This is a genomic window from Bradyrhizobium sp. CCBAU 25360, assembly GCF_028128695.1.
Lineage (GTDB): Bacteria > Pseudomonadota > Alphaproteobacteria > Rhizobiales > Xanthobacteraceae > Bradyrhizobium > Bradyrhizobium ottawaense.
The window spans coordinates 169,705-224,838 of sequence record NZ_LBJA01000035.1; the positions used below are offsets into that span (position 1 = coordinate 169,705).

At 64.9% G+C, this 55,134-nt stretch carries 57 protein-coding genes (1 of these 57 only partly in view); 35 read left to right on the plus strand and 22 right to left on the minus strand.

Annotation, left to right across the window (positions count from 1 at the left end; translation table 11 throughout):
• Positions 1-11: 11 nt before the first annotated feature.
• Together thpR and XH81_RS12610 are read right to left on the minus strand one after the other, a co-directional pair.
• Positions 12-548: an RNA 2',3'-cyclic phosphodiesterase gene (thpR, locus tag XH81_RS12605; protein WP_028139224.1), complete on the minus strand. Its 537-nt coding sequence runs from the start codon at positions 546-548 to the stop codon at positions 12-14.
• A 174-nt stretch (positions 549-722) separates the two neighbouring features.
• Entirely contained in the window at positions 723-1,367 is a 645-nt protein-coding gene (locus XH81_RS12610) for an arylesterase (RefSeq protein WP_028139225.1), read from the minus strand.
• 55 nt (positions 1,368-1,422) lie between these two features.
• Between XH81_RS12610 and XH81_RS12615 the strand changes: the two genes are divergently transcribed.
• From XH81_RS12615 to XH81_RS12630, 4 genes are all read left to right on the plus strand, one after another.
• Positions 1,423-2,145 carry an ABC transporter ATP-binding protein gene (locus XH81_RS12615; protein ID WP_028139226.1) on the plus strand — a complete coding sequence of 241 codons (723 nt, stop codon included), beginning with the start codon at positions 1,423-1,425 and terminating at the stop codon, positions 2,143-2,145.
• Positions 2,142-4,712 carry an ABC transporter permease gene (locus XH81_RS12620; RefSeq protein ID WP_028139227.1) on the plus strand — a complete coding sequence of 857 codons (2,571 nt, stop codon included), beginning with the start codon at positions 2,142-2,144 and terminating at the stop codon, positions 4,710-4,712. Before XH81_RS12615 ends, XH81_RS12620 begins: the two co-directional genes overlap by 4 nt.
• A gap of 281 nt (positions 4,713-4,993) precedes the next feature.
• Positions 4,994-5,785, plus strand: a complete 792-nt coding sequence (locus tag XH81_RS12625) for a Bax inhibitor-1/YccA family protein (RefSeq protein ID WP_028139228.1) — start codon at positions 4,994-4,996, stop codon at positions 5,783-5,785.
• 216 nt (positions 5,786-6,001) lie between these two features.
• Positions 6,002-6,532 (plus strand): GNAT family N-acetyltransferase, encoded by a 531-nt coding sequence (locus XH81_RS12630; protein ID WP_028139229.1) that lies wholly within the window; start codon positions 6,002-6,004, stop codon positions 6,530-6,532.
• Between the two features lie 110 nt (positions 6,533-6,642).
• Here the strand turns inward: XH81_RS12630 and XH81_RS12635 are convergent, their stop codons facing one another.
• The 3 genes from XH81_RS12635 to acnA form a co-directional block, all read right to left on the minus strand.
• Complete coding sequence (locus XH81_RS12635; RefSeq protein WP_028139230.1) at positions 6,643-7,011, minus strand: DUF2794 domain-containing protein; 369 nt, start codon at positions 7,009-7,011, stop codon at positions 6,643-6,645.
• 613 nt (positions 7,012-7,624) lie between these two features.
• Positions 7,625-8,401: a DUF1223 domain-containing protein gene (locus XH81_RS12640; RefSeq protein WP_028139231.1), complete on the minus strand. Its 777-nt coding sequence runs from the start codon at positions 8,399-8,401 to the stop codon at positions 7,625-7,627.
• Positions 8,402-8,636: 235 nt separating this feature from the next.
• Positions 8,637-11,357 (minus strand): aconitate hydratase AcnA, encoded by a 2,721-nt coding sequence (acnA, locus tag XH81_RS12645; protein ID WP_028139232.1) that lies wholly within the window; start codon positions 11,355-11,357, stop codon positions 8,637-8,639.
• A gap of 239 nt (positions 11,358-11,596) precedes the next feature.
• On the opposite strand from acnA, the gene ccmA reads away from it, so the two are divergent.
• The 5 genes from ccmA (at position 11,597) to XH81_RS12670 (ending at position 14,800) form a co-directional block, all read left to right on the plus strand.
• Positions 11,597-12,199 carry a heme ABC exporter ATP-binding protein CcmA gene (ccmA, locus tag XH81_RS12650; RefSeq protein ID WP_095425484.1) on the plus strand — a complete coding sequence of 201 codons (603 nt, stop codon included), beginning with the start codon at positions 11,597-11,599 and terminating at the stop codon, positions 12,197-12,199.
• Positions 12,200-12,476: 277 nt separating this feature from the next.
• Positions 12,477-13,145 (plus strand): heme exporter protein CcmB, encoded by a 669-nt coding sequence (gene ccmB / locus XH81_RS12655; RefSeq protein WP_271596216.1) that lies wholly within the window; start codon positions 12,477-12,479, stop codon positions 13,143-13,145.
• 91 nt (positions 13,146-13,236) lie between these two features.
• The gene (locus XH81_RS12660; RefSeq protein WP_028139235.1) at positions 13,237-14,031 is read left to right on the plus strand and encodes a heme ABC transporter permease; all 795 of its coding nucleotides are present in this window, start codon (positions 13,237-13,239) and stop codon (positions 14,029-14,031) included.
• A complete protein-coding gene (ccmD, locus tag XH81_RS12665; protein WP_038949857.1) occupies positions 14,031-14,210 on the plus strand; it encodes a heme exporter protein CcmD in 180 nt (59 codons plus the stop codon). The genes XH81_RS12660 and ccmD overlap by 1 nt, the downstream gene beginning before the upstream one ends.
• Positions 14,207-14,800, plus strand: coding sequence for a DsbE family thiol:disulfide interchange protein (locus XH81_RS12670; protein WP_038949856.1), 594 nt, complete (start codon positions 14,207-14,209; stop codon positions 14,798-14,800). The genes ccmD and XH81_RS12670 overlap by 4 nt, the downstream gene beginning before the upstream one ends.
• 136 nt (positions 14,801-14,936) lie before the next feature.
• Here the strand turns inward: XH81_RS12670 and XH81_RS12675 are convergent, their stop codons facing one another.
• Positions 14,937-15,539 carry a septation protein A gene (locus XH81_RS12675; RefSeq protein ID WP_028139237.1) on the minus strand — a complete coding sequence of 201 codons (603 nt, stop codon included), beginning with the start codon at positions 15,537-15,539 and terminating at the stop codon, positions 14,937-14,939.
• 3 nt (positions 15,540-15,542) lie between these two features.
• Positions 15,543-16,490 (minus strand): signal recognition particle-docking protein FtsY, encoded by a 948-nt coding sequence (ftsY, locus tag XH81_RS12680; protein WP_028139238.1) that lies wholly within the window; start codon positions 16,488-16,490, stop codon positions 15,543-15,545.
• Between the two features lie 60 nt (positions 16,491-16,550).
• On the opposite strand from ftsY, the gene XH81_RS12685 reads away from it, so the two are divergent.
• On the plus strand, positions 16,551-17,252 hold the full coding sequence (locus tag XH81_RS12685; protein WP_028139239.1) for an RluA family pseudouridine synthase: 702 nt from the start codon (positions 16,551-16,553) through the stop codon (positions 17,250-17,252).
• 208 nt (positions 17,253-17,460) lie between these two features.
• Positions 17,461-18,570 carry a DUF2336 domain-containing protein gene (locus XH81_RS12690; protein ID WP_271596217.1) on the plus strand — a complete coding sequence of 370 codons (1,110 nt, stop codon included), beginning with the start codon at positions 17,461-17,463 and terminating at the stop codon, positions 18,568-18,570.
• 201 nt (positions 18,571-18,771) lie between these two features.
• On the opposite strand, the gene mtaB is transcribed toward XH81_RS12690, so the two are convergent.
• The gene (gene mtaB / locus XH81_RS12695; protein WP_271596218.1) at positions 18,772-20,025 is read right to left on the minus strand and encodes a tRNA (N(6)-L-threonylcarbamoyladenosine(37)-C(2))-methylthiotransferase MtaB; all 1,254 of its coding nucleotides are present in this window, start codon (positions 20,023-20,025) and stop codon (positions 18,772-18,774) included.
• The gene (dapF, locus tag XH81_RS12700) at positions 20,025-20,900 is read right to left on the minus strand and encodes a diaminopimelate epimerase (protein WP_028139242.1); all 876 of its coding nucleotides are present in this window, start codon (positions 20,898-20,900) and stop codon (positions 20,025-20,027) included. The genes mtaB and dapF overlap by 1 nt, the downstream gene beginning before the upstream one ends.
• A gap of 256 nt (positions 20,901-21,156) precedes the next feature.
• Here dapF and XH81_RS12705 point away from each other — a divergent pair, with 256 nt between their 5' ends.
• Positions 21,157-21,936, plus strand: coding sequence for a GyrI-like domain-containing protein (locus tag XH81_RS12705; RefSeq protein WP_271596219.1), 780 nt, complete (start codon positions 21,157-21,159; stop codon positions 21,934-21,936).
• Positions 21,937-21,941: 5 nt separating this feature from the next.
• On the plus strand, positions 21,942-22,658 hold the full coding sequence (locus XH81_RS12710) for an SIMPL domain-containing protein (protein ID WP_161966311.1): 717 nt from the start codon (positions 21,942-21,944) through the stop codon (positions 22,656-22,658).
• Positions 22,659-22,838: 180 nt separating this feature from the next.
• On the opposite strand, the gene XH81_RS12715 is transcribed toward XH81_RS12710, so the two are convergent.
• Complete coding sequence (locus tag XH81_RS12715) at positions 22,839-23,903, minus strand: MBL fold metallo-hydrolase (RefSeq protein WP_271596220.1); 1,065 nt, start codon at positions 23,901-23,903, stop codon at positions 22,839-22,841.
• 435 nt (positions 23,904-24,338) lie between these two features.
• On the opposite strand from XH81_RS12715, the gene ffh reads away from it, so the two are divergent.
• The 7 genes from ffh to XH81_RS12750 all read left to right on the plus strand — a co-directional run bounded on the left by ffh (position 24,339) and on the right by XH81_RS12750 (position 30,266).
• The gene (gene ffh / locus XH81_RS12720; protein ID WP_095425488.1) at positions 24,339-25,886 is read left to right on the plus strand and encodes a signal recognition particle protein; all 1,548 of its coding nucleotides are present in this window, start codon (positions 24,339-24,341) and stop codon (positions 25,884-25,886) included.
• Positions 25,887-25,971: 85 nt separating this feature from the next.
• Positions 25,972-26,304 carry a 30S ribosomal protein S16 gene (rpsP, locus tag XH81_RS12725; protein ID WP_008133080.1) on the plus strand — a complete coding sequence of 111 codons (333 nt, stop codon included), beginning with the start codon at positions 25,972-25,974 and terminating at the stop codon, positions 26,302-26,304.
• Between the two features lie 9 nt (positions 26,305-26,313).
• Positions 26,314-26,865 (plus strand): ribosome maturation factor RimM, encoded by a 552-nt coding sequence (gene rimM / locus XH81_RS12730; RefSeq protein WP_028139247.1) that lies wholly within the window; start codon positions 26,314-26,316, stop codon positions 26,863-26,865.
• A gap of 117 nt (positions 26,866-26,982) precedes the next feature.
• Entirely contained in the window at positions 26,983-27,738 is a 756-nt protein-coding gene (gene trmD / locus XH81_RS12735) for a tRNA (guanosine(37)-N1)-methyltransferase TrmD (RefSeq protein ID WP_028139248.1), read from the plus strand.
• 108 nt (positions 27,739-27,846) lie between these two features.
• Entirely contained in the window at positions 27,847-28,227 is a 381-nt protein-coding gene (gene rplS, locus XH81_RS12740) for a 50S ribosomal protein L19 (RefSeq protein WP_028139249.1), read from the plus strand.
• 328 nt (positions 28,228-28,555) lie between these two features.
• Entirely contained in the window at positions 28,556-29,962 is a 1,407-nt protein-coding gene (gene leuC / locus XH81_RS12745; RefSeq protein ID WP_028139250.1) for a 3-isopropylmalate dehydratase large subunit, read from the plus strand.
• Between the two features lie 94 nt (positions 29,963-30,056).
• Positions 30,057-30,266 (plus strand): hypothetical protein, encoded by a 210-nt coding sequence (locus tag XH81_RS12750; RefSeq protein ID WP_028139251.1) that lies wholly within the window; start codon positions 30,057-30,059, stop codon positions 30,264-30,266.
• Between the two features lie 53 nt (positions 30,267-30,319).
• Here XH81_RS12750 and XH81_RS12755 read toward each other — a convergent pair whose 3' ends face one another.
• The gene (locus XH81_RS12755; protein WP_028139252.1) at positions 30,320-30,868 is read right to left on the minus strand and encodes a hypothetical protein; all 549 of its coding nucleotides are present in this window, start codon (positions 30,866-30,868) and stop codon (positions 30,320-30,322) included.
• Positions 30,869-31,046: 178 nt separating this feature from the next.
• Between XH81_RS12755 and XH81_RS12760 the strand changes: the two genes are divergently transcribed.
• Positions 31,047-31,343 carry a DUF1330 domain-containing protein gene (locus XH81_RS12760; protein WP_028139253.1) on the plus strand — a complete coding sequence of 99 codons (297 nt, stop codon included), beginning with the start codon at positions 31,047-31,049 and terminating at the stop codon, positions 31,341-31,343.
• 4 nt (positions 31,344-31,347) lie between these two features.
• Here XH81_RS12760 and XH81_RS12765 read toward each other — a convergent pair whose 3' ends face one another.
• Both XH81_RS12765 and XH81_RS12770 read right to left on the minus strand, forming a co-directional pair.
• Complete coding sequence (locus XH81_RS12765) at positions 31,348-31,602, minus strand: hypothetical protein (protein WP_028139254.1); 255 nt, start codon at positions 31,600-31,602, stop codon at positions 31,348-31,350.
• Between the two features lie 47 nt (positions 31,603-31,649).
• A complete protein-coding gene (locus XH81_RS12770; protein WP_028139255.1) occupies positions 31,650-31,925 on the minus strand; it encodes a hypothetical protein in 276 nt (91 codons plus the stop codon).
• A 156-nt stretch (positions 31,926-32,081) separates the two neighbouring features.
• On the opposite strand from XH81_RS12770, the gene XH81_RS12775 reads away from it, so the two are divergent.
• From XH81_RS12775 to XH81_RS12790, 4 genes are all read left to right on the plus strand, one after another.
• Positions 32,082-32,480 carry a metallopeptidase family protein gene (locus XH81_RS12775; RefSeq protein WP_028139256.1) on the plus strand — a complete coding sequence of 133 codons (399 nt, stop codon included), beginning with the start codon at positions 32,082-32,084 and terminating at the stop codon, positions 32,478-32,480.
• Between the two features lie 81 nt (positions 32,481-32,561).
• A complete protein-coding gene (leuD, locus tag XH81_RS12780) occupies positions 32,562-33,167 on the plus strand; it encodes a 3-isopropylmalate dehydratase small subunit (protein ID WP_271596221.1) in 606 nt (201 codons plus the stop codon).
• Positions 33,168-33,246: 79 nt separating this feature from the next.
• On the plus strand, positions 33,247-34,032 hold the full coding sequence (locus tag XH81_RS12785) for a hypothetical protein (protein WP_028139257.1): 786 nt from the start codon (positions 33,247-33,249) through the stop codon (positions 34,030-34,032).
• A 224-nt stretch (positions 34,033-34,256) separates the two neighbouring features.
• Positions 34,257-34,676 (plus strand): hypothetical protein, encoded by a 420-nt coding sequence (locus XH81_RS12790; RefSeq protein ID WP_028139258.1) that lies wholly within the window; start codon positions 34,257-34,259, stop codon positions 34,674-34,676.
• A 27-nt stretch (positions 34,677-34,703) separates the two neighbouring features.
• Here the strand turns inward: XH81_RS12790 and XH81_RS12795 are convergent, their stop codons facing one another.
• Entirely contained in the window at positions 34,704-36,704 is a 2,001-nt protein-coding gene (locus XH81_RS12795) for a TonB-dependent receptor (protein WP_197905466.1), read from the minus strand.
• 1,080 nt (positions 36,705-37,784) lie between these two features.
• On the opposite strand from XH81_RS12795, the gene XH81_RS12800 reads away from it, so the two are divergent.
• A complete protein-coding gene (locus XH81_RS12800) occupies positions 37,785-38,633 on the plus strand; it encodes a Crp/Fnr family transcriptional regulator (RefSeq protein ID WP_244429177.1) in 849 nt (282 codons plus the stop codon).
• A gap of 4 nt (positions 38,634-38,637) precedes the next feature.
• Here XH81_RS12800 and XH81_RS12805 read toward each other — a convergent pair whose 3' ends face one another.
• Positions 38,638-39,519: an HpcH/HpaI aldolase/citrate lyase family protein gene (locus XH81_RS12805; protein WP_028139259.1), complete on the minus strand. Its 882-nt coding sequence runs from the start codon at positions 39,517-39,519 to the stop codon at positions 38,638-38,640.
• A 169-nt stretch (positions 39,520-39,688) separates the two neighbouring features.
• Between XH81_RS12805 and XH81_RS12810 the strand changes: the two genes are divergently transcribed.
• Complete coding sequence (locus tag XH81_RS12810; RefSeq protein ID WP_028139260.1) at positions 39,689-40,333, plus strand: carbonic anhydrase; 645 nt, start codon at positions 39,689-39,691, stop codon at positions 40,331-40,333.
• A gap of 203 nt (positions 40,334-40,536) precedes the next feature.
• Here the strand turns inward: XH81_RS12810 and XH81_RS12815 are convergent, their stop codons facing one another.
• Positions 40,537-41,571, minus strand: coding sequence for an aspartate-semialdehyde dehydrogenase (locus tag XH81_RS12815; protein WP_028139261.1), 1,035 nt, complete (start codon positions 41,569-41,571; stop codon positions 40,537-40,539).
• Between the two features lie 116 nt (positions 41,572-41,687).
• On the opposite strand from XH81_RS12815, the gene XH81_RS12820 reads away from it, so the two are divergent.
• The gene (locus XH81_RS12820; RefSeq protein WP_028139262.1) at positions 41,688-42,482 is read left to right on the plus strand and encodes a hypothetical protein; all 795 of its coding nucleotides are present in this window, start codon (positions 41,688-41,690) and stop codon (positions 42,480-42,482) included.
• Positions 42,483-42,638: 156 nt separating this feature from the next.
• Positions 42,639-43,016: a hypothetical protein gene (locus tag XH81_RS12825; protein WP_028139263.1), complete on the plus strand. Its 378-nt coding sequence runs from the start codon at positions 42,639-42,641 to the stop codon at positions 43,014-43,016.
• 197 nt (positions 43,017-43,213) lie between these two features.
• On the opposite strand, the gene leuB is transcribed toward XH81_RS12825, so the two are convergent.
• Positions 43,214-44,326, minus strand: coding sequence for a 3-isopropylmalate dehydrogenase (leuB, locus tag XH81_RS12830; protein WP_028139264.1), 1,113 nt, complete (start codon positions 44,324-44,326; stop codon positions 43,214-43,216).
• A 193-nt stretch (positions 44,327-44,519) separates the two neighbouring features.
• Between leuB and XH81_RS12835 the strand changes: the two genes are divergently transcribed.
• A complete protein-coding gene (locus XH81_RS12835; protein WP_028139265.1) occupies positions 44,520-45,710 on the plus strand; it encodes a YbfB/YjiJ family MFS transporter in 1,191 nt (396 codons plus the stop codon).
• 109 nt (positions 45,711-45,819) lie between these two features.
• Here the strand turns inward: XH81_RS12835 and XH81_RS12840 are convergent, their stop codons facing one another.
• The 4 genes from XH81_RS12840 to XH81_RS12855 form a co-directional block, all read right to left on the minus strand.
• Positions 45,820-46,602: a molybdopterin-binding protein gene (locus XH81_RS12840; RefSeq protein WP_028139266.1), complete on the minus strand. Its 783-nt coding sequence runs from the start codon at positions 46,600-46,602 to the stop codon at positions 45,820-45,822.
• A 10-nt stretch (positions 46,603-46,612) separates the two neighbouring features.
• Positions 46,613-47,242 (minus strand): cytochrome b/b6 domain-containing protein, encoded by a 630-nt coding sequence (locus XH81_RS12845; RefSeq protein ID WP_028139267.1) that lies wholly within the window; start codon positions 47,240-47,242, stop codon positions 46,613-46,615.
• A 183-nt stretch (positions 47,243-47,425) separates the two neighbouring features.
• Entirely contained in the window at positions 47,426-47,980 is a 555-nt protein-coding gene (locus XH81_RS12850; protein WP_028139268.1) for a fasciclin domain-containing protein, read from the minus strand.
• Between the two features lie 387 nt (positions 47,981-48,367).
• Positions 48,368-49,129 carry an SDR family oxidoreductase gene (locus XH81_RS12855; RefSeq protein WP_028139269.1) on the minus strand — a complete coding sequence of 254 codons (762 nt, stop codon included), beginning with the start codon at positions 49,127-49,129 and terminating at the stop codon, positions 48,368-48,370.
• An 85-nt stretch (positions 49,130-49,214) separates the two neighbouring features.
• Between XH81_RS12855 and XH81_RS12860 the strand changes: the two genes are divergently transcribed.
• Positions 49,215-50,744 carry a malonate--CoA ligase gene (locus XH81_RS12860; protein WP_028139270.1) on the plus strand — a complete coding sequence of 510 codons (1,530 nt, stop codon included), beginning with the start codon at positions 49,215-49,217 and terminating at the stop codon, positions 50,742-50,744.
• A 153-nt stretch (positions 50,745-50,897) separates the two neighbouring features.
• On the opposite strand, the gene XH81_RS12865 is transcribed toward XH81_RS12860, so the two are convergent.
• Positions 50,898-51,758: a sulfite exporter TauE/SafE family protein gene (locus tag XH81_RS12865; RefSeq protein WP_028139271.1), complete on the minus strand. Its 861-nt coding sequence runs from the start codon at positions 51,756-51,758 to the stop codon at positions 50,898-50,900.
• Positions 51,759-52,277: 519 nt separating this feature from the next.
• On the opposite strand from XH81_RS12865, the gene sdhC reads away from it, so the two are divergent.
• The 4 genes from sdhC to XH81_RS12885 all read left to right on the plus strand — a co-directional run.
• Positions 52,278-52,676, plus strand: a complete 399-nt coding sequence (sdhC, locus tag XH81_RS12870; protein ID WP_018318928.1) for a succinate dehydrogenase, cytochrome b556 subunit — start codon at positions 52,278-52,280, stop codon at positions 52,674-52,676.
• Positions 52,673-53,077 (plus strand): succinate dehydrogenase, hydrophobic membrane anchor protein, encoded by a 405-nt coding sequence (sdhD, locus tag XH81_RS12875; protein WP_028139272.1) that lies wholly within the window; start codon positions 52,673-52,675, stop codon positions 53,075-53,077. The genes sdhC and sdhD overlap by 4 nt, the downstream gene beginning before the upstream one ends.
• Positions 53,078-53,080: 3 nt before the next feature.
• Positions 53,081-54,931 carry a succinate dehydrogenase flavoprotein subunit gene (gene sdhA, locus XH81_RS12880; protein WP_028139273.1) on the plus strand — a complete coding sequence of 617 codons (1,851 nt, stop codon included), beginning with the start codon at positions 53,081-53,083 and terminating at the stop codon, positions 54,929-54,931.
• Positions 54,932-55,038: 107 nt separating this feature from the next.
• Positions 55,039-55,134: the start of a succinate dehydrogenase iron-sulfur subunit gene (locus tag XH81_RS12885; protein WP_028139274.1), read on the plus strand. Its footprint extends 687 nt past the window's final position; 96 of the gene's 783 nt are visible here — the first part of the coding sequence; it begins with the start codon at positions 55,039-55,041; its stop codon lies beyond the right edge, outside the window.

The window sequence follows — 55,134 nt, forward strand, 5'->3', positions numbered from 1 at the left end:
CGATTTTCCGCCTACTCACACAACTCGTAGGCATCCTCGACCACGTACGGGCCGCCGCCGGTCGATGCGCGCGAGGAGAACAGAACAAAACGCTCGGCCATGAACGCCTTGCTCGGGAAGTAGCCGCGCAGCGAGAGATAGTCGGCGACGTCGCGATCGCTGGCATCGTGCAGCCGGGCGAGCGTGACATGCGGGATGTATTTGCGTCCCTCGGGGTTGAGACCGATCCGCTGCATCATCCGTTCGAGCTCGGCCTGCAATTCCATCAGCGGCTTGCTCGGCGCGATCGTCGCAACGACTGCTCTCGGTTTGCGGCCGCCGAAGCTCATGAGCCCCTGCACTTTCACCTCGAACGGCTTGCGGTCGACGCGAAACAGCATCGATGCGATCTCGTTGGCGGACAGGCCGTCGATATCGCCGATGAAGCGCAGGGTGACGTGATAATTTTCGGGGTCGATCCAGCGGGCGCCGGGAAGGCCACCCCGCAAATTGGAAAGCGTCTGGCTGACTTCGGCCGGGATTTCCAGACCAGTGAACAAACGCGGCATCGTTTCGCACTCCCGATGCTTGGGCATGATCCGTGGGACAGACCATATCCAAATTTTAGAGCCGGTGACGAATCACCGGTACCCTGATTCCTATCGCAGTTGTGTGACTCTGCGAAGCATCGCGCGCCTCACCCCGGTAAAACCCTGGGTATGAGGGTTGGCGCTGCCCGCTTTTCAACGGCGTTGCTCAGTGATCGTGCCAAGGAATGCCTCCGCGGTGGGCATGATGTTGCCGACGATGATGTCGACGCCGGCCGCAGTCGGATGGATGCCGTCGGCCTGGTTGAGCTTGGCGTCGGCCGCAACGCCCTCGAGAAAGAACGGATAGAGCAGCACGTCGAATTTCTTCGCCAGATCCGGATAAATCGAATTGAAGCGCGCGGCATAATCGGCGCCGTAATTCGGCGGCGCCAGCATGCCGCACAGCATCACCGCGATCTTGCGCGCCTTCAGCCGCTGGACGATGTCGGTCAGTGCGGCCCGCGTCAAATCGGGATCGACGCCGCGCAGGGCGTCGTTGGCGCCGAGCTCGACGATGACGCCGTCGGTTCCCTCGGGGACCGACCAGTCGAGCCGGTCGCGGCCGCCCGAGGAGGTGTCGCCGGACACGCCGGCGTTGGTCATGTCGACGGCTATACCTTTGTCCTGCAAGGATTTTTTGAGCTTGGCCGGGAATGAATCCTGGGCCGGGAGGCCAAGGCCCGCACTCAAGGAATCGCCGAGGACCACGAGCTTGATCGGTTTGGCCGCCTGCTGAGCCTGCAACGACGGCGTTGTCGCGATCGTCATCAAACCGAGCATCAACACGGCTATGTGCATGAACAATCCGTAACGCCTCTCGACCCCGCCATCGGAGTTGCCATATGACCGGACCATGGACACTCGCATAGATTCCTCTTCGCTCGCCGCCGCCTCGGCGGACACCATCGCCATCTCCAACGTCAATCTCTCATTGGGTACGGGCGCGGCACGCGTTCACATCCTCAAGGATATCAGCTTGCGGGTCGCCTCGGGCGAGACGATCGGCCTGATCGGCCCGTCAGGCTCGGGCAAATCCACGCTGCTGATGGTGATGGCGGGGCTGGAGCGTCCTGATAGTGGAGAGGTGGTGGTATCGGGCACGCCTTTCAATGCCCTCGACGAGGACGCGCTGGCCCGCTTCCGCGGCCGCCAGGTCGGCATCGTCTTCCAGTCCTTTCATCTGATCCCGACCATGACGGCGCTGGAGAACGTCGCTGTGCCGCTGGAGCTCGCCGGCAATCCCGATGCCGCAACGCGCGCGGCGCAGGAGCTGCAATCGGTCGGGCTCGGCGACCGCCTGCATCACTATCCGACCCAGCTCTCCGGCGGCGAGCAGCAGCGCGTCGCGCTCGCCCGCGCGCTGGCACCGGATCCCGCCATCCTGGTCGCGGACGAGCCGACCGGCAATCTGGATGAGGCCACGGGAAAACAGATCGTGGACCTCCTGTTCAGCAAGCATGCCGAGCGCGGCATGACCCTGGTGCTGGTCACGCACGATTCCTCGCTCGCGCATCGCTGCGACCGCGTGATCCGCCTGCGTTCGGGCCGCATCGACACGCAGTCTGCGCCGGCATGAGCGCCTCGGCCGAACCGTTCGCGAAGCCAAACGCCGTCGCACTGTCGCTGCGTTACGCGCTGCGCGAATTGCGCGGCGGCCTGCGCGGTTTCTATGTCTTCATCGCCTGCATCGCGCTCGGCGTGATGGCGATCGCCGGCGTCGGCTCGGTGTCGGCGAGCCTCTCCGACGGCTTGGCCCGCGAGGGCCGCACGCTGCTCGGCGGCGACGTCTCCTTCGTGCTGTTCCAGCGCGAGGCGAAACCTGAAGAGGTCGCCTTCTTGCGCTCGCGCGGCACGGTCTCGACCGCCGCGACCTTGCGCGGCATGGCGCGCGCGGCCGATGGCCAGCTCGCACTGGTCGAGATGAAGGCGATCGACGACACCTATCCGATGCTGGGCCAGCTGACGCTGGCGCCACAGCTGGCGATGTCCGACCTGCTCGCAGAGCGCGACGGCGCGTTCGGCGCCGCCGCCGATCCGACGCTGCTGGCGCGGCTCTCGCTCAAGACCGGCGACCGCGTCACCATTGGCTCCGCGAGCTTCCAGATCCGCTCGACCGTCGAAGCCGAGCCCGACAAGCTCGCCGGCGGCATCGGCTTCGGACCGCGCTTCCTGATCAGCGAGGCGGGCCTGCGCGCCACCGGCCTGATCCAGCCCGGCAGCCTGGTGCGCTGGGTCTACCGGGTCAAGTTGCCTGATACGGCGAACAACGAGCGCGCCACCGAAGCCTTCATCGCGGACGCGCGGAGCGCCGCGCCGCAGGCGGGCTGGGAGATCCGCAGCCGCTCCAACGCCTCGCCGCAGCTCGAACGCAACATCAACCGCTTCACGCAGTTCCTGACGCTGGTCGGCCTTGCCGCGCTGCTGGTCGGCGGTGTCGGCGTCGCCAATGCCGTGAAGAGCCATATCGACCGCCGGCTCGAAGTGATCGCGGCCCTCAAGGCCGTGGGCGCCACCGGGCGCGACGTGTTCGGCATCTATCTCGCGCAGGTTCTCCTGCTCGCGGGCATCGGCTCGATCATCGGCCTCGCGCTCGGCGCCGCGATGCCGTTCGCGATCGTCGGCCTGTTCGGCAAGCTGCTGCCGCTGCCGGTGGTGCCGGCCGTGCATGCCGACGAGCTCGCGCTGTCCTTCGTTTATGGCCTCCTGACCGCGCTCGCCTTCGGCCTGTGGCCGCTCGGCCGCGTCCACGACGTGCCGGTGGCCGCGCTGTTCCGCGACACCATCAGCTCGGAATGGCATCGGCCGCGCGCGGGCTATCTCGTGTTCATGGCCGTCGTGATCGCGCTGCTGATCGCGGTCGTGATCGGATTGTCGTTCGACAAGCGCATCGCGGCGGTGTTCGTGGCCTCCTCGGTCGTCGTGTTCGCCCTGCTGCGCGGCATCGCCGCCCTGCTGATGGCCATCGCGCGGCGGCTGCCGCGGACGCGGCTGCCGATGCTGCGCCTGGCGATCGCCAACATCCACCGGCCGGGCGCGCTGACGCCCTCGGTGGTGCTGTCGCTGGGGCTCGGGCTCGCCGTGCTCGTCACCATCACCCAGATCGACGGCAATCTGCGCCGGCAGTTCCTGGCAGCCCTGCCGGACCGCGCGCCGTCCTTCTTCTTCATCGACATCCCGAGCACGCAGGCCGAGCAGTTCGACGGTTATCTGCGCCGGATCGCGCCGGGCGCAACGGTCGAGGACGTACCGATGCTGCGCGGGCGCATCGTCGCCGCGCGCGGCGTGCGCGCCGAGGAGCTCAAGCCGACCACCGATTCGGAGTGGGTGCTGCAGAGCGACCGCGGCCTGACCTATACCGGCGAGCTGCCGAAAGGCTCCAAGGTGGTCGAGGGCGAATGGTGGAGCGCCGATTATTCCGGCCCGCCGCTGGTCTCGATGGAAAAGAAGATCGCCGACGGGCTCGGCCTCAAGCTCGGCGACGAGGTCGTGGTCAATGTGCTTGGCCGCGACATCCCGGCCAAGATCGGCAATCTGCGCACCATCGACTGGCAGGGGATGGGCATCAACTTCGTTCTGGTGTTCTCGCCGAACGCCTTCAAGGGCGCCCCCCACACCCACATCGCGACGCTGACGGAAACGGGCGGAACTGCGGCAGGCGACGGCAAGATCATCAAGCAGGTCGCCGACGCTTATCCGATGGTGACGAGCGTACGCGTGCGCGAGGTGATGGAGACGGTCGGCTCTGTCGTGACCAATCTGGCGCTGGCGATCCGCGGTGCCAGCGCCGTGACCCTGATCTCGGCGATCCTGGTGCTCGGCGGCGCGCTCGCCGCCGGCCATCGCCACCGGGTCTACGATGCGGTGATCCTGAAGACGCTGGGCGCGACGCGGCTGCGGCTGCTCGGCGCCTATGCGCTCGAATACCTCCTGATCGGGCTCGCGACCGCGGTGTTCGGCGTGATCTCCGGCAGCATCGCGGCCTGGATGATCGTGACGCGGCTGATGACGCTGAGTTTCGTCTGGCAGGCCGGCAGCGCGGCCGGCGTGGTCGCGGCCGCGCTCGTCGTTACCGTCGGGCTCGGGCTCGCGGGCACGCTGCTGGCGTTGAACAAAAAGCCCGCCACGGTGTTGCGGAATTTGTGACAAAATGTAGCGGATGGCCGCACGAGAGCGAAATCGCACGATTTCTGCGATTAACCACGACTGCTCGTCAGGTTCGCGTCAGGATTGCCGCCAAGGGCGACATTCAGCCGCGCGTGGAAGGTTGCAGCGAATGTGTTAGTTTCCCACATATCGAATGGGTTCGGAGCCCCGATTGTTAGCCAAAATTTAGTCGGTTGGCGTCGGTATCCGAGATAGAGTTTGACGAACCGGCGGCATGGCGACCCTCGTGCCGGACCGGACCAACCAACGGGAATTCGACCATGTCGGACCTAGACCGTAACTACGCTTCTCCTTTCGGCAGGGCCGCCGGGCGTGTTGACGCCGCGACGGTCGATGCCGGCCTGCGCGCCTATATGCTGCGCATCTACAACTACATGAGCATCGGCCTGGCCATCACTGGTCTTGCCGCGCTCGGCGTCTACATGGCTGCCGTGACTGATGTCCCGACCGCGGACGCGGTCCGCGTCGGCAAGCTGTTCCTGACGCCGTTCGGCTACGCGATGTTCGTCAGCCCGCTGAAATGGCTGTTCATGCTGGCGCCGCTCGCCATGGTGTTCGTGATCTCGGCGGGCATCAACCGTCTCGCTCCCTCGACCGCCCAGATCCTGTTCTGGGTGTTCGCGGCGCTGATGGGTATCTCGCTGTCGTCGATCTTCCTGGTGTTCACGCACACCTCGATCGTGCGGGTGTTCTTCATCACCGCGGCCACATTCGGTGCGCTGAGCCTCTATGGCTACACCACCAAGCGTGACCTGACCGGCATGGGCTCGTTCCTGTTCATGGGCCTGATCGGCATCATCATCGCGAGCCTGGTGAACCTGTTCCTGGCGAGCTCGATGCTGCAGTTCATCGTGTCGGTGGTCGGCGTGCTGGTGTTCGCAGGCCTCACCGCCTGGGATACCCAGCGGCTGAAGAACGACTACATCTACGGCTACGCCTCGGCCGGCGGGGACATCGCAGAGCGTGCGGCCATCACCGGCGCACTGTCGCTGTACCTGAACTTCATCAACCTGTTCACGCTGCTGCTGCAGCTCCTCGGCCAGCGCGACTAAGCGATAGACCAGGACGAACGGACACGAACCCCGGCCGAAAGGCCGGGGTTTTTGTTTGAGCCTTGGCCTCCTCTCGTCATTGCGAGCCCTTGCGACGAAGCAATCCAGAGTCCCTCCGCGGATGCATTTCTGGATTGCTTCGCTGCGCTCGCAATGACGGGTGTGGCAACACAGTTGCCCCTTTCAGCAGAAGCGGGAAGGCTCTAATCTGGCCCCATGTCCGAACCTGAAATCAGGCCTGCAACCGAGGCCGACCTTCCCGCCATCACCGCCATCTACCAGCAGGCCGTCCGCGAGGGCACCGCGACGTTCGAGCTGGAGCCGCCTGACCTCGTGGAGATGACGCGCCGTTATCGCGCACTGGTCGACGGCGGCTATCCCTATTTCGTCGCCATCCTCGACGGCCGCGTGGCCGGCTATGCCTATGCCGGCGCCTACCGCCCGCGCCCGGCCTACCGCTTCACGGTCGAGAACTCGATCTATCTCGATCCCTCCTTCCACCGCCGCGGTGTCGGATCAAAGCTGCTGGAACGGCTGGTCGCCGAATGCGAGGCGCGCGGCTTCCGCCAGATGATCGCGGTGATCGGCGATTCCGCCAATGCCGGCTCGATCGGCGTGCACACCAGGGGCGGCTTCAAGATGATCGGCACGCATCCCAATGTCGGGCTGAAATTCGGCCGCTGGCTCGATACGGTGATGATGCAGCGCGACCTCGGCGAGGGCGCGAAGACGGTGCCGGGGAAGTAGGCCTCGTAGGATGGGCAAAGCGTAAGCGTGCCCACCATCTCCCAGCGATAGAGAAAGATGTGGGCACGGCGCTGCGCGCCTTTGCCCACCCTACGGCACCGTTTGTGCGGCTATACCACCGCGAGCTTCCGATCGATCACCAGCAGCACGCGCTCCAGCTCGTGGCCGCGGCGCAGGATCAGGCCGGTCGCCGAGATCACGCTGTACATGCCCTGCTTGCGCGCCAGCCGCGGATCCTTCTCGATGCGGTAGATCGGCACTTCCGAGGCACGGCGATAGACCGAGAACACGGCGCGATCCCTCAGGAAGTCGATGGCATAATCGCGCCACTCGCCGTCGGCGACCATGCGGCCGTAGAGATTGAGAATACGGTGCAGCTCGAGCCGGTTGAACGTCACCCGGCTCAGTTGCGTCGTCGCCGCGGCGGGGCGCGCCGCCGCGCGCAGCTCGCTCGGATCGGTATCCTCCGACAGACTCATGGAGCGCTTCCTCATCGCACGGCATGACCCGAATCCGCGAAGACCGTCCCCGGAACCTGGATCATGACAGCTGCATGATTGCGCCAACCGGCCAGCGCCGCAAGGGGCACCTGATTCAACCGGTCGAATCGGTTACGAATCGGCGCACACGCTATGGTGGAACTCCCTCGCGGCAAACCGTCACGGGATCGTTAGCAGGAATCATACTCTCGCCGCTTTTCCGCCTAGCGACTGCCGCCCTGCATTGCGAAAAGACTCACGTGCGTTGACCCGGTCCTTTCGGTTCCGGATTCCTCAGCCCCCAGCCCCCCGGGGTCGAACAGGATCGGGTCTGTACGCGCGACAAGGAGGGCCAACGCAAGTTGGTCCTTTTTTGTTGGTGCCGGGATGTTTCTGGCACGACGAAATTCTTCTCTCATCAGCGCCAACAATCTCATCCCTCATCCCGAGAGCCGCGCGTCCTTCGCGCGGCGTCTCGAAGGATCGAGGCCGAGCTGCGTGAGCGGGGCCTGCATTGTTCTCACGGCGATGCGAAGCATCGTCCGGTAGACGCGCGCAAGGGCGCGCTCCTCACCATGAGGGTGGCAGTGAGTACGACGCTAGAGAATTGAAATCAGTGCAGCGACGTGTAGGCCGCGCCCAGCATCGTGCCGGGCTTGTCGCGGCTGCCGTCCTGGACATAGACCACCGCGCCGTCGACGCCGTCGCGTGTGAGGTTCTCGATCGGCACCGTCCAGCTTTCTGAACGCCCGGTCCAGTCGCCAACCTTGAGCAGGTTGCGCACCACGTTGTGATAGGTGACCTGCTGTCCGCGATTCTCGCCGCGAGTGATCGCGATCGGGACCGACTTGGCGATCGAGCAGATCCAGACCTCGCCATGCGAGACGGCCGGCTCGTTGCTCGCCGCCACCGACACGTTGATCTGCTTGCCCGCGAGCGACATCGTCACCGGCACGCTCATCACGCCCGTGCCCTTGTCAGTCTTGCCGATCGCGCTCTCGATGCCGGCACGATCGCTGCCGATGACATGGGTGGAGCCGTTGACTACGACCTGAGGCGTGTAGACCTCGCGGTCGCCGCGCATGCGCGAATAAGCACGCTGCCGTGCAGAGAAGCGCGAATCCGCCAGCGTGTCCTTCCAGCCCAGATAGTCCCAATAGTCGATCGGCATGCTCAGCGCGATGATTGACGGGTCTTTGGAGAGATCGCCGATGATCTGGTCGGCGGGCGGGCAGGAGGAGCAGCCCTGCGAGGTAAACAATTCGACGACGGCGCGGGGATCGGCCTCCGCCGGACGGATGACGGCGACGATCGCACAGATGCCGAGAGCTCCCGACCAGAGGGCACCGGACCAACGTGAAACCAGATGAGAAGCCGTCATTGTTGTCATGTCGAACGCCGCACACCATTGCTCGTGGAAAGGGAGATCTTATCGCCGGATGGTCACCGTAGTCTTACGGGGCGCGACACACTCGACCGTCCAGGCCAACCGTCCGAAAGGAGGTTTTCCGCCGGGCGGGCCCATCTGGAGCATGCCGCAAACGCACGAAGGCGGCCTTGTGATAGGCCGCCTTCGTTTAACCTTCTACTCACGTCGCGGTGAGCCACCGTTCACAAATTCGCGCTTAGGCCGCGAGCTTGCGCAGCACGTAGTGCAGGATACCGCCGTTCCGGTAGTAGTCGAGCTCGTCCAGCGTATCGATGCGGCAGAGCAGCGAAACGCGCTGCAGCGAACCGTCGCCGGAGACGATCTCCGCGGTCAGCTTCTGGCGCGGCTTGAGGTCGCCGACCAGGCCACGCAACGTGACCTTCTCGTCGCCCTTGAGGCCGAGCGACGACCAGGAGGTGCCCTCCTCGAAGGTGAGCGGCAGCACGCCCATGCCGACCAGGTTGGAGCGATGGATGCGCTCGAAGCTCTGGCAGATCACGGCGCGCACACCGAGCAGGCGGGTGCCCTTGGCCGCCCAGTCGCGCGAGGAGCCATTGCCGTATTCGGCACCGGCGAACACCACCAGCGGCACCTGCTCCTGCTGGTACTTCATCGCGGCGTCGTAGATCGACATCTGCTCGCCGTCGGGCCAGTGCTTGGTGAGACCGCCCTCGGGGATGTTGCCGTCCGCGCCTTTGAGCATGAAGTTCTTGATGCGGATGTTGGCGAAGGTGCCGCGCATCATCACTTCATGGTTGCCGCGACGCGTGCCGTACTGGTTGAAGTCGGCGGGACGCACCTGGTGCTCGCTGAGATATTTTCCAGCCGGAGAGGTGAGCTTGATCGAACCGGCCGGCGAGATGTGGTCGGTGGTGATCTTGTCGCCGAACATGGCGAGGATGCGCGCCTCGACGATGTCGGTGACCGGCTCCGGCTCCTTCTTCATCCCGTCGAAATAAGGCGGGTTCTGCACGTAGGTCGAAGACATGTTCCAGCGATAGGTCTCGCTCTCGACGGTCTTGATCTTGCGCCAGTTGGTGTCGCCCTTGAACACGTCGGCGTACTTCTTCTTGAAGATCGACGCGGTCACGAACTTCTTCATGAAGGCGTTGATCTCCTTGGTCGTCGGCCAGATGTCCTTGAGGTACACCGGCTTGCCGTCCTTGCCCTCGCCGAGCGGCTCGACCGCGAGGTTCTTGGTGACGCTGCCCGCGAGCGCGTGGGCGACGACCAGCGGCGGCGAGGCCAGGTAGTTCGCCTGCACGTCCGGCGAGACACGGCCTTCGAAGTTGCGGTTGCCGGAGAGCACGGCCGCGGCGACGATGCCGTTGTCGTTGATCGACTTCGAGATCTCCTCAGGCAGCGGACCTGAATTGCCGATGCAGGTGGTGCAGCCGAAGCCGACCAGGTTGAAGCCGACCTTGTCGAGATCCTTCTGCAGACCGGAATCGGCCAGATAGCCGGCCACGACCTGGCTGCCCGGGGCGAGCGAGGTCTTCACCCACGGCTTGGCCTTGAGGCCCTTCGCAGCGGCGTTGCGCGCCAGGAGGCCCGCGCCGATCAGCACGCTCGGGTTCGAGGTGTTGGTGCAGGAGGTGATGGCGGCGATCACGACGTCGCCGTGGCCGATCTCGAAGTCCTTGCCTTCGACGGCGAAGCGCTTGCTGGGTTCCTCGGCCTTCTTGTACTCGGTGCCGAGCGCAAGCGAGAAGCCTTCGGCGACCGACGGCAGCGCGATGCGGCCTTCGGGACGCTTCGGACCGGCCATCGACGGCACGACGTCGGCGAGATCGAGCGTCAGCGTTTCCGTGAACACCGGATCGGCCGACTTGGCGGTGCGGAACAGCCCTTGCGCCTTGGCGTAGGCCTGCACCAGCGCGACGCGCGGCGCCGCACGGCCGGAGGTCTTGAGATAGTCGATCGCGGCGGCGTCGACCGGGAAGAAGCCGCAGGTCGCGCCGTATTCGGGCGCCATGTTGGCGATGGTCGCCTTGTCGGCGACCGAGAGATTGTCGAGGCCGGGGCCGAAGAACTCGACGAACTTGCCGACCACGCCGAGCTTGCGCAGCATCTGCGTCACGGTGAGCACGAGGTCGGTCGCGGTGACGCCCTCCTTCATCGCGCCCTTCAGCTTGAAGCCGACGACGTTGGGCAGCAGCATCGACAGCGGCTGGCCGAGCATGCAGGCTTCCGCCTCGATGCCGCCGACGCCCCAGCCGAGCACGGCGAGACCATTGACCATGGTGGTGTGGGAGTCGGTGCCGACCAGCGAATCGGGATAGGCGACCTCGAAGGTGCCGGTCTTCTTGCCGACCGTCATCTTCTCCTTCTTGGTCCAGACCGTCTGGGAGAGATATTCGAGATTGACCTGGTGGCAGATGCCGGTGCCGGGCGGCACGACGGAGAAGTTCGAGAACGCCTTCTGGCCCCACTTCAGGAACTCGTAGCGCTCCTGGTTCTGCTTGTATTCCTCGGCGACGTTCTTGCCGAAAGCCTTGTTGTCACCGAAGAAGTTCACGATCACGGAATGGTCGATGACGAGATCGACCGGAACCAGCGGATTGATCTTCTCGGCATCGCCGCCGAGCTTCTGCATCGCGTTGCGCATCGCGGCGAGGTCGACCACCGCGGGCACGCCGGTGAAGTCCTGCATCAGCACGCGCGCCGGGCGGAAGGCGATCTCATGCTCCAGCGACTTCTTGCGCAGCCATTTCGAGACCGCGACGATGTCCTCTTTCTTGACCGAGCGGCCGTCCTCGTTGCGCAGGAGGTTCTCGAGCAGGACCTTCATCGAATAGGGAAGTTTGGAAATTCCCTTCAGACCATTCTTCTCGGCCGTGGGCAGGCTGTAATAGACATAGGTCTTGGCGCCGACCTTGAGGGTCTTTTTGCATTTGAAGCTGTCGAGCGAGGTCATGTAGGAATCCCAATTGTTAGTTATACCCGGCAGGGTATTTTAACACCGTCAGCGTATCAGGCTGGGCCGCTTGCAGGGGCAGGTTGAGTTGCTGCATCAAGTAGTTCCGGGCTTATAGAAGCTTTCTAACCGCGCCGCCACAGCCACAATCGTACCGCAGCATTCGCGAGCCAAAAATTCCCATGCGCTACCCCAAGTTTTCCTGAGGCCCGGCTTTGAGCGGGGTGGTACGAAGCAAGATGCAGCTGTCTGGACGCGGGATCGTTTGCGTGCGCGGCGGCCGCGAGGTGTTTGCCGGGCTCGATTTCGAGGCCGTCGCCGGCGAAGCGGTGGCGGTCGTCGGCCGCAACGGGTCAGGCAAGACCTCGCTGCTGCGGCTGATCGCGGGCCTGCTGGTTCCGGCGGGCGGCACGATCGTACTGGACGGCGGCGACGCTGAAATGACGCTGCCGGAGCAGTGCCACTATCTCGGCCATCGCGATGCCCTGAAGCCTGCGCTCAGCGTGGCCGAAAACCTGACATTCTGGGCCGATTTCCTTGGGGGAGAGCGTCTTGACTTCGCCCAGAGCCTCGCCACGGTGGGGCTCGAACATGCCACCCACCTCCCCGCCGGCTTCCTGTCGGCCGGCCAGCGCCGCCGGTTGTCGCTGGCCCGCCTTTTGACCGTGCGCCGCCCGGTCTGGCTGCTGGATGAGCCGACCAATGCGCTGGACGTGACCGGCCAGGACATGTTCGGCGGCCTGATGCGCGAGCACCTGTCGCGCGGCGGCCTGATCGTCGCGGCGACCCATGCGCCGCTGGGGATCGATTCGCGGGAGCTGCGGATCGGGGGTGTGGCGTGAGGCGACACGACCCTCAGCTTTCCGAGCGGCTGGCCCCCGGCCTCTCCGTTCCCTCCCCCCTTGCGGGGGAGGGTCAGGGAGAGGGGTGCCACACGGCAAGACCTGTCGGTTCTGGCGTTGCGGAGGCAGGCGTTTTGTTGCTGGCGGCTCACCTCAAACGAGTATCTCATCCGGGGCTACCCCTCTCCCCCGCCCTCCCCCGCAAGGGGGGAGGGAGCGCAGTGTGCCTGTGGCGGGAGCCGGGCTCCCATAGCCGCCTCGCCGCGGGAGTCACCCCATGACCGCCCTCTCCGCCCTCGTCCGCCGGGACGTCAGGATCGCGCTCCGCGTCGGCGGCGGGGCGCTGATTGGCGTGCTGTTCTTCCTGACCGTGGTGGTGCTGATGCCGTTCGCGGTGGGGCCGGACCTGGCGCTGCTGTCGCGGCTGGGGCCGGCCATCCTCTGGCTCGGCGCGCTGCTGGCGAGCCTGCTCACCCTCGACCGGCTGTTCATGGCCGATCACGAGGACGGCTCGCTCGACCTGATCACGATGAGCCGGACGCCGCTGGAACTCGCCTGCGCCGCCAAGGCGCTGGCGCATTGGCTGGCCGCCGGCCTGCCGCTGATTGTCGCAACCCCCGCGCTCGGCCTGTTGCTCAACCTCGACATGGTCGCGACCGGCGCGGTGGCGTTGACACTGCTGGCGGGCACCCCGGCCCTGACCTTCACCGGCATGATCGGCGCGGCGCTGGCGGTGACCCTGCACCGCGGCGGGCTGCTGATGGCGGTGCTGGTGCTGCCGCTGTCGATTCCCGTGCTGATTTTCGGGGTTGCGGCCTCGCAGGCCGTGATCGTCGGTCCGATGTCGTTCGGCGCACCGTTCTCGATCCTGTGCGCGCTGTCCTTGGTCAGCCTCGTGATTGGCCCCTTCGCAGCCGCAGCGAGCCTGCGGCACGGGCTCGACTGAGATGCGCGGGACTGACCTTGACCCCGATCAACTTTCGTCCCTCGCTTTCGTGCTGATTGCCTGAGCGGCCACCGATGATTATCAGGGTACCATGACGCTGATCGACCTCGCCAACCCCACGCGGTTCCTCGCGCTGACAGCGCGGGTCCTGCCGTGGCTCGCGGCCGCGACCGTGCTCCTTCTTGCAATCGGTCTCTATCAAATCGCGCTTGCGCCCGACGACTATCAGCAAGGCGCGACCGTGAAGATCATGTTCATCCACGTGCCCAATGCCTGGCTGTCGATGTTCGTCTGGGGCGTGATGAGCATCGCTTCGCTCGGCACGCTGGTGTGGCGGCATCCGCTCGCCGACGTCGCCGCCAAGGCCGCAGCGCCGATCGGCGCCGCCTTCACCTTCCTCGCACTGCTGACGGGCTCGCTGTGGGGCCGGCCGATGTGGGGCACCTATTGGGAGTGGGATGCGCGGCTCACTTCGGTGCTGATCCTGTTCCTGATGTATCTCGGCCTGATGGCGCTGTGGCGCGCCGTCGACGATCCCTCGCGCGCCGCACGCGCCGCCGCGGTGCTGACCCTGGTCGGCGCGCTCAACCTGCCGATCATCAAGTTCTCGGTCGACTGGTGGAATACGCTGCACCAGCCGGCCTCGGTGATGCGCATGGGCGGCTCGGCCCTCGACAAATCGTTCCTGATTCCGCTGCTGGTGATGGCGATCGCCTTCACGCTGCTGTTCGTCACGCTGCATCTGGCGGCGATGCGCAATGAAATCCTGCGCCGCCGGGTCCGCTCTCTGCAAATGATGCAGGCGAGCCGGGTCGCATTCTCGAGCGAAATGGGCGCCGGTTCGCGCGGACAAAACGCGTCGAAAGAAATTGGGGCCGCAGGATGATGTCGCTCGGTCCTTATGCATCCTTCATCGTGACGTCCTATGCCGCAGCGGCCCTCGTGGTCGTGATCCTGATCGGCTGGATCGTGCTCGACTATCGCAACCAGACGCAGCGCCTGCGCGAGCTCGACCGCAGCGGCATCACCCGCCGCTCCGGCCGTAGCGCCATGGACGCATCATGAGCGAACGATCGACCTCCGCAGCGCCGCAGCGCCGCACTTTCCTGATGGTGCTGCCGCTGATTGCGTTCATCGCACTGGCGCTGCTGTTCTGGTTCCGGCTCGGCAGCGGCGATCCCTCGCGGATTCCCTCCGCGCTGATCGGTCGTCCCGCGCCGCAGACGGCGCTGCCGCCGCTCGAGGGATTGCAGATCGACAATGCGCAGGTGCCGGGCCTCGATCCCGCCGCGTTCAAGGGCAAGGTCAGCCTGGTCAATGTCTGGGCATCCTGGTGCGTGCCCTGTCATGACGAGGCGCCGCTTTTGACCGAGTTCGCCAAGGACAAGCGCTTCCAGCTCGTCGGCATCAACTACAAGGACGCGTCCGACAATGCGCGGCGCTTCCTCGGGCGCTACGGCAACCCGTTCGGTCGCGTCGGCGTGGATGCCAACGGCCGCGCCTCGATCGAATGGGGCGTCTACGGCGTGCCCGAAACCTTCGTCGTCGGCCGCGAAGGCACCATCGTCTACAAGCTGGTCGGCCCGATCACGCCGGACAATCTGCGCAACGTGTTGTTGCCGCAGATGGAGAAGGCGCTGGGGGCGGGCTCGTAAGGCAGCTCGTGCCCCGGACGCAGCGCAGCGATCCTTCATCGATGCGCTGCAGAGCCGGGGCCCATCTCACCACGGCCGCATTGCCGGAAAGAGCCTGGGTCCCGGCTCGCGCTTCGCGCGTCCGGGACACGAGAGCTTACCCCTTCCTGACATCCCCCGCGTCCGCCTCGCTCGCTTCCAGCGACGCCGGCTCGAGGTGGTAGCGCTTGGTCAGCGGCATCTGGGCGATGGCGAAGACCATGGTCAACGGGGTCACGCCGAACACCTTGAAGTTCACCCAGAAGTCGGTGCTCTGGGTGCGCCAGACGATCTCGTTCAGCACCGCCATGCCGGCAAAGAACAGCGCCCAGCGCAGGGTGAGGATGCGCCAGCCCTGCGGCGTCAGATTGAACATCTGGTCGAACATGACGGCGATGAAGGAGCGGCCGAACAACAGGCCGCCGCCGAGGATCGCAGCGAACAGGCCGTAGATGATGGTCGGCTTGAGCTTGATGAAGGTCTCGTCGTGCAGCACCAGCGTCAGCGTGCCGAACACCAGCACGATCACGCCCGTGACGATCGCCATGATCGGAATGTGGCGCGTCACCACATAGGAGGCGACCATCGCCGCCACGATCGCGACCATGAAGGCGCCGGTCGCCGCGAACAGATTGAACTTCGCATTCACGAAGAAGAACACGAGCAGCGGCCCGAGCTCGGTCGCCAGCTTGAACAGCGGATGCGGCTGGGTCTTGTCCATTCTTCAGCTTTCGATTCCGGCAATGGCGCGGGCGAAGTCGCGCGCGGTGAACGGCGCGAGATCGTCGACGCCTTCGCCGACGCCGATGAAATGCACCGGCAGTTTGAACTTCTCCGCGAGCGCCACCAGAATGCCGCCTCGCGCGGTGCCGTCGAGCTTCGTCATCACGAGGCCGGTGACCCCGGCGGTGCGATGGAAGGCCTCGACCTGCGACAGCGCGTTCTGGCCGACGGTGGCATCGAGCACAAGCAGCACGGCATGCGGCGCAGTGTCATCCACCTTGCGGATCACACGCACGACCTTTTCGAGCTCGTTCATCAGCTCGGCCTTGTTCTGCAGCCGGCCGGCGGTGTCGATCAGGAGCACGTCGATATTCTGCTCCTTCGCCGCCGTCAGCGCGTTGAAGGCAAGGCTCGCCGAATCCGAGCCCTGCGCGCCTGCGATCACGGGCGTCTTCGTCCGCTCGCCCCACACCTTGAGCTGCTCGATCGCCGCAGCGCGAAACGTGTCGCCGGCGGCCAGCATCACCTTGCGGCCTTCGGAGGCGAATTTCTGCGAGAGTTTTCCGATGGTGGTGGTCTTGCCCGAGCCGTTGACCCCGACCACGAGGATCACGAACGGCTTCCTGGCCGTATCGATCTCGAGCGGCTTTGCCACCGGCGCCAGCACCTTCTCGACCTCGGTGGCGACGACGTCCTTGACCTCGTCCGCCGAGATCGCCTTGTCGTAGCGTCCAGTGCCGACGGCGTCCGCGATCCGCACCGCGACTGACGTGCCGAGATCGGCGCGCAGCAGCACGTCCTCGATGTCGTCGAGCATGGCGCGGTCGAGCTTGCGCTTGGTGACGAGGTCGGCGACCGCGGTCCCGAGCGAGGACGAGGTGCGCTTCAGCCCGTTGGACAGGCGGCGCCACCAGCTCAGCTTGGGGGGATCTGACGTGGTATCGTTCATGGCGGGGGTGTGTTAGCCGTTCCGGCTGCCAAACGAAAGTCTTGACCGAAAGTCTTGCAATTGCTCGATGTTCCCCAATTGACGGCCGATGAAATTCTGGCCCGCGTGCTCCATCGCGACGGGCTGATGCTGATCATCGACAAGCCGGCCGGCCTGCCGGTGCATCGCGGTCCCAAGGGCGGCGCCAATCTGGAGGCCTCGTTCGACGCGCTCTGCTTCGGCCTGCCGCGGCCGCCGGTGCTCGCCCACCGGCTGGACAAGGACACCTCCGGCTGCCTCGTGCTCGGCCGCCACCGCAAGGCAACGGCCTCGCTCGGCCTCCTCTTCAAGCATGGCAAGATCGGCAAGACCTACTGGACCGTGGTCGAGGGCGGCCCCGCCGAGGACGAGGGCACCATCGACATGCCGCTCGGCCGGCTCAACGCCGAACGGGGCTGGTGGCAGAAGCCTGATCCTGAGGGACAGAAGGCGATCACGAACTGGAAAGTAATGGGCCGGGGTGACGGTTTCACCTGGCTGGCCATGGAACCGGTGACCGGGCGGACCCATCAATTGCGGGTGCATTCGGCCGCGACCGGCTGGCCGATCTTCGGCGATAACATTTACGGCAACGGCCCGCGTTTCGGCGAGCCAAAGCTGCACCTGCATTCCCGCGAGATCGTGGTGCCGATCTCCCGGAACAAGGAGCCCGTCCGCGTCGTGGCGCCGGCCCCGCCCCACATGCACGAAAAGCTCCGCGCCTGCGGCTGGAACGGGGAATAATCTTTTAGACCCTCAGGGTGAGCAGGCCGCCAAGAAAGGCCCGCATCTCGCCCGCGGCCATCCTTCGAGACGCCCGCTTTGCGGGCTCCTCAGGATGAGGGTCGGCACTCGCCTTCCGCCCATGGTTTACGAAACGTTCAGCGCTCGGCGCTAATGATGACGGTTGCTTAGAACAAGCTTCTGTAACCGCTCAGGATGAGCAGGCGTGATGTCCAAGGCCGAGCTATCGATCATCGAAGAGGTCGAATCCGCGATTCGCGCAGGCTCGGCGGAAAAGGGCCTGGAAACGGCCCGGCGCGTCACCGACCTGTTCCTCTCCTCTGCCGGCAGTTTCGACGACGAGCAGATCGCGCTGTTCGACGAGGTGCTCGAGCGCCTGATCGGCACCATCGAGCTTCGCGCCCTTGCCGACATGGGCGCACGCATCGCGCTCGCCGAGATCAGCGCGCAGCTGGCGCCGATCGCGCAGGCACCGCCTTCGGTAATCCGCCGCCTCGCCAGCAATAACGAGATCCGCATCGCCGGTCCCGTGCTGCAGGAATCCGCCCGCCTCGACGACGGCGAGTTGGTGAAGATCGCATCATCCAAGGGCGAGCCGCATCTGCTGGCGATCGCCGGCCGCTGGTGGTTAAAGGAAATCGTCACCGACGCACTTCTGGCGCGCCGCTATCCCAGCGTCAACCGGCGGCTCGCTGCCAATCCCGGCGCGCGCGTCTCCGGAAACGGATTCGCCGTCATAATCGGGCAAGCCGAGGCCGATCCCGAACTTGCCGTCAGCGTCGGCGTCCGCGTCGACCTGCCGTCGGAGCTGCGTCGCCGGTTGCTGCGCTCGGCCAGCGATGCCGTGCGCGCCCGCCTACTGTCGCGCGCGCCGCCGCATCTGTTCGAGGAAATCCAGAGCGCGATCGCCGCCGTCACCGTCGGTGTCGATCGCGAGATGTCGGGCGTCCGCGATTTCGAAGGTGCCAAGCGGGCGATTGCAATGCTCAAGGCGACCGGCCAGCTCAGCGAAGCGACGCTGCTCGGTTTCGCCACGCAGCGGCGCTATGAAGAGACCGCCGCAGCGCTGGCCGCATTGTCCGGATCAACCGTCGAGGTGATCCGCCCGCTGATGCAGAGCCTGCGCGACGACGGCTTGCTGGTGCCGTGCAAGGCGGCGCGGCTCAGCTGGGAGACCACGACCGCCGTGCTCGAAAGCCGCTTTGCCACAGGCGCCATGAAGCCGGCCGATCTTGCAAGAGCGCAAGGGCACTTTGCGCGGATGACGCCGGAGAATGCAAAGCGGACGCTGCGCTTCTGGCAGGTCAGGGCGTCGTAGGGCGCGCTCTTTGGGCAGGCATATCCACACCCTCGGTGTCGTCCCTGCGAACGCAGGGACCCATAACCACAGGGAGACGTTTGGCGAAGATTCGGAATTCGGTACTGCGACCATCCGCAACCGATAAATCACGCGGTATGGGTCCCTGCGTTCGCAGGGACGACGCTGGGGATTTAGCGCGTCCAACTCGCCGTAGCCCGACTAAGTAGTCAGTCGCTCACCATCGCCGCCAACGATCCGCAGCGACACCACGCTTCCCACCCGCTCGCCAGCGATCGCCACCGGCAGGTAATGCTCCGTGCGGCCCTGCGCCTCACTCTCGATCAGCACATCGCGCGTGGCACCGATTTCGGCTTGCAGCCGCTTGCGTAGCGCCATCTCGCCAGCTGCCCGCAGCCGCTTCGCGCGTTCCTTGATCGCCGGCCCCGCCACCTGCGGCATCCGTGCGGCCGGCGTGCCGGGGCGAGGCGAATAGGGGAAGACGTGCAGGAATGTCAGGCCGCATTCCTCGACCAGATCGAGCGAGCGCGAAAACATCTCCTCCGTCTCGGTCGGGAAACCCGCGATGATGTCGGCACCGAAGGCGATGTCCGGGCGCAGGCGACGGACCCGTTCGCAGAAGGCGAATGCATCGCGCCGCGAATGCCGCCGCTTCATGCGTTTCAGGATCATGTCATCGCCGGATTGCAGCGACAGATGCAGATGCGGCATCAGCCGCGCATCGCCGGCGATGGCATCGAGCAGATCGTCATCCGCCTCGATCGAATCGATCGATGAGATCCGCAGGCGCTTCAGCTCCGGCACATGCCGCAAAATCTGCTTCGTCAGCATGCCGAGCTTCGGCGTCCCCGGCAGGTCGGCGCCGTAGCTGGTGAGATCGACACCGGTCAGCACGATCTCGGCATGGCCGCGCTCGGCCAGCGTCCGCACCTGTTCGACCACCGCGCCCATAGGTACCGAGCGCGAATTGCCGCGGCCATAGGGGATGATGCAGAAGGTGCACCGATGGTCGCAGCCGTTCTGCACCTGCACGAACACGCGCGGCAGGCCGCTCGTATAGCCGTCGATGAGATGCGGCGCCATCTCCCTCACGGCCATGATATCGCTGACGGCGATCTTCTCGCCGGCGCCGAGATCGAAGGCATCGCGGGCCTCGCGCCAGGCTTGGCGGCGCATCTTGTCGTCGTTGCCGACGACGCGATCGACCTCGGTCATGTCGGCGAACATCGCAGCTTGCGTCTGCGCCGCGCAACCGGTGACGACGATGCGCGCCTCGGGCCGTTCGCGCTTCAGTTTGCGGATCGATTGCCGCGCCTGCGCCACCGCCTCGTTGGTGACGGCGCAACTGTTGATGACGATGGTGTCTGAAAGGCCAGCACCCTCGGCCTCGCGGCGGATCACTTCGGCCTCGAAAGCATTGAGGCGGCAGCCGAAGGTGACGACGTCGACGGCCATCAGGCGGCCGGCGCAAACAGCGCCGGATCGAATCTGCCCTCATATTCGAAGGTCGCCGTGCCCGTCATCAGCACGTGATCGTCGCGTTCGCGCCATTCGATGCCGAGCTTGCCGCCGGGCAGCGTGATCTCGACCTTGCGCTCGGCCCGCTTCAGGCGGGCCGCACCGACGGCCGTGGCGCAGGCCGCCGAGCCGCAGGCCCTGGTCAGGCCGGCACCGCGCTCCCAGGTGCGGATCGTGATGTGCTGGGGATCGACGATATGGGCGAGCGTGATGTTGGCGCGCTCCGGGAAGATCGGATGGTTTTCGAGCAGCGGACCGAAGCGCTCGAGATCATAGGCGTTGACGTCGTCGACCCAGAAGATCGCATGCGGATTGCCCATGCTCACCACGGAGGGCGAATGCAGGATCGGATTGTCGATCGGCCCGATCTGCAATTCGATGTAGCGGGTATCGCGGAACTCTTCCGCCAGCGGAATGTCCTGCCAGCCGAACTTCGGCGCGCCCATATCGACGGTGTAGAGATCGGGCGCCGGGCCCTGCCAGGCATTGAGCAAGCCGGCCGCCGTCTCGAACGTCGCGGCGGTCTGCCCGTTCTTCTCGAAGATGCGCCGCACCACACAGCGCATGCCGTTGCCGCAGGCACCGGCCTCGGAGCCATCGTTGTTGTAGATGCGGATGAAGGCTTCGGTGCCGTCGAGACGCGGCTTCTGCAGCACCATGAGCTGGTCGTAGGCCACGCCACCGTTCGCGGACGCCACCGCGCGGGCGTCGTCCGGCGTCACCTTTGCTGCGGAATCGCGCATGTCGACAACGACGATCTCGTTGCCGATGCCGTTCATCTTGGCAAATGCGTGGTTGGCCAGCGCGCTCATGAAAATTCCCGAATTTCGCCTGTCTTATATGGCGATCCTTGGCGGCTTGGCCAGTGATTTGCCGCCGGGCGCCAGGAGGACTGCCAGGAGGACTGCCATGACGCATCTGTCATGGGACGAATTTGGCACCCACGTGTTAGAACGGCGAAAGTTCGTCGCGAACCGGGATGCGCAGCCGGGCTCAAGCCGGATTAGGCCTTGGCGGGCAAGGTCTTGCTGATGAAGGGCCTTGGCTAAGGCCTTGGGGAGAATAAAAATGATCAGGTTTCGTCGTCTTGCTCTGGCCGCGCTGATCCCGGCAGCGGCCTTGTCGCTTGGCCTGCCCGAGGTTCTGGCGCAAACTCCGAGCCCGGCACCGGCGGCCTCGGCAAGTCCCTCGCCGGCCCCATCGGCTTCTCCCGCCCCGGCCGCGAGCGCCTCGCCTGCCCCAACGGCGACGGCCTCACCCGCGCCGTCGCCTGCCGCCAGCGCGTCGCCGGCCCCGACAACGTCGCCCTCGCCCGCAGCCAGTGCCTCACCCAGCCCCACGGCCCCGCCGCCGGCGGCGGCCGCAACACCTGCCCCGGTGCAGACCGCCGATCCGTTCGGCCCGGAAACCACGCTCGAGGCGAAGAAGGTCGTGATGGTCAAGGGCACTGCCAATTGGGACTCGGCCTTCGACACGCTGATCGACGCTTTCAAGGCGCTGAATACGCTCCTGGACAAGCAGGGCATCAAGCATGCCGGCAATGCGATGATCGTCTACACCTCGACCGACGATACCGGCTTCACCTTCCTTGCCGAGATCCCGGTCGAGCAGGATCCCAAGAACCTTGCCAAGGACATGAGCATCGGCAAGTCGCCGGAGGGCAAGGTGCTGAAATTCGTCCATCGCGGTTCCTACGACAACATGGACAACACCTACGAGGCGATCACCAATCACCTCGACGACAAGAGACTGGAAGCCAAGGACACCTTCATCGAGGAATACCTCACCGATCCACTCAAGACGGCAGAGGACAAGCTCGTGATCAACGTTTTCGTGCCACTGAAGTGAGACCGATGAAAAAGACTACCGTACTTGCTACGTCCCTTGCCGCCGTTTTCGCCGCCACGCTGCTGACAACGCCCGCGCTTGCCGATGATTTTCCATCCGCCATTACGGTGAGCGGCGAAGCCAACATTTCTGCGGCGCCCGATCTCGCGCAGATCGACGCCGGCGTCGCCAACGACGCCAAGACAGCGAAGGAAGCATCCGATGCCAACAACGCCGCGATGGGCAAGGTGCTGCTGGCGTTGAAGGGCGCCGGCATCGCCGAGAAGGATTACCAGACCTCGCGGCTGTCGCTGCAACCGCAATACGGCCAGAACAAATCCACCGGCGCATCCCCGGTGGTCGGCTTCCGCGCCAGCAACCGTGTCACCGTAAAAATTCGCGACGTGACCAAGGTCGCCACCATCATCGACACGCTGGTCGGCGCCGGCGCCAACGACATCGGCAACATCTCCTTCGAGGTGACGCAGGCGTCAAAACTGCTCGACGACGCGCGCGAGCAGGCGGTCGTGGACGCCCGCCGCAAGGCCGAGATCTACGCCAAGGCCACCGGCGTGACGCTGGGCGCGCCGCTCAGCGTGTCCGAGGGCGGCGCCCCGGTGCCGCTGTTCAAGGGGCGGATGGCGACAGCGCCGATGGCAGCGCCGCAAGCCGCAGTTGCGCCCGGCGAGGAAACGCTGTCGGTGACGGTGAATGTGAGCTGGGCGATCAAAGCGGGGCAGTAGGCCGCAAGAGGCACGCTGCCCGCCCAAACAACGGTGGTCGTCCCCGCGAAGGCGGGGACCCATAACCACAGGGAGGAGTGTGAGGCAACTCTCCCACTCCGAGTCTTCGCCAAACCACTCCCTGTGGGTATGGGTCCCGGATCTACGCTCCGCTTCGCTTGTCCGGGACGACAGCGAGACCTAAATCTCCACCACCTGCCCCGGCTGCATCGCCACGAACTTCTCCTGCGGAATCTTCGCAGCATCCAGGGCTTCGAGCAGCGCCTTGGCCGGCGCGTCGATCGCCTCATCCGTGAGCTGGAACGTGCCGTGATGATGCCCGAGCGCGGCCTCGGCGCCGCAATCGCGTAGCGCCTTCACCGCGTCCTCCGGATTCATGTGCTGGTCGCGCATGAACCAGCGCGGCTCGTAGGCGCCGATGGGGAGAATCGCCAGTCGCAGCTTCCCATGCTTCTCGGCGACACGGCGGAAATGCCGGCCATCGCCATAGCCGGAATCGCAGACGACGTAGATTTTTCCGGCCGGCGTCTCCAGCACGAAACTCGCCCACAGCGCCTTGTTGCGATCGAACATGCCGCGCGCCGTCCAGTGCCGGGTCGGCACCAGGTGCACGGCGATGCCCCCGCCGAGGTCGACGCGGTCATGCCAGTCGAAGGCTTCAACCTTGATCGTGGAATCCCAGCTGCGCATCGTCACGTCGTTGCCGAGCGGGGTCACCACACGCGGGGCAAAATTCTTGGTGAGCCGCGACAGCGTCGCGATGTCGAGATGATCGTAATGGCCGTGCGAGACCAGCACGACGTCGATCTTCGGCAGCTTCTCGAAGGCGATGCCGGGATCGTTGTGCCGCTTCGGCCCGGCCCAGGCGACCGGCGAGACCCGCGTCGACCAGACGGGGTCGACCAGAATGTTGCGGCCGCCGGTCTGGATCAGCCAGCTGGCATGCCCGACGAAGGAGAGCCGCACCTTGTCGCCGTCGACCCGCGCCGGCGGCGTGTCGGCATGGGGGCTGGGCGCCCAGTCGGGCCAGGTGGCGCGCTGCCGCTTGCCGCCGAGCTGCCAACGCAGCACCTCCCGAAGCGATTTCGGCGGCGCGCCGTCCGGATCGAAGAAGTTCAGACCGTCGAAATGGTCGGAGGCGGGACCGTCGTAGGTTTTCATGCGGGACATCCAAAGGGACGGGACACCGACCAGGGCGCCTGCCCCGGCAAGCAGTCCGAACAGGCGGCGGCGGGTGATCGGCACGGCGGGCTTCAGGACTGGTGGCGGAGGTAAGTCATCACCTTCTATATGGGCGAGGCAAAAGGAAAAGGAACCTGCAGTAGAAAGCGACGTATTTTCAAGATGTTACCTTGGTAGAGACATTCCGGCGCCCTAACTTTCCTTGACTTTTGGGCGTGAGCGGCGTTTAACCCCGCCACTTTCTCGGAAAGGCTTTCTTTTCGACCCGCCGACTGGTCCTCGAGGCCGGAGGTCAACGCCCGACAGCGCTGTGCGCCCTCGGGCGTAAAGGTGTTTGGACTTTCTTCTCCCTCGCCCCGCTCTTGCGGGGAGAGGGTCGGGGTGAGGGGCTCTCTCCGCGCATGGTGCGCGTAGACGGTCCCGTACCCCCTCACCCGGATCGCAAGGGCGATCCGACCTCTCCCCGCGAGCGGGGAGAGGTAAAAGAGGACAACGGCATTGTTCGACAATCTGTCGGAACGGCTTGGCGGAATTCTCGATCGTCTGACGGGGCGCGGTGCGCTGACCGAAAAGGACGTCGATGCCGCGATGCGCGAGGTGCGCCGCGCGCTGCTGGAGGCCGACGTCGCGCTCGAGGTGGTTCGCAGCTTCACCGAGCGCGTGCGCGAGCAGGCGATCGGCGCGACCGTCGTCAAGTCGGTCACCCCCGGCCAGATGGTTGTCAAGATCGTCCATGACGAGCTGATCAACACGCTCGGGGCCGAAAGCCAGACCATCGACGTCAACTCCGTGCCGCCGGTGCCGATCATGATGGTCGGTCTGCAAGGCTCCGGTAAAACCACCACCACTGCAAAGCTCGCCCGCCGTCTGGTCCAGCGTGACAAGCGCAAGGTGCTGATGGCCTCGCTCGACGTCTATCGCCCGGCGGCGATGGAGCAGCTGGCCGTGCTCGGCCGCGACCTCGACATTCCGACCCTGCCGATCGTGGCGGGACAGCAGCCGCCGCAGATCGCCAAGCGCGCGCTGGAAGCCGGTAAGCTCGGCGGCTACGACATCGTGCTGCTCGACACCGCCGGCCGCACCACGCTCGACGAAGATATGATGGCGGAAGCCGCCGCGATCAAAGCTGCGGCCAATCCGCATGAAGTGCTGCTGGTCGCCGACAGCCTCACCGGTCAGGACGCCGTGAACCTCGCGCGCGCGTTCGATCAGCGCGTCGGCCTCACCGGCATCGTGCTGACCCGCGTCGACGGCGACGGCCGCGGCGGTGCTGCGCTGTCGATGCGCGCGGTCACCGGCAAGCCGATCAAGCTGATCGGCACCGGTGAAAAGACCGACGCGCTGGAAGATTTCCACCCCGATCGTATTGCCGGCCGCATCCTTGGCATGGGCGACGTGGTGTCGCTGGTCGAGCGCGCTGCCGCCAACATCGACGCCGAAAAGGCCGCGCGCACCGCCGAACGCATGCGCAAGGGTCAGTTCGACCTCAACGACATGCGCGAGCAGCTGCTGCAGATGGCCAGCATGGGCGGCATCAGCGGGCTGATGGGCATGATGCCCGGCATCGCCAAGATGAAGAACCAGATTGCGGCCGCCGGCATCGACGACAAGATCCTGAAGCGCCAGGTCGCGGTGATCGATTCCATGACGCGCGACGAGCGCCGTCATCCCGATTTGCTCAAGGCCAGCCGCAAGAAGCGTATCGCTGCAGGGTCCGGCCAGAGCGTCGAGCAGGTCAACAAGCTGCTCAAGATGCACCGGAACATGGCTGATGTGATGAAGGCCATGGGCTCGGGCAAGCGCGGCCCGCTCGCCGGCATCGCGCAGGCCATGGGCTTTGGCGGCGGCATGAAGCCGCCCTCGCCGGAAGAGATGAAGGCGCTGCAGGAGAAGATGCAGAGCGGCGGCGGACAGGGTCTGCCCAATTTGCCGAAGGATCTGCCTGCCGGCTTGCGTCAGGGCCTGCCGAATGTGCCGGGGCTCACGGGCCTCAGCGGCAAGCCGATGCTGCCGGGCCTCGGCGGTTTTCCCGGCAAGAAGAAATGAGGAATTCGTCGCACGGGATCGCACGGTCTCGCGCGGCGCGAAAATACCAATCAACCGAACAAACTGTACTTTGAAGGAGAACTGAATGTCCGTCGTTATCCGCCTCGCCCGCGCAGGCACCAAGAAGCGTCCCGTCTATCACGTCGTCGTCGCCGACTCGCGCTTCCCCCGCGATGGCCGCTTCATCGAGCGTCTCGGCTATTTCAACCCGCTGCTGCCGAAGGACAACGAGACTCGTCTGAAGCTCGACATGGACAAGGTGAAGGCCTGGCTCGCCAAGGGCGCGCAGCCGTCCGACCGCGTGGCGCGTTTCCTCGACGCTGCCGGCGTCAAGAAGCGCGAAGCGCGCAACAATCCCGAGAAGGCCGTGCCGCGCAAGGAGCGCAAGGCGCAGGCCGAAGCCGCCGCGAAGGGCTAAGGCTAGATCATGTCGGCGCTGGTCTGCGTCGCGCGGATCGGCGCCGCGCATGGTGTGCGCGGTGCGGTCAAATTGTGGACCTTCACCGAGGATCCCTTTGCCGTCAGGAGCTACGGTCCGCTGCTGTCCAAGGACGGCAAGCGCCAGTTCGAGGTCGCAACGGCGCGCGAGGCAAAAGATCATCTGGTCGCGACGTTCAAGGGCGTCACGACCCGCGATGAGGCCGAGCGCCTCAACGGCATCGAGCTCTACGTCGCGCGCGAAAAACTGCCCGCGACGGATGAGGACGAATATTACCACACCGACCTGATCGGGCTCGCCGCCGTCACCACGGACGGCGACGCGCTCGGCCGCGTGCTCGCGATCCATAATTTCGGCGCCGGCGACATCATCGAAATCGCGCCGCCCAAGGGCACGACGATGCTGCTGCCGTTCACGAACGCAGTGGTGCCGGAGGTCGATCTCAAAGGCGGCCGCGTCGTGATCGCGCTGCCGCAGGAGATCGAGGGCGATGACAATGATCCCTCCACGAGTCGTCCCCGCGAACGCGGGGACCCATAACCACAGGCCGTGGTTTTTGGCTAAGCTGATGGCTCCAGCCATCGCAAAACTGGCTGCGGTGGTTATGGGTCCCGGATCTGCGCTGCGCTTGTCCGGAACGACGAGAATTGAGATCCGATGACAACCCCCTCACCCTGGCGCGCGACGGTGCTGACGCTGTTTCCGGAGATGTTTCCGGGGCCGCTCGGCGTGAGCCTGGCCGGCCGGGCGCTGGCCTCCGGGCTGTGGGAGATCGAGGCGCGGGACATAAGGGCGTCCGCCACCGACCGCCACCGCAGCGTTGACGACACCCCGGCCGGCGGCGGGCCGGGCATGGTGCTGCGGGCGGATGTTCTGGCGGCGGCCATCGATGCCGCCGAGATCGCCCCCGAGCGGCCGCGGCTGCTGATGAGCCCGAGGGGGCGGCCATTGACCCAGGCCCGCGTCACAGAGCTCGCCCAGGGCCCCGGCCCCCTGATCATCTGCGGGCGCTTCGAGGGGATCGACCAGCGGGTGATCGACGGGCGGGGCCTGGAGGAGGTCTCGATCGGGGATTACGTGCTCTCGGGGGGCGAAATCGCCGCTTTGGCCCTGATCGACGCCTGCGTGCGGCTGCTGCCGGGCGTGATGGGCAAGGAGGCCTCGGGAACCGAGGAAAGCTTCTCCGACGGCCTGCTTGAATACCCCCAATACACCCGGCCGCAGCTGTTCGAGGGCGCTCCGATCCCTGATATCCTGACCTCGGGCGACCACGCCAAGGTGGCCAGCTGGCGACGGGCGCAATCCGAGGCCCTCACGGCTGCCCGGCGGCCGGATTTATGGGCCCAGATCCCCCCCAAGGCCCCAAATCGGGCGGGACGCCAAAAAACGCCAAAAAACAAGACAGACGGGTGACAAACGCTCCGGCTTGCCTTATAGGAGCGGCCACATCCGCAATAGCTGGATAGACGAATTTCGCGCAGCCCCCGATCTGCGGCTGGGCGCGCCGATGGAGATTTACCCATGAACCTGATCAAGCAGCTCGAGCAAGAGCAATTCGACAAGCTGTCCGCTGGCAAGGACATCCCGGAATTCGGTCCCGGCGACACCGTGATCGTCAACGTGAAGGTCGTCGAAGGCGACCGCACCCGCGTGCAGGCCTATGAAGGCGTCTGCATCGGCCGTTCCGGCGGTGGGCTCAACGAGAGCTTCACCGTCCGCAAGATCTCCTACGGCGAGGGCGTGGAGCGCGTGTTCCCGGTGATGTCGCCGATGATCGACTCGATCAAGGTGGTGCGCCGCGGCAAGGTGCGTCGCGCCAAGCTCTATTACCTCCGCAGCCTTCGCGGCAAGTCGGCCCGCATCGTCGAGAAGCAGGACCGCCAGACCGCGGTCGGCGAGTAAGCTCCGCCCCATCAGGCAAGTTTTCGAAAGCGCGGGGCTCGGCTCCGCGCTTTTTTGTTGCGTCAGCCGTGCGCGTCAAACCACTCGCGCTTCCAATTCGGCCTGCTATATATTCTTGGAATGTTTCCAGATCCGGCCAGCCTCGCCCCCGTCAAGCGCATCGTCATCGACGATCGCTCGCGGCTGCCTGGCCGGTTCTTCGGACGCTTCGCGACCTCGGCAACGTCAGAGCTTACGCGCGCAGCCTAAAAGCTGCGCTGACGATTTTGTTGCCCGCGCGCCGCGCGCGCCTATCCGCTGACACAACATTCTTTCGGAGCTGACGCTCATGTCCAAGCCGACCACATTGTACGACAAGATCTGGAACGACCATCTGGTGCACGAAGCCGAGGACGGCACCTGCCTGCTTTATATCGATCGCCATCTGGTGCACGAGGTGACCTCGCCGCAGGCGTTCGAAGGCCTGCGCGCGACGGGGCGCAAGGTTCATGCGCCCGAGAAGACGCTCGCCGTCGTCGACCACAACGTGCCGACCACCGATCGCACCAAGCCGAATCCCGATCCTGAAAGCATCGAGCAGATCAAGGCGCTGGCCGAGAACGCCAAGGAATTCGGCATCGAATATTACAACGAGTTCGACAAGCGCCAGGGTGTCGTCCACGTCATCGGCCCCGAGCAGGGTTTTACCCTGCCCGGCACCACCATCGTCTGCGGTGACAGCCACACCTCGACGCATGGCGCGTTCGGCGCGCTCGCGCACGGCATCGGCACTTCCGAGGTCGAGCACGTGCTGGCGACGCAGACGCTGATCCAGAAGAAGGCGAAGAACATGCGCGTCACCGTCGATGGCAAATTGCCCGACGGCGTGACGGGCAAGGACATCATCCTCGCCATCATCGGCGAGATCGGCACCGCGGGCGGCACCGGCTACGTGCTGGAATACGCCGGCGACGCCATCAGCGCGCTCAGCATGGAAGGCCGCATGACGGTCTGCAACATGTCGATCGAAGGCGGCGCGCGCGCCGGCCTGGTCGCGCCCGACCAGAAGGCGTTCGACTTCCTGCGTGGCCGCCCGAAGGCGCCGAAGGGCGCGGACTGGGACGCGGCGATGCGCTACTGGGAGAAGTTGCGCTCCGACGAGGGCGCGCATTTCGACAACGAGCTGCGCCTCGATGCCGCCAAGCTGCCGCCGATCGTGACCTGGGGCACCAGCCCTGAGGACGTCATCTCCGTGACCGGCATCGTGCCCGACCCTGACAAGATCGCGGACGAGGCCAAGCGCCTCTCCAAGCACCGCGCGCTGAAGTACATGGGCCTCACCGCGGGCACCAAGATCACCGACATCAAGGTCGACCGCATCTTCATCGGCTCCTGCACCAATGGCCGCATCGAGGACTTGCGCGCGGCGGCGAAGATTGCCGAAGGCAAGACCGTCTCAGCGCATGTCAACGCCATGGTCGTGCCGGGCTCCGGCCTCGTGAAGGAGCAGGCCGAAGCCGAAGGTCTGGATAAGATCTTCATCAAGGCCGGCTTCGAATGGCGCGAGCCCGGTTGCTCGATGTGCCTCGCGATGAACCCGGACAAGCTGGCCCCGGAAGAGCGCTGCGCCTCGACCTCGAACCGCAATTTCGAGGGCCGCCAGGGCTTCAAGGGCCGCACCCATCTGGTGTCGCCGGCGATGGCGGCAGCGGCGGCGATCGCGGGTCATTTCGTCGACGTCAGGGACTGGCGCTAAGCCGGTCCCTGCAATTGTAGCGATCGCGGCAAACCGCCGTTAAACGATCGCCTGACACTCTCGTCCTCGCGAGGTTTTCGCGAGGACGCGCGCCATGGCCAACAAGCCTGAATATGTCGACCTGATCGGCGAGGCCACGCGCCAGCACCGCCGGCGCGCGCCGCGCCTGCACATCGTCGCCAAGCCCGAGATCGAGGAGATCTCGAAGCTCAGCCGCTGGCCGCCCGCGATGTTCAAGCAGTGGAAGGTCGAGACCCTGATGCGGTGGAAAGCTTCGTCGTGGAAGCTGAAGGATTGGCTTTAGCCGCCGGACGAGCAAAGGGCGCCGCTGAGGCGCCCTTTTCACGTCGATCGTGCCTACCAATAGTACCGATACGGATGGTGCCAGCGATGCCAGCGGCAGATGCGGCGCGGGCCGTAATAGGTCCAGATGACCCGGCAGCGGCGCGGATAATGGTAGTAGGGATAATAGCCGCCGACATAATAGCGCCGGTGGAAGTGGCGATGGCCGTAGTGAGGCCGATAGATCCCGTAGCGATGAAATCCGCCGTAGCGGTGAACACCGCCATAGCGATAGCCGCCGCCATGGAAGGCCGGCGCGGCGCGGAAGCGGCCGATATGGCCGCCATGGAATCCACCGCCGCGGAAACCGCCGATATGTCCTCCGCCACCGCGGAAGCCTCCACCACCGTGAAAATGCCCGCCACCGCCATGTCCACCGCCGCCGTGGCGAACCTTCGTGACGAGGTCGTCGGCCGCGGCCTTCGTCGCGGGTGACGTCGCCGGATTGATCAAGGTCAGCGCTTCAGCACGACGCGCGGTTCCGGCCGACAGCATCAGCGTCGCCGCAGCTGCAATCCCGAGCAGGCGCATCGGGCCTGCCCGGAGACCCAAACTCCTCAGCATGGACTTCTCCCTGAATCTGGACAGCGGAGTGGCGATGCTCGTTCCCGGCCCGCGTCATCCCTGTTCAATTGCAGTCGCTCCCGGGGTTAAATTGCGGACAGCGATGTGAACGCGCCATGAATGAACGAGGCGGGCGGCGCGCTGCGGCGCTGTGCCGCTAAGGGAAGGAAGTCTTGAGATGACCGTCTACGCGATTGCACAATTGAAGATGACCGACCGCGCGGCCTACGATCGCTATCAGGCGCGGTTCTTCGATGTGTTCAGGAAGTACAATGGGCGGCTGCTCGCTGCCGATGAGCGACCGCGCGTGCTCGAAGGGGCGTGGCCGCACGACAAGCTGGTCATGATGTCGTTTCCGGACGAGGCCGTCCTCGCCTTCTCGAACTCACCCGACTACGAGGAGATTTCGCGCGACCGCAAGGCGGGCGCGCAGGCGACCGTATTGCTGGTCAAGGGATTTGCGCCCGCCGGCTAGGACGTCACCAGAACGGCCCGTAGCCGAACACGAACGGCGCGGGCACGCGGTAGGGATAAGGACGGTAGTGGACCGGCCGCGCGTAATAGCGGGGATCATGGCGCACGATGGGCCGCGCAATGCCATGGGTTCGTGCGTGTCGTCGCACGTCGAAGACGGCGATCCCGGCCGAGGCCTCCGGCACCCTCGGCGCCGCGGACGCGCGAGGCAGGCCCGCGGCAAGCGCGACGACAACGGCCAATGCAAACCATCTCGCCATGACGCCCCCTTGAGGCTCCCGCGCTGCGCGCGAGCGTCGAACCGGCATCAGCCGCGGCGCCAGTAGCAGCTCATCCGCGGCACGATCACCGTGCCGCTCGGCCGGTATTCCTGCACATAGGTCGCGTTGCATTCGCGGACCGCGTCGGGACCGGGATTGTAGCGCGGATAGACGCCGTCAGGACTGTAATAGGGCGTGACGCGCAAGCGCGGCGGCCGCTTGCGCGGCGGCGGGGCATCAGGCGGGGCTGCCTGGGCGAGGCGAATCTCGGAGCCGGCGGTCTGCGCCTCGGCGCCAACGCAAAACGGCGAAAACAACCCCATGCACAGTAGCGTCAGCGCTGTTTTCGCTCGCATTTTTCCGCCCACCTGAAACGTCCCATTCGAGGCCCACGCTCCCCGTTTTGGCGGCGCCCGTCAACCTCGCCGCGCTTTATAAAGCGGGATGCATCAGCGGGAAACCCGCGCTAAGAGAGCCTCATGTGGACGGAATTGAAAGCGCCTTCGCTGGCCGAGATGGAAGCGACGGCACACGACATCTTCGAGCGCCTGCCGGCGGAATTTCGTAGGCTGTGCGAGGGCGTGATCCTCCGCGTCGACGACTTCCCGACCGAGGAGGTCCTGGACGAAATGGAATGCGAGAGCGAGTTCGACCTGCTCGGCCTGTTCCAGGGCGTCGGCCTGCCGCAGCAGAGCCTTGGCGACGTGGCGCGGCTGCCCAACATGGTCTGGCTCTACCGCCGGCCGATCCTTGATTACTGGGCCGAGCACGACGAGAGCCTCGGCCATATCGTCCGCCACGTCCTGATCCACGAGATCGGCCACCATTTTGGCCTGTCGGACGACGATATGGCGGCGATTGAGGCTCAGGCAGAGTAGACCTGCCGAATTCGGCCTAGGATTCCGGCCCCGATCGCGATAAATACCTGTTCCCCTAGGCCCATCCGGGAAAGCGCAACCATGGACAAGTTCACCACGCTGGAAGGCGTCGCGGCGCCGCTGAAGATCATCAATGTCGACACCGACATGATCATTCCGAAGCAGTACCTCAAGACCATCAAGCGCACCGGCCTTGGCAAGGGGCTCTTCTCCGAGCAGCGCTACAAGGACGACGGCAGCGAGAATCCGGATTTCGTCCTCAATCAGCCCGCCTATCGAAATGCGAAGGTGCTGGTCGCCGGCGACAATTTCGGCTGCGGCTCGAGCCGCGAGCACGCGCCCTGGGCGCTGCTCGACTTCGGCATCCGCTGCGTGATCTCGACCTCGTTCGGCGACATCTTCTACAACAACTGCTTCAAGAACGGCATTCTGCCGATCCGCGTCAGCCAGGAAGACCTCGACAAGCTGTTCGACGATGCCGAGCGCGGCGCCAATGCGACGCTGACGATCGACCTGCCGAACCAGGAGATCCGCGGCCCCGACGGCGGCAAGGTCAAGTTCGAGGTCGACCCGTTCCGCAAGCACTGCCTGATCAACGGCCTCGACGACATCGGCCTCACGATGGAGAAGAAGGCCTCGATCGACACCTATGAGGACAAGCTCAAGCGCGAACGCGCCTGGGCCTGAGCTTGCGTCTTCATTCAGCCCCGGTGCCGACTGCGCCGGGGCTTTTTCTTTGCCTCGCTTATCCCGTATAGCTCGCCGCATGCTGCCCGACATCGTCACCTTCTGGCATGGCCCGATGGATGCGCTGCGCCAGACCTGTCTGCGCTCGCAGCTGGCGGCCGGCCACAAGGTCACGGTCTATAGTTTCGACACCATTCCCGGCCTGCCCGCCGGCGTCGCAAACGCAGACGCCGAAGCGATCCTGCCGCACGCGTTCTCGGAACGCTTGCGGCCACCGCAACCGGATGGAAGCTGGCGCGACTGGACCACGCTGCAGTTCAGCGATTTCTTCCGCATGAAGCTGATGGCGAAGGATCTCGGCCTCTGGCTCGATGCCGATGTGCTGCTCTTGAAGCCCGTCGAGATCGATCCGGCAAAGCCTTACTTCGCCTGGGAGCGGCCGCGCCAGCTCGGCAATTCCGTGATCTACCTGCCGCCCCGGCACGGCATCGTCGCCGCCTTCGAGGAGCTGATGGAGCAGGAGGAGCTGACGCCGAACTGGCTGTCGGTCCGCCATCGCATCACCTTCATGATGCGCCGCCTGCGCGGCAGCTCGAACCGCCTCTCCGATATCCGCGTCGCGATCTTCGGCCCCGCGGCACTCACCGCGCTCGCGCGCCGCACCGGTGAGCTCGCTTGCGCGCTCCCGAAGCAGTCGTTCTACGCCGTGCATGCGGAACCAAAACTGTTCTTCGATCCCTCGAGCTATCTCGGCCTCGTCACCAGCCCCGAGATTATCGGCCTGCACATCTCGCCCAAGGGCCGCGGCGGCGAAAAGCCGATTCCCGGCAGCCTGTATGCCTGGGCGGCGGAGCGGTTTGCTTAGCTCTCGTGCCCCGGACGCTGCGCAGCACCTCTTGGTGATGCGCTGCTGAGCCGGGGCCCAGTAACGTGGCGAGATGGGTCCCGGCTCTGCGGAGCGGCACTTCGCGCCGCACCGCGTCCGGAACACGCGATCAACCTCGCTCGATCGAGTTTGATCCAGCGCAACGCGCCCCTGCATCATTGTGCTTAATTCGCTCCAATTCCGCTGTCCGAAGGGAGCTTTCCATGAGCACCGCAAGCAGGCCATATCCCATCGTCCAGGACCTCATCGACTCCTTTGCGAGCTGGCTGAAGCACCGCCGCGAGCTGAACGAGATGCGGCAGCTCGATCGCGCCGATTTCGACCGGATCGCGAGCGACTTGAGGATCGCGCCTGACGATCTCGAGGAACTGGTCCGCCACGGCAAGCATTCTGCCGACGAGCTGCCAATGATGCTGCAGCAGCTCGGCATCAGCGCCGAAGGCCTCGGCCGCGCGCAGCCGCTGCTGCTCCGCGACATGGAGCGGGTCTGCTCGCTCTGTAACAACAAGGGACAATGCGACCGCGATCTCGCAGAGGGCACCGCCGCGGAGAATTATCACGGCTACTGCGGCAATGCCGCGACGCTGGAATCGCTCGACCGCGCCGATGTCGCGCCGCGGTGAGGCGGCGCAACGCCGGCTCATTCCGCGTCAGAAGTCAACCGACATCGATAGCCACAGCGTCCGCGGCATGCCGCTGATCACATAGCCGGTCGGATTGCCGATCCAGTAGCGATTGTCGAACAGATTGGTAACGGACCCGCGGAAAGTGGTCGGCCGCCCAGCCAGGCTGGTAGCATAGCGTGCCCCGAGGTCGAAGGTCATCCACGCGGGGACGCTCTGGATGTTGTCGGTGCTGACATAGGCCCGGCTGGTGTAGATCGTGCGAGCCGTCGCCGTCAGTCCAGGCAGGAAGGGCGCATCCCACTCGATACCAAGATTGCTCTGCCAGCCCGGAGCACCGACCGCATGATTTCCGTCATGGAGTTGCCCTTCGGTCTTCGTGAGCCGTGCATCGAGATAAGTCACGCCGCCCAGAACCCGGATCCCCGGCGCCACTTCGCCGAAGGTGTTGAGCTCGACGCCGCGGTTTCTCTGTTCGCCGTCGAGGCTGTAGATCTTGGTGACGGGATCGACGACGCCGCTCGGCAGGCTGATCTGGAACGCCGCCAGGCTCGCGCCGAAGCGACCGAGATCGAGCTTGGTGCCGACCTCGTATTGCCTGGTCTTGAAGGGAGCGAACACCGCGTTGGTGTTGGCTGCGCCGGCCGGCGGCGTGGGACCGGGCGAAAGACCTTCGATGTAGCTGGCGTAAAAGGACACTTCCTTGATCGGTCGCACCAGCAGGGCCACGGAGGGCGACGTCGCGCTCTGGTCATAGTGGGCGGTCTCCAGACCGCTCGCGGGATCAAAGCCGTTCGCAATGACCTGCTGCTGTCTGGCGCCGACGGTCACCTGAAGCATCCCGTTCATCATCGAGAGCGTATCGGCAACGCCGACGCTTCGCAGGCCGAGAAAGTCGGATTTGCCTTCGGCGAAGGACGACACCGGTGTGCCGGGGCCCGCCAGCAGCGTGGGTGTGTAGATGTTGGTGAGATAGTTCCCGTAATTGGTCTGACCGAGCCAGTCGGTTCGGTTCAGGACACTGCCGCTGACCACGACTTCATGCCCGACCGGGCCTGTATCGAAGCGCGCCCGAACACCGGCTTCGCCAGACACGGCCTCGGACTTCCCGGTCTGGAAGCGCGACGTTGAAAGTGCGTCGCCCGAGGTCGTGAGGATCGTCGCTCCCGGCGCCTCCCGCTTGTCATAACCGAATTGGTTGGCGCCGATGGCGCCGAACATGGTGACGTTGTTGGACAGGTCGTATTCAGCGCGCGTCAGCCCCGTGAGGCTCCTCGCGCGGGCATAGTCGAAGGGCTGGGCGAGATTGATGCGAGGATCCGGCGCATTGGGCACCGCGATGCCCTTGACCGGCGTATAGCCGCGCGCCGCAGCTTTCATCCAGTCGTCCTGATAGATGACATCGGCCGACCACCGAAAGCGCTCGCCGCGGTAGTCGACACCGAGCGAACCGACACCGTCACGCACCGATTGGCGGTCGATCGTGGTGTCTCCACCATTGAACCCGCCATTGAACCGGACGCCCCATTCCTTCTGATCCCCGTAGCGGCGCGCCACGTCGACCTCCGTGCCAAAGCGGGCATTCGACATGTAGCCGACGGTCAGGCGCGTCAGATCTTCGTAAGCACGTTTGGTCACGACATTGACGCTACCGCCGATGCTTCCCTGCGGGGCCATGCCGTTGAGGAACGCGCCCGGGCCCTTGAGCAATTCGATACGCTCGATCGGCGCCGGGTTGACACGATAGGCCGGCACCAGACCGTACAGCCCGTTCAACGCGATCTCGCTGTTCTCGACCCGGAAGCCGCGAATGGTCAGTGCGTCATAGCGGTTGCTGCTGCCGATTGCCGCGCGGACCGACGGATCGGAATTGGTCAGAACCTCGGCGACGCTGGTCGCCTGCTGGTCACGGATGGTCTTCTCCGTATAGCTGGCGAGACTGTATGGCGTATCCATGTAGTCTTTGTTGCCGAGCAGGCCGAGCTGGCCACCTCGCGCGACTTGTCCGCCGACATACGGTACCGGCAACGCGGCCCGCTGCGCGCCGACCGTCCCAGGTGCGCTTGCTGCCGGCGCGCTCGCGGGCCGATCGGCCTGGCGCCTCGCGCGCACTGCATTCGATGAAGGTTGCCTCCGGGCAGGCGCAGCGCGGCGCTCCGGCGCAGACACGGCAACCGGAGGAAGCGACTGTCCGGCTCCGGTCGACGGTTGAACGTTGGATTGCTGTGCGAATGACGATGTCGTGGTCAGCAGCATCGATACGGACACGAGCCAAAATACGCGCGTGCCGTTCCAATCGTGAATCATAGTACCCCGGAGTCTTTTCTTATTGATGCCCCGTCTCATCACGCCGACGAGACAAAGAGTGCAATAAACAGCCAGGCGAGCATCGCCAAATAGAAGGTATCTGGAATAGAAGGCATCTAGTGTATTGAGCGAGATCTCGGCGCGAGACGCAGACGAGAGCGTTGTCGACTGATGCTTTGATTTCACGCGGCGTCCAACGTTGGCAGGCGCGAAACATCAAATTCACGCGTGCATTCGCACGAGGTGCTTCCGCGCAACATCACCTCAAAGCGCGCACCGAGAGGTCGCGGCGCGACGGATGCGGGTGATTGCCACAGTCCGTCGGACGAAGGAGTCGAGACGCGAGATGACGTTGTTGGACGCAAGAAGGACTCGTTGCACGACGGGGTGTCAGCGCGCACAGCCGCAATTGCTGCCCGACAGGAAGCGGGTCTGCCCGCTGTGCAATCACAAGGGACGCGCCGCGGTGAGCGGCGCAGAAGATTTCGCTCGCCGCACACTCATCAATCCCTACCTTGGGATCGGCGCAAGGATGTCCGCTGTACCCGGGGGTATAGCAGATCTCCCCAGAGGTCCGCGCCGGGACAAGGTTAAACTCGCGCGCTGCTGCAACCATCACTGGTCGATCAGCACGTGGTGCACCTCGCCGAGCGGCAAAAGATCGCGAATAGTATGATGTATGCAAGATCCCGTTTGCGCGAGGAGGATGCCGACAAGGTCTCCGCAATTATCCGTGCTTGATCTCGACGAATGGCTCTGTTTGGATAGTTTCCCTTCGGGCAATTCGTATTTCGGATAATCATGGCAAATGAAGTAGATCGATCCCGTCGTTCATTGGGTGCCCGTTCACAAGAAAGCATCGTGACCGTCCACCGCGCGGGCATCGGGAATCGGCTACTGGCGGCGTTGCCGCCGGCGGATCTCGGCTTGCTCACGCCCTACTTCCAGAAAGTCTCGTTCGAACCCGATGCCATCCTGGTGCGGTCGGGCGATGAGCTCGACCCGGTTTATTTTCCCCATAGCGGCGCAATCGCCTTCATGCTCGATATGCCGGACGGGCAAACGGTCGCAACCACCTTGATGGGACGGGAAGGCGCTTTGGCCTCGTTCTCCGTGCTCGGCCCGTCGCTTTCATCCGTGACCGCGGTTACTCGCATAGCCGGCACAGCATCGCTGATTTCCGCCGCCAAATTTCGCGCCGCCTTTGCGCAAAGCACAGCCATCAGGAACGTCGTGCAAGTCCACGCCCGCGCGGTGTTATTGCAGCTCCAGCACGTAGCCGCTTGCAACGCGCTGCACCGGGTGGATGGCCGCATGGCGCGGTGGCTCCTGCAGCTTCACGACCGCGTGCCCGATGACCGGCTTCCGGTGACGCAGGAGGCGCTTGCGCAGCTGCTTGGGGTGCGACGGACGACAGTAACTCTGACGATGAGCAAGCTACGCGAGGCCGGCGCGGTCCCGTCCGACGGGCGCGGGTTTGTAGAGATCGATCGGGCGCGGCTCGAGAAGGTCGCATGCGATTGTTATGCGCTCATGCAGCGCAACATCGATCGGATGTATTGCGAGGAATTGGCCGCACCGTCCTCTGCTCTTGGCGAACAGAAGATGGCCGTTTGTCGCGGAACAGCGGATATCGCTTTTTCGAGTTGACGCTTCAGCCCTTGCTCATCGCCGCAATGGCATCCGCGATTGCGATCGTGCGCCGGGCCATGTCGGCGTGCAGCCGCTCCACCATCGCGCCGTCCAAGCGGATCGCGCCGCGCGAGACGTTCTCCGGCAGCTCGAACGCCGCGATGATTTTTCGTGCGCGCGCGACTTCCTCTTCGGGCGGCGTGAAGATCGCGTTGCAGGCGTCGATCTGCGAGGGGTGGATCAGCGTCTTGCCGTCGAAGCCGAGATCGCGGCCCTGCGCGCATTCGGTGGCAAAGCCGTCGGAATTGGCGATGTCGCTGTAGGGGCCGTCGAGGATTTCGAGGCCGTGGGCGCGCGTCGCCAGGATGCAGTGCGTGATCATCGGGATCATCGCGGCGCGGCCGGGCAGCATCTTGATGCGCGTTTCGCGTGAGATGTCGTTCGGGCCGAACACGAAGCCGGAGAGGCGCCGCGATTGATCGCGCCCGGCCTCGGCCAGCTCCTCCGCGTGCAGCACGGCGCGCGCGGTCTCGATCATGGCCCAGACCTTCACCGTCGGCGCCGCGCCAAGCTCGGTAAGACGGAGGCCGATCGTATCGAGATCTTCGATACTTGAAACTTTTGGAACCAGGATGCCGTCGGGCGAGGCCTTGGCGGCCATGGCGAGATCGTCGGCCCACCAGGGCGTGTCGAGACCGTTGGTCCGGATCAGGATCTCGCGCTTGCCGAACCCCTTGGCCGCGATGGCCGCCGCGATTCCATCGCGCGCCACCGCCTTGGCGTCGGGAGCGACGGAATCTTCCAGATCGAGGATCAGGCCGTCGGCGGCGAGATTGCGCGCCTTTTCCAACGCGCGGGGGTTGGAGCCGGGCATGAACAGATGGCTGCGGCGCGGGCGGGTCATGCAAGCGTTCCTTCCGGTTTCCTCAGGCGGTTGTAGAGCACGATCCGGAAAACTGTGCGGCGATTTTCCGGCAAGGATCATGCTCAAGCAAACAGCCACAGGCGATAACATCTGGTCTGCCTATTCGAAAGGCTTGTTCGCCTCGGCGGTATATGTTTAGGCATAGGCCATGACCGCATTCCCAGAGCATTTGCTGGAAGGCTACAGGGCCTTCGCCACCCAGCGGCTGCCGACCGAGCAGACCCGCTACCGCGACCTGTCGGTGAAGGGGCAGTCGCCGGAAGTAATGGTGATCGGCTGCTGCGACAGTCGCGTCTCGCCCGAGGTGATCTTCGACGTCGGCCCGGGCGAATTGTTCGTGGTCCGCAACATCGCCAATCTGGTGCCGGTGTATCAGCCCGACGGCAACGCGCATGGCGTCTCGGCCGCGCTGGAATATGCGGTGACGGTGCTGAAGGTGAAGCACATCGTGGTGCTCGGCCACGCGCAATGCGGCGGCATCCGCGCCTTCGTCGACAAGATCGAGCCGCTGACGCCCGGCGACTTCATCGGCAAATGGATGCAGATGTTCATCAAGCCGGGTGAAGTGGTCGAGCAACGTGACCATGAGAGCATGGCGCAATTCGTCGAGCGCATCGAGAAGGCCGCGGTGTTCCGCAGCCTGGAAAACCTGATGACGTTCCCGTTCGTGCAGAAGGCGGTCGACAGCGGCCAGATGCAGACCCACGGCGCCTATTTCGGCGTCGCGGAGGGATCGCTGTTCGTGCTGGACAAGGCGAGCAAGGAATTCAAGAACGCGCGTAGCGTGGCGTAGGGCGAGATTTCGTCAGCTGCCGCGTCAAACGAGATCGTCGTCCCGGACAAGCGCAAGCGCAGATCCGGGACCCATACGCCGCAGCAATAATTTTGCGAAGACCCGGAGTTACCAGCTTCGCGCCAAACCACTTCCTGTGGTTATGGGTCCCGGATCTGCGCGCGCTTGTTGCGCGCTTGTCCGGGACGACAGGAGAGAGTTCGTCAGGCCGCCTTCTTCTTCGCGCTGATCAGCTTGCGGTTGATCAGCACTTCCGCGATCTGGATCGCGTTGAGGGCTGCGCCCTTGCGGAGGTTGTCGGACACGCACCACAGCACGAGGCCGTTCTCCACCGTCGCGTCCTCGCGGATGCGGCTGATGTAAGTCGCGTCCTCGCCGGCCGCTTCGTAAGGCGTGGCGTAGCCGCCGGGCTCCTGCTTGTCGATGACGAGGCAGCCGGGCGCCGTGCGCAGGATGTTGCGCGCTTCGTCCGCGCTGATCGGATTCTCGAACTCGATGTTGACGGCCTCGGAGTGGCCGACGAACACGGGCACGCGCACACAAGTAGCGGAGAGCTTGATCTTGGGATCAAGAATCTTCTTGGTCTCCGCCATCATCTTCCACTCTTCCTTGGTGTAGCCGTCCTCCATGAAGACGTCGATGTGGGGGATGACGTTGAAGGCGATCCGCTTGGGGAATTTCTTCGCGACCAGCTCGTCATTGGTGTAGACGGCCTTGGTCTGCGAGAACAGCTCGTCCATCCCGTCCTTGCCGGCGCCCGACACCGATTGATAGGTCGAGACCACGACGCGCTTGATGGTCGCCTTGTCGTGCAGCGGCTTGAGCGCGACCACGAGCTGCGCGGTCGAGCAGTTCGGGTTGGCGATGATGTTCTTCTTCTTGAAGCCTTCGGTCGCAGCCGCATTCACCTCCGGCACGATCAGCGGCACGTCCGGATCCATGCGCCAGGCCGAGGAATTGTCGATCACGACGGCGCCGGCGGCGCCGATCTTCGGCGACCATTCCTTCGACACCTCGCCGCCCGCCGACATCAGGCAGATGTCGACATCGGAGAAATCAAAGTGCTCGAGCGCCTTGCACTTCAGGGTGCGGTCGCCATAGGAGACCTCGACGCCGATGCTGCGGCGCGACGCCAGCGCCACGACCTCGTCCGCGGGGAATTTGCGCTCATCGAGGATGTTGAGCATTTCCCGTCCGACATTGCCGGTCGCGCCGACGACTGCGACTTTGTAACCCATCGTTCACTCTCCGATGAAAAAGCCCGTTCCTGAAGCTGACGCTTAAACAGGAAGAGCAGCGCTTCTATGCGAGAACCGGCCTCAAGACAACGTTGGACCATGCCTTAGGGACGTGGATGCAGTCGCCTGAGGCCAGCACGGCCGCAATCTCCACCCGGACCCATCTCTATCTGACGCTGGCAGCCTTCGCCGACGAGGTGGTCGGCACGCTGGCGCGCCTGATCGCCTATGTGGGGGCGCTCGCTCTGTTTGCCATCCTCGCCCTCGCGGCGCTGGGTCAGTTGCCCGAGCTGCGCGGCGATGATCCCGCAGACAAGCCGGGCTGGAGCACGGCCGACCGATCGCACCCGGCTTTCGCCCTTAGCCGGATCGATTCATCAGAAAAAACAGCCTCTTACACCATCCTTCGGCATCCCGAAGGCGGCCGCAAAGACGTGATGCGCTGGGCGAGCGCGGCGGACCAGCCGCTGGCCGAGCTCGAAATCTATCGGGAAGGCGGCGAGTTCGATGTGGCCCGTCCTGTAGCGACGGACCTCGCCGTCCAGATGGGTCTCGGGGTGGCCACCCCGCTCGAGCAAGCCGGCCTGATCGAGACGAAATTCGGCCCCGTCGCGCTGTTCCGGCCGATCGGCACGGACAAGGGGACGCTGGCCTGCCTCGGCTACCTCAAGCGCAACGAGGAGCCAGGCTTGCAGATCTCCGGCTTCTCCTGCCAGGGCGACACAATGCCCGCCCGGCGTGCGGCGATCGCCTGCACGCTGAACCGGCTGACGCTGCTGACCTCCGGCAACGAGCCGAAGCTGGCGGAATTGTTCGCCCGTGCCGAGCTGAAGCGCCGTGCTTGCGACCTCGCGGGCTCGCCGGACTGGCTGCTGGGCGCCGCCAACGCGCAATTGCGCGGGGCGCTTTGACCGGCATCAAGCTCAAGTGGCTGGTATTGATGCAACTTTTGCCAGCGCGCACGATTATTCCGAGCTGGTGTGACCCAATAGACCTAGTTGCACTCACCCCGGCCGGGCTAGTATGGGGTGAAATCGACTGGCGGTGCGCCGCCTGAAGGGGACGTGATGAGCTGGAAATTCTCTGCCAAACTGGCGACCTTGTTTGCGGCGGGCGCTGTGATTGCCCTGTCCCTTGCGACGCCGGCCTCGGCTGACAACAAGACCAAGCGCTATGACGAGCGCGGCCGCCACTATTACGGCCCGAGCGGCCCCAACGCCGTCTACCAGCAGGGCCGCACCCGCATCTATGTCAGCAAGCGCTCCTGGCTCGACGGCGGCACCGAGGTCAATCCGGGCGACCGCAAGTTCTCCGACTACGCCTTCCCGCCGGCGGTTGGCTATCCGTCCTTCGCCCGCGAGAATCTCAACCGCCCGATCGACCGCCAGCCGCTCTCGCCGCCGCAGGACGTCGGCGGCTATCCGCAGAATTTCCCGCTGTACTGAGCGGACAGCGATCCGAATCAAAAGGCCGGGCTTACGCCCGGCCTTTTTGTTTTTGCGAGATGCCGTAGGGTGGATTAGCCGAAGGCGTAATCCACCACTGCTTGTCTCCGCGGAGACAGAAGAGGTGGGTTACGCCAAGCGGTCTGCGCTTCGCGCAGTCCACATGGCTGACCCACCCTACGAGAGCTGTGCCCGCCTTAGGCGTGCAGCTTCTGCAATTCCTTCAGGATCGCTTCGCCCATCTGCGTCGTCGAGGCGGCCGTGGTGCCCTCCGACTTGATGTCGGCGGTGCGCAGGCCACTGGCGAGCACCGCGGCGATCGCGGCGTCGACCTTGTCGGCGAGCGCGCCCATGTCGAAGGAGTAGCGCAGCGCCATGCCGAACGACGAGATCATCGCAATCGGATTGGCGAGGCCCTGGCCTGCGATATCGGGCGCCGAGCCGTGCACGGGCTCGTACAGCGCCTTGCGCTTCTTGCTCTTCACATCGACCTCACCGAGCGAAGCCGAAGGCAGCATGCCGAGCGAGCCCGTCAGCATCGCCGCGATGTCGGACAGCATGTCGCCGAACAGATTGTCGGTGACGATGACGTCGAACTGCTTCGGCCATTTCACCAGCATCATGCCGCCGGAATCGGCGAGCTGGTGCTCGAGCGTGACATCAGAGTATTCGCGCTTGTGGACCTGGGTCATGACCTCGTTCCAGAGCACGCCCGACTTCATGACGTTGCGCTTCTCCATCGACGTCACCTTGTTCTTGCGCTTCCTGGCAAGCTCGAAGGCGACGCGGCCGATGCGCTCGATCTCATAGGTGTCGTAGACCTGGGTATCGACGGCGCGCTTCTGGCCGTTGCCGAGGTCGGTGATGGTCTTGGGCTCGCCGAAATAGACGCCGCCGGTGAGCTCGCGCACGATCATGATGTCGAGGCCTTCGACGGCCTCGCGCTTCAGGCTGGAGGCTTCCGCCAGCGCCGGGTAGCACACGGCGGGACGCAGGTTGGCGAACAAGGCCAGATCCTTGCGCAGGCGCAGCAGGCCGGCTTCCGGGCGCACCTCGTAGGGCACCGCGTCCCACTTCGGACCGCCGACCGCGCCGAAGATGATGGCATCGGCGGCAAGCGCCTTGGCCATGTCGCCCTCGGAGATCGACACCTTGTGCGCGTCATAGGCGGAGCCGCCGACAAGGCCGGTATCCGTCTCGAACTTGGCGATCCCGGCCGAATTGAGCCAGTCGATCAGCCGCTTCACCTCGCCCATCACCTCGGGGCCGATACCGTCGCCGGGAAGCAGCAGCAGTTTGTGGGTCGCCATGGTCGTTTCCTTCTCGATCCTCTCTCGTCATTCCGGGACGCGCCTCTTGGCGCGGGCCCGCTTCGCGTGCGCCCCGGAATGACGGCCGGCCGGAGTGCTAGAGCGGCGTTGCGCGCTTGGCAAGACACCATTGCCGGGGTGCGGCTGTGCAAGGCGGACGGAGCCTGCCACACTGGGTAGGCCGGAGAACCCCTTGCACGCCCCTGACCGCGTCCTGCCCTACGCGCATCCCGCGCGGCTGATCCTGACCCTGTCGCTGGCGGCCACCGTCGGGCTCGGCATCGGCCGCTTTGCCTATGCGCTGGTGCTGCCCGACATGCGGGAGACCCTCGGCTGGTCCTATTCGGCCGCCGGATTCATGAACACCATCAACGCCGTCGGCTATCTCGTGGGCGCGCTGGTGGCGTCGCGCCTCATCCAGCGCGTCGGCTGGGCGGCCGCGATCCGCGGCGGAACCCTGGCCTGCGTCGCCGCGCTCGCCATTTGCGCGCTGACGGGGAATTTCGTCGCGCTGAGCCTGGCGCGCCTCGTGCTGGGTCTCGGCGCCGCGGCCGGCTTCGTCGCCGGCGGCGCGCTCGCTGCGACCATCGCCCAGTCGCGCCCGGAGCGGGCCAATTTCCTGCTCAGCCTGTTCTATGCCGGACCCGGCATCGGCATTCTGTCCTCGGGGCTGATCGCTCCGTTCACGCTGCAATATTTCGGGCCGGGCTCGTGGTGGATGGTGTGGTGGGCGCTGACACTGCTCTCGGCCGCGATGACCGCGCCGCTGTTCCTGATCCGCATCGAAAGCGGGGCACGTTTCTCGGAAGGCAGCCACGCCGCCTTCGCGATTCGTCCTGTGCTGATCTACCTCGCGGGCTACTTCCTGTTCGGCGCCGGCTACATCGCCTACATGACCTTCATGATCGCCTATGTGCGCGACGGCGGCGGCGGGGCCGCAGCGCAGGCGGCGTTCTGGGGCCTGATCGGCCTGTCCGCCTTCGTCACACCCTGGGCCTGGCGCGGCGTGCTGGCGCTCGACCGCGGCGGATTGGCCACCGCCATCATCCTCGGCACCAACGCGCTGGGTGCGGCCCTGCCGATGCTCGGGCATTCGCCGGCGTGGCTCGCGGTCTCCGCGGTGGTGTTCGGCGTCGCTTTCTTCGCCGTGGTCGGCTCGACCACCGCCTTCGTGCGCTTCAACTATCCGCCGGCGATGTGGCCGACCGCGATCGCGGCGATGACGATCTCGTTCGGCGTCGGGCAAACGCTGGGGCCGATCGTGGTCGGCGCCATCACGGACGCGCTGGGGAGTTTGAGCTACGCGCTGAATGTATCGGCGGCGCTGCTGGCGTTGGGGGCGGCCGCGGCGCTGTGTCAGCGGAAAGTGGGGCCAGCCAGGTAGACGGTGCCGTAGGGTGAGCAAAGGCGCAAGAGCGCTGTGCCCACGGTTTTATTCATGATGGATGGAATGGTGGGCACGCTTGCGCTTTGCCCACACTACGGCAGCGCGCCTAGCTCCCACTAAACGAATTATACCCCTGGTCTTCCCAATAGCCGCCCTTGTAGTCGTTGGTGACTTCCATCGAGACCACGTATTTCGGGTTCTTGAAGCCGAGTTTTGTCGGCACGCGGATCTTCATGGGGAAGCCGTAGGCGCGCGGCAGGATTTCATTCGCGTATTTGAACGTCATCTGGGTCTGCGGATGCAGCGCGCTGCGCATGTCCAAGGGCGAATTGTAGCCGTCCTTGTCGGCGCACTGGAACCAGACGTATTTCGCGCTTGTGTCGGCGCCGATCAGCTTGAGGAAATCGCGCAAGGGCGTGCCGGTCCAGCTGCCGATCGCGCTCCAGCCCTCGACGCAGATGTGGCGGGTGATTTGCGTGACCTGCGGCAACTTGTAGAGCTCGTCCAGCGTCCAGGACTTCTTGTTGTCGACGAGGCCGCGGACCTCGAGCTTCCAGTCGGCGCCAGCGACGTCGGGCGCGTCGTCGAGATCGTAATAGGCGTTGAACGGGAACGGTTTCGTGATCGCGCTCTCGGAGAAGGTCGGCGCCAGTGCGTCGGGATTGAAGATGAAGGCCTGCACGGCATCGTTGAATTTCGAGACCTGCTTCAGCATCTCCTCGGCCGAGGACGAGTCGATCACATCGCAGCCGGTGAGCAGCGTCAGCGCGCCGAGGCTGGCGCCGCCCGCGATGAAGCGGCGGCGCGTGACGTCGGGCATGGTCTTGATGGAGTCCTTGATCAAGAGCCGCTTGTCGACGCCGGGGATCAGGAATGAACGCTTGGCCATGCTCTCCTCCTCAGCGGCCGATGATCATGGCGCGCAGGCTCTTCGGCACGAGCAGCGCGAGCAGGACGTGAACGACGAGGAACGCGCAGATCGCGGCCATGCAGAAGAAATGGATGTAGCGCGCGGTCGGGTAGTCGCCGAACAGCGCGACGAGATAATAGAGCTGCACGGGCTTCCACATCCCTAAGCCCGTGAGCACGATCAGCACGCCGACCACGATGATGCCGGCATAGAGCAGACGCTGCACGTAATTGTAGACGGTGAGGTCATCGTGGCCGAGCTTGAAGGTCAGCGCTGCCCTGACGTCATGGAGCACGCCTGACGGGGTGATCGGAAACAGTTTCTTGCGGAAACGGCCGGTGGCAAAGCCCGTGACGAGATAGGCGAGGCCGTTGATCATCAACAGCCACATCGCAGCAAAGTGCCAGAGCAGGCCGCCGCCGAGCCATCCGCCGAGCGTGTACTCGCGCGGAAAACTGAAGCCGAACAGCGGCGAGGCGTTGTAGATCTGCCAGCCCGACAGGATCATCAGGATCATGGCGAGGGCATTGACCCAGTGCATGATGCGGACCCAGGCCGGCTGGATCACTTTGGCCGGGGCGGCGCTGACCTGCTCGTCGGTGACTGTGAGGCTCGACATGGTGGTTCCGTCCTGAACGTCGTGTGACACCGATTATACGCCGATGCGCCCGCTTTCGTTACGCCCTGTCCGCCATCGAATCGATAGCGTCGGGCTATGGCGGTCACAATAAAGCGAGCCGGGTGCCCCCGGCTCGCCGTTTCGTCGCATCCTGCTTGCGGGATGAAACAGGAGCCCGCGGTGTTACGTCGCCGGCATCAGCACGGTGTCGACCACATGGATGACGCCGTTGGACTGGTTGACGTTGGAGATCGTGACCATCGAGGTGCCGCCCTTGGCATCGACGATCCAGGTCTTGCCGTCCATCTTCTTGACCGTCAGCTCCTCGCCTTCGGCGGTCTTCAGCTTCTTGCCCTCGGTGAGGTCGGAGGCCTCGAGCTTGCCGGGCACGACATGGTAGGTGAGGATCTTGGTCAGCGTCGCCTTGTTCTCGGGCTTGACCAGATTGTCGACGGTGCCGGCCGGCAGCTTGCCGAAGGCGGCGTTGGTCGGGGCAAACACCGTGAACGGACCCTTGCCTTCAAGCGTCGGCACCAGGCCGGCCGCCTTCACCGCCGCGACCAGCGTGGTGTGGTCCTTCGAGTTGACCGCGTTCTGGACGATGTTCTTGGACGGGAACATCGCGGCACCGCCGACCATGACGGTCTTCTCCTCGGCGCGGACAGGCGCGACGACGGTCGCGGTGATGGCCAGGGCGCTGAAGGCGGCGGCGGCGAGATAGGCAATGCGCTTCGACATGGAAAGTCTCCCGATTGAATTGTAACCGGCGATGGCCGGTCTTGCGTTGGGGCAACAACGGCGGCTGCGACCTGTTGGCGTGAAGCAGCAGCGCCGTCGTTGGACCGAACTACGGGAGGGTTGGCGAAGTGGTTTCGGGGAAAAATTCTTTGTGATGCGTGAAACTATGTGGGGGGACGTTCGTGTGATGCACGAACGATCCGCCCACTCCGCTGTCGTCCCGGACAAGCGAAGCGCCGATCCGGGACCCATAGCCACAGGGAGTGGTTTGGCGAAGACTCGGAGTTACCGTCTCGCGCGACGTCTTCTCCCTGTGGTTATGGGTCCCGGGTTCGCGACGTTGTCGCGCCCCGGGACGACAGCGGAGATTGACGCGCGCGCTGCGCCTCAATCCCTGTTGTTCGGCGTCTGGATGAATCCGCGATTATGCGTCGGGCTGATCAGCACCTCGTTGATGCAGACCCTGGCCGGCATGCTCGCGATGAAGGCGATGGTGCGGCCGAGATCTTCGGATTGCAGCATCCTGGCCTGCTCGTCCTCGCTCGGCACCACCGGGCGCAGCTTGAGGATCGGCGTCGCCACCTCGCCCGGCATCAGGCAGCAGGCGCGCAGGCCGTTGACGCATTCGTCCATGTTGAAGGAATGGGTCAGTGCCAGCACCGCATGCTTGGTCGTGGTGTAGGCCGGGCCCGGCATCTTCGAGACGTGGCGGCCGGCCCAGGACGAGACGTTGATGATCGCGCCATCCTGCTGCTTGCGCATCGTCGGCAGCACCGCGCGCATGCAATAGAGCACGCCGTTGAGATTGACCTGGACCAACTTGTCCCAGCCCTCCAGTTCCATGTCCTTCCAGCTGCGCTTGGGAACATTGATGCCGGCGTTATTGACCAGGAGGTCGATGCGGCCGTGCCTGGCGACGATCTGATCGGCGGCTTTCTGGGCTTCCGCAGCGTTGGCCACGTCCAGCGCGATGGCCTCGGCCGCCCCGCCCGCCTTGGCGATTTTGGCAACCACGGTATCCAGGGCGTCCTTGCGCCGGCCCGAGACCACCACGGTCCAACCGTCGGCCGCCAGCGCCTCGGCGCCGGCCTCGCCGATCCCACTGCCGCCGCCCGTGACCCAGGCCACGCGTTTCCCAGCTTTTGTCATGCAAACTGTCTCCGTTGCTTCATTGGGGCGGTTTTTGCTAATCCAGCCCTCGGTTTGACCGGCCTTCGCCGGCGAGGAATGTTGCATGAACCCAGCTGCCAACGCCAACCTGTTCTCCCGCCTGTTCGACGGCCTGGACGATCCGAAGCGCCTCGCGATCGAGACGCATGACGGCGGCCATATCAGCTATGGCGAGCTGATCGCGCGGGCGGGGCAGATGGCGAATGTGCTGGTCGCGCGCGGCGTGAAGCCGGGCGACCGCGTCGCGGTGCAGGTCGAGAAATCCGTCGCCAATATCGTGCTGTATCTCGGCACGGTACGGGCCGGCGCGGTCTATCTTCCGCTCAACACCGCCTATACGCTGAACGAGCTCGACTACTTCATCGGCGATGCCGAGCCGTCGCTGGTGGTCTGCGATCCCTCCAAGGCCGAAGGCCTCGCCCCGATCGCCGCCAAGGTGGAGGCCGGGGTCGAGACGCTCGGAGCTGACGGCAAGGGCTCGCTGACCGAGGCCGCCGACAAGGCGAGCAGCGAATTCACGACTGTCGCGCGGGCGAACGACGATCTCGCCGCCATCCTCTACACCTCGGGCACCACGGGCCGCTCCAAGGGCGCGATGCTGACGCATGATAATCTGGCGTCGAACTCGCTCTCGCTCGTCGGCTACTGGCGCTTCACCGACAAGGACGTGCTGATCCACGCGCTGCCGATCTATCATACGCACGGCCTGTTCGTGGCGACCAACGTGACACTGTTCGCCCGGGCGTCGATGATCTTCCTGCCGAAGCTCGATCCGGATTTGATGATCAAGCTGATGGCGCGCGCCACAGTATTGATGGGCGTGCCGACTTTCTACACGCGCCTCCTGCAGAATTCTGCGCTGTCGCGCGACACCACGAAGCACATGCGGCTGTTCATCTCGGGCTCGGCGCCGCTGCTGGCGGAGACCCATCGCGAATGGTCGGCGCGCACGGGGCACGCCGTGCTCGAGCGCTACGGCATGACCGAGACCAACATGAACACGTCGAACCCCTATGACGGCGAGCGCGTGCCCGGCGCGGTCGGCTTCCCTCTCCCCGGCGTCTCCGTGCGCGTCACCGAACCCGAGACGGGCAAGGAGCTGCCGCGCGAGGAGATCGGCATGATCGAGGTCAAGGGACCGAACGTCTTCAAGGGCTATTGGCGCATGCCGGAGAAGACCAAGTCCGAATTCCGCGACGACGGCTTCTTCATCACCGGCGACCTCGGCAAGATCGACGGCAAGGGCTACGTCCACATCCTCGGCCGCGGCAAGGATCTCGTGATCTCCGGCGGCTTCAACGTCTATCCGAAAGAGATCGAGAGCGAGATCGACGCCATGCCCGGCGTGATCGAATCCGCCGTGATCGGCGTGCCGCATGCCGATTTCGGCGAGGGCGTCACGGCGGTGCTGGTCTGCAACAAGGGCGCCGACGTCACTGAAGCCGCCGTGCTGAACGCGCTGGACGGACGGATCGCAAAGTTCAAGATGCCCAAGCGCGTCTTCGTGGTCGACGAGCTGCCGCGCAACACCATGGGCAAGGTGCAGAAGAACGTCTTGCGGGATACGTACAAGGATATCTACGCGAAGAAATAGGGCTGGCGTTCGCCGTCCTTGCGGATGAAGCCGTAGGGTGGGTTAGCCGAAGGCGTAACCCACCTCTTTGCGTTCCGCGGCGGCAGAAGCGGTGGGTTACGCTTCGCTAACCCACCCTACGACGCTGCGCTCGAATGACGGTGGACGCGGCGACTACAGCCCGCCCACCAGGCTCAGCACAAACCGGCTGCCGACGATCAACAGATAACACCCGAACGCCACTTCCAGCGTCCGCTTCGACATCGCATGTGCAGCTCTCACGCCGAGCGGCGCGGTGACGAGGCTCATCGGCATCACGAGCACGGCTCCGATCAGCGAGACGTAACCGAGCGCGAACGGGATCTGCAGCGCTGCGACGGCCGGATAGTTCGCCGCCGCCGGCCAGCCCGCATAAATGTAGCCGAGCGCGCCGGGGATCGAGATCAGCACCGCGAGTGCGGATGACGTCGCGACCGCCTGATGGATGGGACGGCCGTAGAACGTCATCAGCAGGTTCGAGAACAGGCCGCCGCCGATGCCCATCAGGGTCGAGAGAATGCCGACGCAGAAGCCGTAGGCGCGCATCAGCGGGCCCTTCGGCAGATCGTCGCCCAACTTCCAGCCTTCGCGCGCGAAGATGAGGCGCGCCGCCGCGGAATAGGCGACGCAGACGAACACGATCTTGAACAGCCGCTCCGGCGCATAGCGCGCGATGACGCTGCCGGCGACGACGCCGACCACGATCGGCAGCCACCAGACCCTGAGGATAGCCATGTCGACGGCGCCGCGCTTGTAATGCGCCTGGAACGAACGGATCGAGGTCGGGATGATCACCGCGAGCGAGGTGCCGATGCAGAGCGGCATGCGCACCTCCAGCGGCACGCCGGCGATACGGAAGCATTCGTAGAACACTGGCACGAGAATCGCGCCGCCGCCGATACCGAACACGCCGGCCAAAAATCCCGAAAGCGCCCCGGTTGCGATCAGCAACAGTGCGAGCTCGACGATGTCCTTGATATCAAGACCTGCGATCACCCCTGACCTGCCCCGGCGACTGGTCGCAACCTCTTCGGACGTCGGTCGGAGACGGCTGCGGTCCCAGCTTTAGGCGATCCGGGTTGCCCGGTCGACGCACCGGACGTCCCGGCTGGGGTGGAATGCGGGCTGCGCATATCCGCGGTTTTCAGCGAAGCTGGGCCAGCGTGCGGCGAGCCGAGTCGCCCTGGGCCCTTGGGAGGCGGCTACGGCCGACACCGACCGATTGGTGCGAGCGGAGAGCAGCGGACGTTGGGCTAGAGGCGTTCCAATAGCGATTTCAATGCGCCTCGCGCAGGCTACGAAGTAATGAATTTGAGTTCTCAGTTTGGTTGGCGGACCGATGCTCTGGTATACCAAGCCCCTGATTGGCCTTGCTTCATCAAGGCTCTAGAGCTGAACCATCGTTCGATTTATGGCAATTTGGAGATTGCACAGGCCAAATCGACTCCGTAAATAGAGCCGACCTTTCCGATCCCCGCGCGCCCCCTGCTGGGCCGCCATAAAACATCAAAGCCCATGACCGCACGGATCGAACGACCCCTCTCGCCGCACATGCAAGTGTACCGCTGGACGCTGACGATGGCTCTGTCCATCATCCATCGCGCCACCGGGATTGCCCTCTATTTCGGAACCCTGCTGCTGGTCTGGTGGCTGGTTGCCGCGGCTTCCGGCCCGGCCGCTTACGCGCACGTCCAGGCCTTCGCCGGCAGCATCATCGGGCGGCTGATCGTGTTCGGATACACTTGGGCGCTGATGCACCATATGCTCAGCGGCATCCGGCATTTCGTGTGGGACCTCGGCTACGGCTTCAAGGCCAATGAGCGGGAAGCGCTGACCTGGGGTGCCCTGATCGGCGGCATCGCGCTGACGGTGCTGATCTGGATCATCGCCTATGCGAACGGAGGTGGACGATGAGCGCATCCGATACGCCGAAGCGCAGCCTGCGGACCCCGCTCGGCCGCGTCCGCAATCTCGGTGCCGCGCATTCCGGCACATCCGATTTCTGGCGACAGCGCGTCACCGGCGTCGCCATGACGCTGCTGATGATCCCGGCGCTGGTGATCATCGTGATGCTGCTCGGCCGCAACCAAGTCTACGCTGCGCAGACCCTGAGCTCCATTCCCGTCGCGGTGATCCTGCTCCTCTTCATCTTCGCCAGCGCCTGGCACATGAAGATCGGCATGCAGGTGGTGATCGAGGACTACGTCCATAACGAGAAGCTGAAGCTCGTCTCGATCATGCTCAACAATTTCTTCTCGGTCGCCGTGGCGCTCGCCTCGACCTACGCGATCCTGAAACTGTCCTCCGGAGTGTAACCCATGGCTACGGGAACATCGGCCACCACAACGAATGGCACGGGCAACGGCGCTCCCGCCACCAACGGCAAAGCCTATCCGATCGAAGACCACACCTATGACGTCGTCGTGGTCGGCGCCGGCGGCGCGGGCTTGCGCGCCGTGGTCGGCTGCAGCGAAGCCGGCCTGCGCACGGCCTGCATCACCAAGGTGTTTCCGACCCGTTCGCACACGGTGGCGGCGCAGGGCGGCATCTCCGCCTCGCTCGGCAACATGCACAAGGACGACTGGCGCTGGCACATGTACGACACCGTGAAGGGGTCGGACTGGCTCGGCGACCAGGACGCGATCGAATACATGGTGCGCAACGCGCCCGAGGCGGTCTACGAACTCGAGCATTGGGGCGTGCCGTTCTCGCGCACCGAGGACGGCAAGATCTACCAGCGTCCGTTCGGCGGCATGACCATGGACTACGGCAAGGGCCAGGCGCAGCGCACCTGCGCCGCCGCCGACCGCACCGGCCACGCCATGCTGCACACGATGTACGGCCAGTCGCTGCGCCACGCGGCCGAGTTCTTCATTGAGTTCTTCGCCATCGACCTGATCATGGACGATCAGGGCACCTGCCGCGGCGTCATCGCGCTCAAGCTCGACGACGGCACGCTGCACCGCTTCCGCGCCCAGACCGTGATCCTCGCGACCGGCGGCTACGGCCGCGCCTATGCCTCCTGCACCTCGGCCCACACCTGCACCGGTGACGGCGGCGGCATGGTGCTGCGCGCCGGCTTGCCGATGCAGGACATGGAGTTCGTGCAGTTCCACCCGACCGGCATCTACGGCTCGGGCTGTCTCGTCACCGAGGGCGCGCGCGGCGAAGGCGGCTATCTCGTCAACTCCGAGGGCGAGCGCTTCATGGAGCGCTACGCGCCGTCGGCCAAGGATCTCGCTTCGCGCGACGTCGTCTCGCGCGCGATGACCATCGAGATCCGCGAGGGCCGCGGCGTCGGCAAGAAGAAGGACCACATCTTCCTGCATCTGGACCATCTCGATCCCGCGGTGCTGGCCGAGCGGCTGCCGGGCATCTCCGAATCCGCAAAGATCTTCGCCAATGTCGACGTGACGCGCGAGCCGATCCCGATCGTGCCGACGGTGCACTACAACATGGGCGGCATCCCCACCAACTATCACGGCGAAGTCCTGACCAAGAAGGACGGCGACGACAACGCCATCATCCCCGGCCTGATGGCGATCGGTGAGGCCGCCTGCGTCTCCGTGCACGGCGCCAACCGCCTCGGCTCCAACTCGCTGATCGACCTCGTCGTGTTCGGCCGCGCCGCAGCGCTCCGCCTCGCCGAGAAGCTGACGCCCAATGCCAAGCAGCCGGAGCTGCCGGCGAACTCGTCCGAGCTCGCGCTCGGCCGCCTCGACCATTACCGCTACGCCTCCGGCGGCACGCCGACCGCAAAGCTGCGCGAAGGCATGCAGCATGTGATGCAGAGCAATTGCGCGGTGTTCCGCACCGGCGAAGTCCTGAGCGAGGGCCAGAACTTGATCGAGAAGGTCCACAGCGGCATCACCGACATCGCCGTGTCCGACCGCTCGCTGGTGTGGAATTCGGACCTCGTCGAGACGCTCGAATTCGACAATCTGATCTCGCAAGCGGTGGTGACGATGAACTCGGCCGCCAATCGCACCGAGAGCCGCGGCGCGCATGCGCGCGAGGACTTCTCCGAGCGCGACGACAAGAACTGGATGAAGCACACGCTGGCCTGGCTGGACGATGCCGGCAAGGTCAAGATCGAGTACCGCCCGGTTCACGACTACACCATGACCAACGACGTGCAGTACATCCCGCCGAAAGCGCGTGTGTACTGAGCGAACAGTAGCCGTCATTCCGGGATGGTCCGAAGGACCAGACCCGGAATCTCGAGATTCCGGGTTCGATGCGGCGCATCGCCCCGGAATGACGAAAGGTTAGAGCAATGGTTGAATTCGCACTTCCGAAGAACTCCAAGATTTCCGGCGGCAAGACCTGGCCGAAGCCCGCGGGCGCGACCGAGACCCGCGAGTTTCGCGTG

Excerpts from the sequence above, each read along its gene's own strand:
- XH81_RS12750 (WP_028139251.1), top strand. The coding sequence starts at position 30,057 with ATGGCCAACAAGCCTGAATATGTCGACCTGATCGGCGAGGCCACGCGC.
- XH81_RS12850 (WP_028139268.1), bottom strand. The coding sequence starts at position 47,980 with ATGTCGAAGCGCATTGCCTATCTCGCCGCCGCCGCCTTCAGCGCCCTG.
- XH81_RS12790 (WP_028139258.1), top strand. The coding sequence starts at position 34,257 with ATGAGCACCGCAAGCAGGCCATATCCCATCGTCCAGGACCTCATCGAC.
- XH81_RS12855 (WP_028139269.1), bottom strand. The coding sequence starts at position 49,129 with ATGACAAAAGCTGGGAAACGCGTGGCCTGGGTCACGGGCGGCGGCAGT.
- XH81_RS12640 (WP_028139231.1), bottom strand. The coding sequence starts at position 8,401 with ATGACAACAATGACGGCTTCTCATCTGGTTTCACGTTGGTCCGGTGCC.
- XH81_RS12805 (WP_028139259.1), bottom strand. The coding sequence starts at position 39,519 with ATGACCCGCCCGCGCCGCAGCCATCTGTTCATGCCCGGCTCCAACCCC.
- leuB (WP_028139264.1), bottom strand. The coding sequence starts at position 44,326 with ATGGCGACCCACAAACTGCTGCTGCTTCCCGGCGACGGTATCGGCCCC.
- sdhA (WP_028139273.1), top strand. The coding sequence starts at position 53,081 with ATGGCTACGGGAACATCGGCCACCACAACGAATGGCACGGGCAACGGC.
- rpsP (WP_008133080.1), top strand. The coding sequence starts at position 25,972 with ATGTCCGTCGTTATCCGCCTCGCCCGCGCAGGCACCAAGAAGCGTCCC.
- XH81_RS12615 (WP_028139226.1), top strand. The coding sequence starts at position 1,423 with ATGGACACTCGCATAGATTCCTCTTCGCTCGCCGCCGCCTCGGCGGAC.
- rimM (WP_028139247.1), top strand. The coding sequence starts at position 26,314 with ATGTCGGCGCTGGTCTGCGTCGCGCGGATCGGCGCCGCGCATGGTGTG.
- XH81_RS12670 (WP_038949856.1), top strand. The coding sequence starts at position 14,207 with ATGAGCGAACGATCGACCTCCGCAGCGCCGCAGCGCCGCACTTTCCTG.
- XH81_RS12760 (WP_028139253.1), top strand. The coding sequence starts at position 31,047 with ATGACCGTCTACGCGATTGCACAATTGAAGATGACCGACCGCGCGGCC.
- XH81_RS12620 (WP_028139227.1), top strand. The coding sequence starts at position 2,142 with ATGAGCGCCTCGGCCGAACCGTTCGCGAAGCCAAACGCCGTCGCACTG.
- XH81_RS12810 (WP_028139260.1), top strand. The coding sequence starts at position 39,689 with ATGACCGCATTCCCAGAGCATTTGCTGGAAGGCTACAGGGCCTTCGCC.
- XH81_RS12765 (WP_028139254.1), bottom strand. The coding sequence starts at position 31,602 with ATGGCGAGATGGTTTGCATTGGCCGTTGTCGTCGCGCTTGCCGCGGGC.
- XH81_RS12610 (WP_028139225.1), bottom strand. The coding sequence starts at position 1,367 with ATGCACATAGCCGTGTTGATGCTCGGTTTGATGACGATCGCGACAACG.
- XH81_RS12635 (WP_028139230.1), bottom strand. The coding sequence starts at position 7,011 with ATGAGTCTGTCGGAGGATACCGATCCGAGCGAGCTGCGCGCGGCGGCG.
- leuD (WP_271596221.1), top strand. The coding sequence starts at position 32,562 with ATGGACAAGTTCACCACGCTGGAAGGCGTCGCGGCGCCGCTGAAGATC.
- ftsY (WP_028139238.1), bottom strand. The coding sequence starts at position 16,490 with ATGAACGATACCACGTCAGATCCCCCCAAGCTGAGCTGGTGGCGCCGC.
- XH81_RS12630 (WP_028139229.1), top strand. The coding sequence starts at position 6,002 with ATGTCCGAACCTGAAATCAGGCCTGCAACCGAGGCCGACCTTCCCGCC.
- XH81_RS12860 (WP_028139270.1), top strand. The coding sequence starts at position 49,215 with ATGAACCCAGCTGCCAACGCCAACCTGTTCTCCCGCCTGTTCGACGGC.
- rplS (WP_028139249.1), top strand. The coding sequence starts at position 27,847 with ATGAACCTGATCAAGCAGCTCGAGCAAGAGCAATTCGACAAGCTGTCC.
- trmD (WP_028139248.1), top strand. The coding sequence starts at position 26,983 with ATGACAACCCCCTCACCCTGGCGCGCGACGGTGCTGACGCTGTTTCCG.
- XH81_RS12840 (WP_028139266.1), bottom strand. The coding sequence starts at position 46,602 with ATGGCCAAGCGTTCATTCCTGATCCCCGGCGTCGACAAGCGGCTCTTG.
- XH81_RS12625 (WP_028139228.1), top strand. The coding sequence starts at position 4,994 with ATGTCGGACCTAGACCGTAACTACGCTTCTCCTTTCGGCAGGGCCGCC.
- XH81_RS12820 (WP_028139262.1), top strand. The coding sequence starts at position 41,688 with ATGCAGTCGCCTGAGGCCAGCACGGCCGCAATCTCCACCCGGACCCAT.
- sdhC (WP_018318928.1), top strand. The coding sequence starts at position 52,278 with ATGACCGCACGGATCGAACGACCCCTCTCGCCGCACATGCAAGTGTAC.
- leuC (WP_028139250.1), top strand. The coding sequence starts at position 28,556 with ATGTCCAAGCCGACCACATTGTACGACAAGATCTGGAACGACCATCTG.
- acnA (WP_028139232.1), bottom strand. The coding sequence starts at position 11,357 with ATGACCTCGCTCGACAGCTTCAAATGCAAAAAGACCCTCAAGGTCGGC.
- XH81_RS12705 (WP_271596219.1), top strand. The coding sequence starts at position 21,157 with ATGATCAGGTTTCGTCGTCTTGCTCTGGCCGCGCTGATCCCGGCAGCG.
- sdhD (WP_028139272.1), top strand. The coding sequence starts at position 52,673 with ATGAGCGCATCCGATACGCCGAAGCGCAGCCTGCGGACCCCGCTCGGC.
- mtaB (WP_271596218.1), bottom strand. The coding sequence starts at position 20,025 with ATGGCCGTCGACGTCGTCACCTTCGGCTGCCGCCTCAATGCTTTCGAG.
- XH81_RS12755 (WP_028139252.1), bottom strand. The coding sequence starts at position 30,868 with ATGCTGAGGAGTTTGGGTCTCCGGGCAGGCCCGATGCGCCTGCTCGGG.
- XH81_RS12800 (WP_244429177.1), top strand. The coding sequence starts at position 37,785 with ATGGCAAATGAAGTAGATCGATCCCGTCGTTCATTGGGTGCCCGTTCA.
- ccmB (WP_271596216.1), top strand. The coding sequence starts at position 12,477 with ATGACCGCCCTCTCCGCCCTCGTCCGCCGGGACGTCAGGATCGCGCTC.
- ccmD (WP_038949857.1), top strand. The coding sequence starts at position 14,031 with ATGTCGCTCGGTCCTTATGCATCCTTCATCGTGACGTCCTATGCCGCA.
- XH81_RS12825 (WP_028139263.1), top strand. The coding sequence starts at position 42,639 with ATGAGCTGGAAATTCTCTGCCAAACTGGCGACCTTGTTTGCGGCGGGC.
- XH81_RS12690 (WP_271596217.1), top strand. The coding sequence starts at position 17,461 with ATGTCCAAGGCCGAGCTATCGATCATCGAAGAGGTCGAATCCGCGATT.
- XH81_RS12845 (WP_028139267.1), bottom strand. The coding sequence starts at position 47,242 with ATGTCGAGCCTCACAGTCACCGACGAGCAGGTCAGCGCCGCCCCGGCC.
- XH81_RS12785 (WP_028139257.1), top strand. The coding sequence starts at position 33,247 with ATGCTGCCCGACATCGTCACCTTCTGGCATGGCCCGATGGATGCGCTG.
- XH81_RS12660 (WP_028139235.1), top strand. The coding sequence starts at position 13,237 with ATGACGCTGATCGACCTCGCCAACCCCACGCGGTTCCTCGCGCTGACA.
- ccmA (WP_095425484.1), top strand. The coding sequence starts at position 11,597 with ATGCAGCTGTCTGGACGCGGGATCGTTTGCGTGCGCGGCGGCCGCGAG.
- XH81_RS12770 (WP_028139255.1), bottom strand. The coding sequence starts at position 31,925 with ATGGGGTTGTTTTCGCCGTTTTGCGTTGGCGCCGAGGCGCAGACCGCC.
- XH81_RS12710 (WP_161966311.1), top strand. The coding sequence starts at position 21,942 with ATGAAAAAGACTACCGTACTTGCTACGTCCCTTGCCGCCGTTTTCGCC.
- XH81_RS12815 (WP_028139261.1), bottom strand. The coding sequence starts at position 41,571 with ATGGGTTACAAAGTCGCAGTCGTCGGCGCGACCGGCAATGTCGGACGG.
- thpR (WP_028139224.1), bottom strand. The coding sequence starts at position 548 with ATGCCGCGTTTGTTCACTGGTCTGGAAATCCCGGCCGAAGTCAGCCAG.
- XH81_RS12775 (WP_028139256.1), top strand. The coding sequence starts at position 32,082 with ATGTGGACGGAATTGAAAGCGCCTTCGCTGGCCGAGATGGAAGCGACG.
- XH81_RS12675 (WP_028139237.1), bottom strand. The coding sequence starts at position 15,539 with ATGGACAAGACCCAGCCGCATCCGCTGTTCAAGCTGGCGACCGAGCTC.
- dapF (WP_028139242.1), bottom strand. The coding sequence starts at position 20,900 with ATGAGCGCGCTGGCCAACCACGCATTTGCCAAGATGAACGGCATCGGC.